This is a genomic window from Streptomyces sp. NPDC048291, from assembly GCF_043201715.1.
Taxonomy (GTDB): domain Bacteria; phylum Actinomycetota; class Actinomycetes; order Streptomycetales; family Streptomycetaceae; genus Streptomyces.
The window spans coordinates 544,829-592,727 of the sequence record NZ_JBICZC010000006.1 but is presented as its reverse complement, the minus strand read 5'-3'; the positions used below and the strand labels follow the sequence as shown (position 1 = coordinate 592,727).

Below are 47,899 nucleotides of genomic sequence, written 5' to 3'. Positions count from 1 at the left end.
CGACGGAGAGAGTTGCCGAGGGTGTAGCCGAAGCCCGGCTCCAGCGGCTCGATCACGAACCGGGAACGGAACTCGTCCACGACCTCTTCGGTCAAAGAGGGACGCTGAGCGATCAGCACGAGGTATTGCCTCCCATATCTGGCGCCCGCCATCTGACGCCTTTGGTCCCCGAAGGGTACGGGCGGCGGGGCCTCCTACGAAGCCGAACCGCCCAGCCCCACCCGCCCGTATGCGGACAGGTGGGCAGATTCACAGCCGCCGGAGCGGAATCCACCGAACTGCGGGGTAGCCACCAGCGCGGTGCGTGGGCCCATACTGGGGACGATGACAAAGCCTGCCGCACCCAAGCGCCATTTGCCCACCAGTCCCTTCAAGGCCCCGGTCGCCCCGGCCCCCAAGCACTTCGACGTAGGCGACCAGGTAACCCACGACGTGTACGGCCTCGGCCGGGTCGTCGGCATCGAGGACGGAACCGCGGCACTCGTGGATTTCGGCTCGAAGCAGATGCGGATCCTGAGCCCGTACACCAAGATGACCAAGCTGTAGCACCGTGGTGCCGGCCCGCAGCCGGGGCGGCAGGCGGTGTGCCAGGCGGTGCCGTGCCGGTTCAGGCGGAGACGGTCCCGTCCTGTGAGAACAGGCTGACCACCCCGGCGGGGGCGTCGGCGCCGAAGACGAATTCGATGGTCCGGTGGGCGGCGGCAGCCGCCTTCTGACTCCGGGCGGACATCCTGCTCTCGTGGTCGGCGAGGGCCTCCTCGACGTCGTCGGGGTGGGCCGCGATCGCCATGCCGAGTTCGGCGCCGTCGAGCATCGCGAGATTGGCTCCGTCGCCCCCGGGGACGGTCGCGTGCGCCGCGTCGCCGAGCAGCGTGACGCCGGGGACCCGGTCCCAGCGGTGGTCGTCGGGCAGCTGGTGGATGCTGCGCAGAACGGGTGCGGACCCGCCGTCGGTGATCAGGGCCAGCAGCTCCGGCGCCCAGCCGTCGAACTCCGCCGCCACCCGCGCCTTCGCCGCCGGGACGTCGGTGAAGTCGATAGCGTCGAACCACTCGATCGGGCGATGCAGCACGACGTAGGTGTGGATGACGTCACCGGTTTCGCGGTGGGCGAGGAACCCCTTGCCCGGGACCAGTGCGTACAGGGCGCCGTTCCCGACGAGGCGGGCCACGCGCGGGTGGGCCCTGTCGACGTCGTGCAGGCAGGTGTCGACGTAGCTCATGCCCGAGTACACCGGCCGCTCGTCCGACACCAGGGCCCGGACCCGGGACCAGACCCCGTCGGCGCCCACGAGGACGTCGGACACGGCTGTCGAGCCGTCCCCGAACGACAGCCGGTGGCGTCCGTTGCCGACGGGGGTCGCCGAGACGAACTTCCTGCCCCATCGCACCGTGCCGGGCGGCAGTGATTCGAGCAGGATCCGGCGGATGTCGCCGCGCAGCGTCTCCGGCCGCTCCAGCGAGCCGTCGTCCGGCCGGTCGACGACGACGCGTCCCCGCTCGTCGACGACGCGTCGTGCCCCGCCGCCGCGGTGGATGATCGCGCGGTACTCCGCCGTGAGCCCGGCCATCTCCAGGGCGAGCTGGCCGTCCTCCTCGTGGAGGTCGAGCTGTCCGCCCTGGGTGCGGACGCCCGCGGAGTCCTCCGCCTCGTAGACGGTGGCGGGGATGCCGTGGAGGTGCAGGATCCGGGCGAGCGTGAGTCCGCCGAGGCCGGCGCCGATGATCGAGACCGAGGTCGTCATGGTGATTCCTTTCGGGTGGTACTGCCGTCCGAGCGGTGACGAACATTGTTCTACTGGCGACCATTGTTCGTCAACGAGTAGAGTGGCGGCATGGCAGGACGACGTGCGGCGCGTGACGCGATCTCCCGGGACCAGTGGGCGGCACTCATCGCGGCCGGGAACACCGGCCCGGAAACCGGAGGGCGCCGGGCCCCCGGCCGGGAGAAGACCCCCCTCACGGTGGAGCGCATCGTCGACGCCGCTCTGGAGGCCGTCGAGGAGAGCGGCTTCGAGGACCTGACGATGCGCGTGGTCGCGACGCGACTCGGGACCGGCCCCGCGTCGCTGTACGCGCACGTGCGCAACCGGGCGGAGCTCGGCGACCTGCTCATCGGCAGGCTGTGCTCCCAGGTCGCTCTCCCCGCACCGGACCCCGCGTGCTGGCGGGACCAGTTCATGGACGTCTGCGCACAGCTGCGCGACCGGTTCCTGCGCTACCCCGGGGTCGCGCAGGCCGCGCTCGCCGTGGTGCCCGCCGACCTGGCGACCCTGCGGGTCGGCGAGGGGCTGCTCGCGATCCTGCTCGCCGGCGGCACGCCCGCCCGGCAGGCGGCCTGGGCCGCCGACGCGGCCTTCCTCTACATCACGGGCTACTGCCTGGAGGCGTCCGCGGCCCGGCGGCAGAGCACGGACGCCGACGGCCGCGTGATCGACCGCGCCGAGATCGCGGAGCGGCTCCGGATGCTGCCGCCCGACCTGTTCCCCCACACCGTCGCCCACGCACGGGAGCTCACCTCGGGCACCGGCCACGACCGGTTCGCCTTCACCCTCTCCGTGCTGCTGCAGGGGCTGGTCCGCGCCGAGGAACCACCCGTGGCGTGATCGCACCGTCACAGAGACGCCTCCTCACACCCCCGGCCCCGGCCCCGGCCGGCATGTCACACTGAGCGCCGCCGCGACCGTTCGTGCCCTCTGCCCGGAGGAGACGCCGTATGGAACTGCTCGCCGACCTCGGCACCACCGCACTCAGCGAAGGCATCAGATTCCTGTTCGACCAGGCCAGAGCGCTGCTCGACCGGCGCCGGAGCCGCCAGGAGGGGGACGGCGCGGCCACGGACGAGCCGGGCGACGGCGTCGTACGGCTCCCCCCGGCGGCGTTCACCGGCACCCTGGACACCCGTCGGCTGGACGAGGCGGCGCTCGCGGAGTCCGTCGCCGCACTGCGGCAACTGCGCACGGACCTCTTTCCGTTCGTCGACGACGAGGGCTCCGTCCGGCCTGGCGACGTCGAGCTGCTCCAGCGGGTCGACCAGCTCAGGCGGGTGCTGGAGGCGGTCTACGGGCAGCGCATCACGTTCGTCACGGAGGAGGGCGAGCGGCCCGCCTCCGGCACCGTCGTCGACACCAGCATCGACATCGCGCAGATCAACGCGGAGGTCGTCGGCGTCAGCGTGGGCCGGGTGGACGGCGGCAGGTTCAGCACGAGGATCCGCGGACAGAACGTCGGCCCGGGGGGCCGGGTGGTGGGGTTCCGGGCGGACAGCGTCGGCGGTCCGGGCGAGGACGGCGAGGACACGGAGTGACCGTACCGGCGCAGCGGTCCGACGCGTCCGGGGATCCCGCGGCGGACGACCTGTTCAGCCTCGCCCTGATCGACCACCACCTGACGGAGCCGTTCATCCGCAGGACCTGGCTGGCGGAGCGGATCGAGGCCCACTTCGGCCCGTCGCCGTACCGGATCCTGCTGGTGACGGGCCCGGCCGGGGTGGGCAAGTCCGCGCTGGCGGCCTGGATGACCCAGCGGCACCGGCTGTCCCCCCGCTACTTCCTGCGGGTCGACAGCCGCGTCGCGCACGCCTGCGGTGACGCGACCGACCTGCTGCTCTCCATCGGCAGGCAGCTCGCCGCGTTACGGCCCGACCTCTTCGACGACTCCCCGGTGCGGATCGACATCGACGCGGAGATCGACCAGGTGTCCGAGGGCGGCAGCCACACCGCCCTCGAGGCGGGGCGGATCACCGCGAACCCCTTCAGGCCCCTGTCCATCCGGATCCGTCAGCGCGTGGGGCGGCTGGAGGGCCGGTCGACGGGGATCGCGGTGGACCGGCTGGACGCCGATCCCGAGCAGCTGGCCCCGCGGCACCTGCAGCGGCTGGCACTCCTCGCCCCCGCGAGGGCGCTGCTGGAGAAGGACCCGGACGCCCGGATCCTCGTGGTCATCGACGCGTTGGACGAGCTGGACGAACCGGGCGCGCCCGGGCTCCGGCCCGACACCGTCACCGGCTGGCTGGCCGGCTGCCCCACACTGCCGGAGAACGTCCGGATCATGGTGACCAGCCGGCCGCACTTCAAGCTCCACGAGATCGTGGTGGGCCAGGGGGAACGGCTGCACGAGATCCGCATCGACCCGGACGCGGCCGAGGCGGTGGAGGACGTACGGGCCTACGCGGAGGCCGTCGCCGGGGACCCGGAGTTCGCCGCCGCGCTGCGCTCCCGGGCGGTGAACCCGCGGCACACCGTGCATGCGGTGGCCGGGCGGGCCGCGGGCAACTTCCTGTTCCTCGTCTCCTGGGTCCGGGCGGTCCGCAACGCCCTGGAGGACGACCGCGTCGACGACCTCCGCGCCCTGACCTATCCCGACGGGCTGCCCGCGGACCTCGACGGCCTCTACGAACAGCTGCTGTTCCGGATCCACGGCCGCGCGACGGACGGCGAGTGGGACGAGGTCCGGCACCCGCTGCTGGCCACCCTGGCCGTCGCCCGCGCACCCCTGCCGGAAGCCCGGCTGCTGCACTGGGCGGGGCTCGCGGACCGCCGCAGGGACGCCCGGCTCGCCCTGCGCGACCTGCGCCAGCTCGTCGTGAGCGACCAGGACGACGGCACCCTGCGCCTCTTCCACGCCTCCGTCACCCGGTTCCTGACCAGTCCGGAAACCGACGCCGACGAAAACCGGTGGCTCTACTACGTTGACCCTGTGATCCACAACCAGCTCATCGCGGACCGGATCCTGGACACCTACGGCACCGACTGGGCGCACTGCGAGGACGACTACGCCCTCGCGCACGTGCTCGGGCACCTGATCGCGGCGCTGGACGCGGGGCTCGACGCGGGCACGGACGACTCCCGCGGCCCCGCCGACCCCACGGCCCTGGCCGCGTGCGCCGCCTCCCTCACGACCGTGATCGAGGACCCGGCGTACGCCGACACCCGGGCCGCCCGGCAGGACCCCCTCGACCTGTTCACCGACTGCCTCGCGGCCCACCGGGTGCTGTCCTCGGCCGCCCCCGGCCTGGCCCCCCGGGTGGCGCGGGCGGTCGCCGCCCACACCGTGCGGGCCGAGGCGCGCGACACCCCCGGGCCGCTGGGCGCCGCCGCGCTGCACGCCGCGCTGGTCTACCGGACCGACGCGGACGCGTTCTACGCCGCCGTCCTGGCCTGCGCCGCCGACCGCGACTTCCTCTCCGCGCACATCCCCGGACGGCGGGTGCCGCACGTACGCGGCGAGTTCCTGCGCACCCAGGCGGGGCGGCTGCGCCGCAACGGAGCGGTGGCGGAGGCGGAGGCGCTGCTGGCCGAGCTCGCCCGGGACGACACGGCGACGGCGGCACAGCGCTCCACCGACCTGTACGACCAGGGCTACGCGGCGTTCCTGCGCGGGGAGATCGGCCCGGCGCACGAGCTGATGGTGCGCAGCGCGGACGCCGCACGGGAGGCGGGGAACGAGGTCTCGGCCTGGGTGTCGCGGAGCATCGCCGACCAGTTCGCCTACTACGGGGGCCGGCTGTCCGCGGCCGACTACGAACGCGAACTGACCGACATGGACGCCTTTCTGGGGTCCGTACCGCGACCCGCGGGCTCCATGGCCGAGCGGTTCCGGATGAACTGCCACGCTCATCTCTTCGACCTCGCCCTGCTGGAGGGCGACGTGCCGCTGGCCGAGCGGGAGCGGCGCGTCCTGGACGCCGACCCCTGGATCCGGCGCGCCCAGAACCCGATGTACCACCTGCGCTTCGACGCCCGTCTGGCGCTGCTGCGGGGTGAGGCGACCCGTGCCTGCGACCACTACGAGGAGCTGCTCGGCGCGGACGCGCTGGAAGCCCGGGAACCGCCGCCGAGCGAGGGCATGGCCCGTGACCTCCTCGACTACGGCCGGGCCCTGTCCGCCGCGGGCCGCCCGGCCGACGCCGTACGCGCCTGGCGCCTGGCCCTGAACACCCCCGACCACACGGCCGCCTGGCTGTGGAAGCCCCGGGCACGGCGCCTGCTGGCCGAGACGGAGTGAGCCCCGGGGGCCGGCGCACACCGTCGACGCCGGATCGGGGTTCGGCCGTACGGTGCCGACGCCCGGGGCAGCGAACGGCCGCGCGGATCAGGGGCGGTACTCCCCGCGGGTGAGAGGGAAACCTTTCCCCGGGAGTCGACCGGGTGCCCGTGGTCCGGGCCGGATAGATGTCCGGATGACCTTGCCCCTGGCGCCCCCCATGGAACGAGAACCTCCGTGCGTCTTCGACACATCCTCGCCCCCGCCTGCGGAGCCCTCGCTCTCGCAGCCGTCCTGACCTCGCCGGCCTACGCCGCGACCGGCGACTTCCACTACCGGTACGTCGGCCTCGACGGCCGGCCCGGCACCGCCACCCTGCACGACCCGGCGAGCAACCAGTGCATCACGCTGCCCGAGGTCGCCGACCCGAACTCCTCCGAGCCCGCCTTCGCCCCGCACAACGACACCGACGAATACGCCGTGGTGTTCACCAACCCCGACTGCACCGGGGACTCCTGGACCCTGCGCCCCCACGGCAACCCCGCCACGGACCGCCTGAAGCTGCGCTCGGTCCTCCTCGTCCGGCCCTAGGGGCTGTCCGGGGACCGCTCCCGCCTTGGGCCGCCACCACACCCGGTGGCGGCCCAAGGTCCGGACCGACGGACCGACGGACCGACGGACAGACAGACGGTCAGACGAAGTACACGTCGCTGACGGACATGAAGATCTCGCCGGTCTTGCCGCCGTTGCCGCCGTCGGGCGTGTCCGGGCCGCCGTGGCCGCCCCACACGTTCGCGATCACCGCGCGGCCGGAACGCCGCGGAAGCACGGAGAACGTCCAGGACTGGCTGCCGTGCGAGTGTTCCGGACCGGTGTGCTCCGTCAGGAACGGGATCTGCTCGAAGTCCTCCCAGCTGAGTCCGGCCTCGGGCGTCCACCCCTCCCTGGTGATGAACCACTCATGGGTCCAGCTCTCGCCCTGATGGTGCGCGGCGTAGTGGTAGTCGAACGTGTACTCCTCGGCCTCACGCGGGAGTTCCGTCACCGGCCAGTCGCCGTGGCCGTCGCTCAGGTCCAGGTCGAACCCGGCGTAGGCGGGGTTACTGCACGAGGCCACCCTGCCCGGCGCGAAGAACTTCACGTACTCCAGGTAGGCGCCTTCGTGGTTCCACGGATAGCTCTCCTGGTACTGCTCGGCACTGGGCCCGGTGGCCTCCCACCAGTCGGTGGTGTTCACCTCGCGGGCCCGGACGCAGACGGGAGAGGTGTCGTTCTCCTTGTACGTCCAGTAGGCACGGCTCTTCGGATGGGACACGTTGCCGTGCATCGGCTCAGCGCCCGCGCCGTCCGGCGCGTCGGCCGTCGTACCGGTGCGGCCGGGCGCCGGTGCCCGCCAGGGCTCGGCGTCGGCGGTGCGCACCGTCACCTCGTTCGTGAATCCCGACCACGTACCGTCGACCTCGGCACGGATCCTGACCCGGTAGGCGGCGCCGGGCTCGCTTCCCAGACGCACCCACAGGGTGTTCGCGGCCCACCAGTTCCAGCTGCGCCAGTACAGGAACGCCGTCTGGACGGGTTCACCGTCGATCCAGACCTCGTACTTGTGCGGATACGGAGCGGCGCCCCCGTTCCAGTCACCCGGCGGGGGCCAGTCCGACCCCGAGGAGTCCGGGCCGTTCTCGCCGATGCGCCACCGCAGGTACAGGCCGTACTGGGTGGTACCTCCGTCCGTGCGGTGCCGGACGGCACCGGTCAGCTCGGACGGCCCGCCGGGTGTCGCCTCCCGGCGGGCTTCCTCGGCCACCGCAACGGCCTTCGCCTGCGTTCTGTTCGGCGTGGTCGCCATGACGTAACCCCTTCTCGCGGAAGCAGGATCGGACCCCCCTGCTCAGGGTGGCTCCGGCGCCGCACCCACGACGCTCCTGTTCCGCCATTCGGGTGACGGCCGGACCGGGAGGCAACCCCCTGGCCACGGCCGTACGCGCGCCCCTCCCGCGTCCCTCACGCGCCCCTCCCGCGTCCCTCCCGCGTTCCGGTCGCGGGCGTACGCCGCCCACGCGTCAACTTCGGTCCCGCGCGCTCGCCCGGACGGGCGGCGTCCGCCCCGACGGGCCCGGGAAAGACCCCCTGCGCAGGCCCGCACTCGAAACGCGCACGGCACTCATGAGCCAGGGCCCACGTCCCCCGGGCCGTCCCACGGCCGATCCACAGGACGTCGCCCCCCTCACGCACAGAGCCACCGGCCCGCCGGGCGAACCAGGAGCGGCGCCGTCCCGTCCGTCCGACCCGAGAGGTCAGCCATGAGCACAAGCACGTCCACCCACCTGTCCGCACAGGCCCTCCACCAGGCGATGTCCGGCCTCGGCGGCCCGCTGAGTTCCGGCACGGGAGCCACGCCGGACTTCGCCGCCGCGCCACGCGCGGCGGCCGGCGCGGAGAAGTCGGTACTGATCCTCGGTGCGGGGGTCGGCGGACTCACCACGGCCTACGAACTGGGCAGGCTGGGCTACCGGTGCACGGTCCTCGAACCCCAGCCCCGCACCGGCGGCCGCAACCGCACCGCCCGCAAGGGCGACAGGCTCTACGAACTCGACGGCGGGGGCGGCGACCCGGTACTGACCCACACCTGCGACTTCGACACGGGCCTGTACCTCAACCTCGGCCCCGGCCGTATCCCGTACCACCACCGCCGGGTCCTCAAGTACTGCACCGACCTCGGGGTGCCCCTGGAGCCGTACGTCATGGAAACCACGGCGAACGTCCTGCACCGCGCGGGCCACACCCCCCTCGGCGCCCCCTGGCGCAACCGGCGCGTCGCCAACGACACCCGCGGCCACCTCGCCGCGTTACTGTCCGCCACCCTGACCGGGAGCGACGAGTCCACCGGCCTGCTGCGGGACCTGCTGCGCAGGTTCGGGGACCTGGACGAGGACGGCGAGTACCACGGCTCCACCCGCTCCGGCTACGGCGAACCACTCGACGTCCAGGACTTCCCGAAGCCCGCACTCCCGTTGAGCCTGGCCGAGTTGGTGTCCTCGGAGTTCTGGAAGTACCGCTTCTACCAGCCGGTGGACTACCTCTGGCAGGCCACGATGTTCCAGCCGGTCGGCGGCATGGACAAGATCGTCCACGCCCTCACCGAACGGATCGTCACCGAGTACGACGTGACCGTCCAGCTCAAGGCCGAGGTCATCGCGGTCGACCTGACGGGCGAGGGGGTCGCGGTCACCTACCGCTCGGGCGGCCGGGACCTGACGGCGACGGCCGACTACTGCGTGAGCAACATCCCGCTCCCGGTGCTGAAGCAGCTCGCGCTGAGCGGCTTCTCCCAGGATTTCGAGAACGCCGTGGAGGCGGTGGAGTACGCGCCGACCTGCAAGGTCGGCTGGCAGGCCAACCGGCGGTTCTGGGAGGACGACCACAACCAGATCTACGGGGGCATCAGCTGGACCGACCATCCCATCACCCAGTTCTGGTACCCCTCCAACGACTACTTCTCCGGGTCGGGCACCCTCACCGGGGCGTACAACTTCGCCGGGCACGCCGAGGAGATGGGCGACCTGGCCCCCGGCGAGCGGCTGCGTCTCGCCCGGGACGGCGGGGCACAGCTGCACCGCGAGTTCCTGGAGCGGAACACCGTGCCCCAGGAGCTGGGGGTCACCGTCGCCTGGCACAAGGTGCCGCACCAGCTGGGCGGATGGGCCGACTGGGACCCGTCCGACCCCGCTCACGAGTCCGCCTACAAGCAGCTCCTGGAACCCGAGGGCGACGGCCGCTTCTACGTCGTCGGTGACCAGGCGTCACCGCTCCCCGGCTGGCAGGAAGGGGCCATGATGTCGGCGCAGTACGTCGTCGCCCAGATCCTCGGCCTCATCCCCCGCACCGCCCCCGCGGCCGTCCAGGTCCCCGACGCCGCCTCCCTCACCCAGGGCCTCTGACCACCGGCGAAACCCCGGGCCGCCGACCTGGGCCCGGGGTTTCACCCGGGAGCGGGGCCATCAGGTCGGCAGGTCGGCAGGGGGAACGGCCTCAGCCGATCGCGTACGCCCGGTACACCGTCTCCACCGAGCTGTCCCCGGCGGCGTCCGTCACCTCCGAGCGCAGGGCGACGGCGCCGGAGGCCGGGTTGTGGACGGTCGCCTGCCAGGTCGATCCGGAGTGCTTGACGGTCGCCGCCTTCCAGGTCTTGCCGCCGTCGGCGGAGGACCAGACCCGGACGGACTTGGCGGTCACCTTGGTGAGCTTCGTGTCGGGACCCTGGGAGCCACGCCCGGCGCTCACCTGGACCGTCGTGGTGCCGTTCGGCGCGGCCTGGTTGTGGCTGTTCAGCCCGGTGGGCAGGAAGCGGGTCAGGAAGACCGGCGCGACCATCGCCTTGGCCGGGTCGGTCACCTTGAAGTGCCAGTCGAGGGTGGCCCGCGACGACAGCATGCCGGCCGGGAAGGTGATGCCCGGGCGGTAGCGGTGGGCGTCGACGGTCAGGCGATACCAACCGGCGGAGCGGATGCCGGCCTCGAACTCGGCGTCCCCGGTACCCCAGTTGGTCAGTGTCTTCTTCTTGACGGTGGTGCTTCCCTTGGACAGGACCACCGTCTCCTTCGTCGGGTCGGCCCAGACGCCGCCGACGTCGGGGTCGCCGATCAGGGCGTCCGGAAGGAAGGTGACGGACTTCTGCCCGAGCAGGGGCAGGTAGTGCAGTGGACTCCACGCGGCCCGCCCGAAGGACTGGGTGACGCTCTGCCCAGCCGTCAACGTCCGCACCTTGGGGAAACCGCCGCCGACGTCGTCGCCGTTGCTCGCGATGATGTCGTCGCGCGGCTGCCAGGTCCCCGGAGTCACATGGACGGTGGCGCTGTACGGTGCGCTGTCGCCGCGGACCTCTGCCATCAGGTCGGTCGTGCAGTCGTCGACCTTGGGTACCGCCTGGAGCGCGGTGTCGTTCTGCCGGGCCATCTGCGTACCGGCGCGTACCGAGAAGTGCATCGTCGCCAGCTTCGACCGCTTGAACGACCCACCGGGCGCGCTGGGGATGCCCGTGGTGTTCTTCACGGCGACATAGCCGTCGTCGCCCGACCACTGCGCCAGGTACCCGAACTGCAGCAGCCTGGAGGAGTTCGGGATGGCGTACAGGGCGCCCTCGTCGTTCCAGCCGCCCGAGCTGAAGGCGGAGGGCATGTTGCCGACGGTGGCGGCGCACACCTGCGCGCTGATCCGCGGCGGGTCGGTCACGTCGGCGGGCGTGTCGAGCGACACCTTGACGAGCTTGCCCTTACGCGCGTCGAGCGTCACCGACTTGCTGCCCGACACCTGGACGACCTGCGCGCCGATGGTGTCCGTGCCCAGGCCCTCCGTGCCGTGCTCCCAGATGTCGGTCATCGCGATGTAGCGCCCCGACGGCAGGCTGATCCGCTTGCCGGACTTGACGCTGTACGTCTGGCCGGACGGCACGGCGACGACCGTCACCGTCGTCGAGACCTTGCTGCCGTGCCGCCCCAGCGTGGTGACGGTCAGTGACCCCGACGCCGCCTGCGCGGCGGCGCCGGAAGCAGCGGAAGCGACCAGCGGTACCAGCGCGGCCACACCGACGAAAGCGAGCGATCTCCGTCGCGGCATCAACAACTCCCCCTCGAACCCCCGAAGTCGACCAATCGTAGGCGCCTCACAGACACGGCAGTTCAAGCGAGGAGATACTCCTGATCAAGGTGTGACAAAGAACGATCACGCGGCTCTTGCGCGGGGGCGAAGCACGGACTCGCCCGGCGAGTGCGCGGCGGCGAAGGCGGTGCCCGGGAAGTGACCGACCGAACGGCGATCGTGGCCGGTCTGCGCCGGCTCGGCGAGGAGGGCCGCCCGGCCTCCGAGGCCGCACGCTGGGCGATGCGGGAGATGGCGGAGACAGGGGAGGACTTCAGGGTCTTCCGGCTCATGGCCCACTTCTTCAGCGCCTACCACGTCCCCGTGGAACACCTCCGGGAAATGGAACGCTGGGAGGGCCTGAGCACCGGCGGCGGCCCCCTCACGGACGCGGAACTGGACGCGATCATCGGCCCGCTCGTCGTCCGGGAGGCCCGGCCGTCCTGACGGGACGGCCGGATGCGACGGAACCTCGGGCAGGACGGCGGCGACGGCGACCGGGCCGGGGATTCCGCCGTGCTCATGGGCCCCCTTACAGGAGACCGCGAAGGCGCCGGGCACACTTTGCGTGTTGTAGTCCCTTTGAGAGAAGGACGAGCCACGGCATGATCACGCTCACCAAGGAAGACGGCCCGGCCGACCTGGACGGAGTGACCCACCTGTCCATCGGGGTGTCCTGGGACCCCACCGCCGGCAGCAGCGGCGGCATGCTGGGCAAGCTGCGCCGCAAGACCGGCACCGACCTCGACCTGATCGCCATCGCCCTGCAGGGCGGGGAACCGGTGCGCCTCGCGGGTCTCGACTCGCTCGACCCCATGGGCAACGGCTCACTGGTCCACAGCGGCGACAACCAGACCGGCCGCGGGGACGGTGACGACGAGACGGTGACCGTCGAGTTCGCCCGGATCCCGCCCAACATCACAGCGATCGTGTTCGTGGCCGCCGCGTACAAGAAGGGCAGCTCGTTCCAGAAGGCGCGCAACATCAGCTTCAAGGTCTACGACGCGACCGGAGGCAGCTCTCAGCAGGTCGCCGACATCTGGCCCAGCCTGCTCACCCAGGACAACGGCTGCGCCGTCGCCAAGGCGATACGGGTCGGCGGCAGCTGGAAGCTCGAAGTGATCAACACGACCGGCAAGATCAAGCAGGGGGACGAGCACGCCCTCATGCGTTTCGCCGTCAGCAACTAGTACGTCACCGAGACCCGGGGCCGAACGGCCGTGGCGCGACTTCGCCGAGCCCGGTCGCCTTCACCGCGGTTCCCCGCTCGATCCGGTGCGCGCCCGGGTTGATCGCCCGCTGAGGTCCGGCACCGACCGCTGCCGTTCGTGCCTGCCGGTGTCAGCCGCTGGTGTCGGCGGCTGGAGTCCCAGCCCGCCCACGGCTCACGGACCCGACGCCGGCATGACCCCGACACACCGGGCGACCGTCTTCGACCTCGACGACACCCTCATCGACACGGCCGACGGCTGGCCACGCGCCTGCGCCGCCTTCTCCGCCCGCCACGGCCACCGATGGGGCCCCGCGGACACCGCCGCACTCCACGGAAACGGCGGCTGGGCGTCGTACGTCGCCGGCCTGTGCGGCGGTACGGCCGACGCCGCCGAGGTCGTCGAGGAGTGCACCACCACCATGCTCCGCGACCACGCCGCCGGCCTGGTGCGGGCGCTGCCCGGAGCGCTGGAACTGGTCCGCGAGGCCGAACGGCACGGCCCGGTCGCCGTCGCCACGGCCAGCCCGCGCCGTTTCGTCCTCGCCGTCCTCGACGGACTCGGCCTGACGAGCCGACTGAACGTGGTCGTCTGCGGCGAGGACGTGACCCGCGGCAAGCCCGCACCGGACGCCTACCTCCATGCCGCCGCCCGGCTGGGCCTCCCGCCCGCCGACTGCCTGGCCGTGGAGGACTCCCCGAACGGCATCCGCGCCGCGGCAGCCGCGGGCATGCCGGTCCTCGCCATCCCGCGCAACGGCATGCGCCTACCCGCCCCCGTCACCCACTTGATCACAGACCAGGCCGCCACCGCCGCCGCTGCCCTGCCCCTGCTCCGCCACCTGCTCAGCGCCCAGCCCGAGCCGCTGCGCCAGTGAGCGGCCGCCGCCCTCCGAGCCCGCCGAGCCACCGGCGCACACGCCCGGCCACGGCGCCTTGCGAGGCCGATCGACGCGGCGGCCCTCGCGGTCGCATACGGCCACCGAGCTACTGCCCCGGGTGCGGAGGGCCACGCGATGTGGGCGCGACACCGTGGCGCGCGCCTCTTTCACCCGTGCGGCGGACATCCGCTCGTTCGCTCACAGGCACCGGGCGAGGCTGTCAGTAGCCCCGCCGGCCCCGTCCTCCGTGACGTCGGCCAGGCGGTCAGGCGGCCAGGCAGCAGCGAGGGAGCCCAGATGTCCCAGAGCACCGAAGCCAAGCCCGCGCAGCCGAGTGTCGCCGAGGCCAACGAGGCGGTTCGGCGGCGTTTCCCGTTCGACGACACCCGGGACCTGGAGGACGCGCGGCGCGGTTTCCTCGGCACCGCCGCGGAGAGCGTCGTCAAGGACGCCGAAGGACGGGTGGTGTGGGACCTCGGCTCCTACGGCTTCCTGGACCGGGAGTGCCCGGCGACCGCCAATCCGAGCCTGTGGCGGCAGAGCCGGCTGTGCTCGGACCACGGGCTGTTCGAGGTGACCGAGGGCATCTACCAGGTGCGCGGTTTCGACCTGTCCAACATGACCGTCGTGGAGGGCGAGCGGGGCGTCCTCGTCATCGACCCCCTGCTGTGCGCGGAGACCGCGGCCGCCGCCCTCGCCCTGTACCGCGCCCACCGCGGCGAGCGCCCCGTGAGCGCCGTGCTCTACACGCACAGCCACGTCGACCACTTCGGCGGCGTACGGGGTGTCATCACCGACGAGGACGTGGCGGCCGGCGTCCCCGTGTTCGCTCCCCACGGCTTCCTGCGGCACGCGGTCAGCGAGAACGTCTACGCCGGTACGGCGATGAGCCGCCGCGCCGCCTACATGTACGGCGCCGCCCTGCCGAAGGGGGAGCGCGGGCAGATCGGCGCGGGCCTCGGGCAGACCACCTCCACCGGCGCTGTCACCCTGATCCCGCCCACCAGGCACATCAACCGCACCGGGCAGACGGAGACCGTCGACGGTATCCGCATGGTCTTCCAGCTCACCCCCGGCACCGAGGCCCCGGCCGAGCTGAACATCCACTTCCCCGACCACGCGGCCCTGTGCATGGCCGAGAACGCCACCCACAACCAGCACAACCTGCTCACCCTGCGCGGCGCCCAGGTCCGCAACCCCCGGGTGTGGGCCCGCTACCTGACCGAGGCCGTCGACCTCTTCGCATCCGCCTCGGACGTCGCCTTCGCCTCCCACCACTGGCCCGTCTGGGGCCGGGAGCGCGTAGGGGAGTTCCTGTCCGAGCAGCGCGACCTCTACGCCTACCTCCACGACCAGACCCTGCGCATGCTCAACCAGGGCCTGACCGGTCCGGAGATCGCCGAGCGGATGGAGATGCCCCCGGCGCTGGAGCGGGCCTGGCACACCCACGGCTACTACGGCTCCGTCAGCCACAACACCAAGGCGATCTACCAGCGGTACCTGGGCTGGTTCGACGGCAACCCGGCCCGCCTGTGGGAGCACCCGCCGGTCGAGGCCGCCCGGCGCTACGTCGGGTTCATGGGCGGCGCCGAAGAGGTCCTGCGCCGCGCCCGCCGGTCGTACGCCGACGGCGACTTCCGCTGGGTGGCCCAGGTCGTCGGGCACGTCGTGTTCGCCGACCCGGAGAACGCCGAGGCCCGCGAGCTGCAGGCCGACGCCCTGGAACAGCTCGGCTACGGCAGCGAGAACGGCACCTGGCGCAACTTCTACCTGATGGGCGCCTACGAGCTGCGCAACGGGCCGATCGGTACGCCCACCGTCACGGCCTCCCCCGACGTGCTGGCGGCGCTCACCCTGGAGCAGCTCTTCGACGCCCTCGCCATCCGGGTGGACGGACCGGCCAGTTGGGACGCCGACATCACCGTCCGCTGGAACGTCAAGGACGGGGATCCGGTGACCATGCGGCTGCGCAACGGCGTCCTGACCCACGGCACCGGAACCGGCTCCACCCCGGACGTCGAGTTCACCCTCGCCAGGACCGACCTGCGGGCCGTCCTGCTCGGCACCCTCCCGCCCGCCGCCCTGGCCGCACGCGACGACGTCAAGGTCACCGGCGACGCCGGCAGACTGACCGAACTCCTCGGCCACCTCGCCGCCCCCGACCCGGACTTCGCCGTCGTCACCCCCTGAAACCGGAAAACCGCCCCGCCCCGGCTGCGGACCCGGGCGGCGCCGGCCAACCGTGGATCGGGCACGGGTTCGACGTCGTGGCCCGGACGGTTCCGCTGTGGGGCACGGGCGAGGATCATTCGAACCATGGGCGATGTGCGAGACGGTGTCATCGGCGTGTGGCGGGTCGGCCGGTCCGGTCGGCTCATGGGCTACGTGCTGGCGGTCGGCCCGGCGTGCGGGGCGCTCTCCGCGTGGCTTGGCGTGTTCTCCCACCCGGGCACGCAGTCCGCGGGCTCCGCCGGGATCGCCACTGCCGTCGCTCTGGGCTTCGGCCTCCTCGCCTGGTGGGGGCTCCTTCGCGTACGTCTGGAACTCACGACGGACGTGATCGTCATGGTGAATCCCTGGGGCACTCAACGTCTGCCGTGGTCGCGGGTCGGCGGGCTGAGCCTCGGCAACTGGGGTGCGCGGTTCCACACGACGGACGGGTTCACGTACTCGGCGTACGCCCTGAGCGGTCTGGCCGGTGGGACTCGGCAGGACGAGCGGTTCGCCGACGTGCGCCGGGCCGTCGACGCCCGGCTCCACAGTCGGCAACCGCTTCAGGAGTCCGGTTGAGCGCTCCTCGTCCGGCCCTCGCGTTCCCACCGGCACGGCGCGCGTGATCGCTCAAGGCCGCCTGCGTCCGCCGTCGTTGATGGCAGACGGTGATGTCGGGTTGGATGGCCCGATGGAGCGCATCGAGGCCGAACTGTTCACCGACGCCGGCGACGACGCCGTGGTGCGCATGCCCGGCAGACGCTTCCCCGGCGTCCTGGTGCAGGGCGACTCCCTTCGCATCCTCCGCGGCGACGTGGCCGAGGTGCTGGAGGCGTGCGAGCGAGGTGACCTGGATGAAGCGCGGGAGTCCGCCGGCCTCCTTCTCGCGAACCTGGACGCACTGCTGACTCGGTACGAGGCCGCGTTGGCCGAGCACGACATGCCGCGGCCGTACTGAGCTGTCGGACCATCAGCCCCCTATCCCCCCGCGCGAGTTCGACGCCCCGCCGGTAACAGGCCACGCAGGGCGTCCAGTTTTTCGGCGTCGTCGGTTCCGGTGACCGCCGTATAGGCGACGATACGGAGATCCAGGCCGGGGACCATGAGGACGTCGAGGTCGAGGGCCAGGTCTCCGACGACGGGGTGCTCGACGGTCTTGCGGTCGCCGACGTGCGGGCCCGCGGTGCCGTTGGACCACAGGCGGGCGAAGCGGGGACTGCTGTGCAGCAGCCGGTCGACGAGGCCGGCCAGGCGGCTGTCGTCGGGGTGGGTGGCGGCGGTGATCCGAAGGTCGGCGACTAGGGCCTCCTCCTCGGCCTCGTCGCCCGCCCAGGACCGCACCGGCCAGGCGGCGATGGAGTCGACCCGGTGGCCGCCGCTGGAGCGGAACATCCCGGCGACGAGGTTGCCCTGGTCCCAGCCGTAGGTGCCGGGGTCGCCGATGGTGGCGGTCCACATCCGGTTCCAGCCGACCAGCGTCCAGTCGGCGGCGTAGACCGCGACCGGCGCGTCTCCGAGCTGCCGGACGAGCCGGTGGACCCTCGGCGGCACGTGCAACGGAACTTCGCCGGTGGCCGGTGGTACGAGGCCGGCGCAGCGGAACAGGTGGTCGCGTTCGGCGGGGTCCAGACGCAGGGCCCTGGCCAGCGCGGAGACCACCTGGGCGGAGGGGTTGCGGGCCCGGCCCTGTTCGAGCCGCACCACGTAGTCCACCGACAGACCGGCCAGGCGGGCCAGTTCCTCGCGGCGCAGGCCGAGGGCGCGCCGGTCGGTGGGGGTCTCCAGCCCGGCAGCCACGGGAGAGAGGCGCTCCCGCCAGCCTCGCAGGGTGGTGCCGAAGGTGTTCGCCGGTGCCATGCGGTCATCATCATCCGGATGCCCCGCCCGCGGCAGACCTCCCTTTCCACATCTGGGTAAAGCCCATGTGGAGAGCGGGAGTTCGGCGCCCAGCGCGGTGGGAGGCGCGCCGGCCGACGGTGTGTCTCCCGTTCCCCTCCAATCCGCTCACGGGGTGCGGAGGACGATCGCGGTCACGACGGGAGCGCGGCGCCCGGCGCGGTCCCGTCGGCTGCCTTCTCCCCGGCGGCCTTCTCGGCGGCCGACCAGTGCGCCCGGGTGAAGTCGGCGGCGGCGTCCAGTGCCTCGTCGGCCTCGTCGAGCATGACGGCGAACGACTGGAAGACGTGCGGGACCTGGGGCCATACCTGGAGCTGGACGCGGACGTCGTCGGCGGCGGCGCGGGCGGCCAGTCGTACGGCGTCGTCCAGCAGGATCTCGTGCGAGCCGACCTGGACGAGGAGCGGTGGGAGGCCCGTCAGGTCGGCGAAGAGGGGGCTGGCCAGCGGGTCGGTGGCGGCGGCTGTCGCCCCGAGGTAGTCGGCCGCCCGGGTGCGCAGGGCCTGCGGGGTCAGCGCGGGGTCGAGGGCGGCCTTGCTCGTCGCACTCGCGCCGGACACCGTGAGGTCGGCCCAGGGCGAGAACACCGCGGCGGACGAGGGCCGGGGCAGGCCCGCGTCCCTGAGGGCGACCAGCGTCGCGACGGCCAGTCCGCCGCCCGCGGACTCGCCGACCAGGGCGATCCGGGCGGCCGGGACGCCCTGGTCGAGCAGTTCCCGGTACGCGGCCACGGCGTCTTCGACGGCCGCGGGGAACGGGTTCTCGGGGGCGAGGCGGTAGTCGACGCAGACGGCACGGGCGCCGGAGCGCCGGGACACGTCGGCTGCCAGGCTCGCCGCGTCGGCCGCGGAGCCGATGGCGTACGCGCCGCCGTGGAGGTACAGCAGGACGCGGGAGGGGTCGCAGCCGGGCGTCTCGACGGTGACGACCGGGACACCGCCGAGTTGCCCGGGGGTGGTCGTCACGTCGGGGGGCAGCGGGATCGAGGTCATCATCTCGTGGAAGACGGCGCGCGCTTCGGCCACGTCGCCTCCGACGTCGAGCGGAGCGTGCCGCAGCATCTCGTCGAGGTCACGGCGTTGCTGCTCTGACATGGGGTGCCTTTCCTGCGATTCGTACAACTCGTGCGATTCATACAACTCGTGCGGCTCGTGTGACCCGTACGGCCCGTACGGCTCGTGCGACGGAGGTTCAGCGCGGCGGGCCGAGGATGATCTGGCCGTACCTGTCGGCGGCCTCGGCCATCAGGTCCTTGGAGATCTCGAACCCCTCGGGCCGGTCGGTCGACAGGTCCCGCCCCGCGTGCCGGAACATGCCCTCGATACCGCCGGGCGTGCAGATCATCAGCAGGTCCGCCGTGTCGGAGGTGATCCGGTAACCGTGCGGGACGTTCCTGGGCAGGTAGACGATGCCGCCCTCCGACAGCTCCATCTCCTGGTCGTCCGACCACACCAGAGCGGTGCCCCTGATGAGCATGAAGATCTCGTCCTCGCGGGTGTGCATGTGGTACGGCGGCGCCTCCCCCTTGCCGACGCTGAACCGTCCGACGGTCAACTGCCCCTCGGTGGCCGCACTGTCCAGGAGTACGGCGAACTGGCCGCCGTCGAGCCATTCGAGCTTCTGCTGCTGCTCGGGCTGTGCGAGATAGGCCATGCTCACGGCGCAGTCCGTTCTGTGCGGTCGGCGGGCGCGCCGCCCTCATCGGTGGGGGTGAGCGCGACGACGGGGATCACTCGCCGCGTCTTGCGCTGGTAACCGGCGAAGCCGGGATAGCGGGCGGCCTGTTCGGCGAAGGCGGTGTCGCGTTCGGCACCGGCCAACTCCACGGCCCGTACGGCGACGACGACGTCGCCCACCTCGATGCGCACGTCGGGATGCGCGAGCAGGTTGTAGTACCAGTCCGGGTGGCGGTCGGAACCGGCCTTGGAGGCGAAGACCAGATAACGGCCGCGGTCGGCCAGGTACATCATCGGATTCACCCGGGCGGCACCCGAGCGTGCCCCGACGGTGTGCAGCAGCAACACCGGGGCCCCGGCGAATCCGCCGCCCAGCCGGCCGTGGTCGGCGCGGAACTCCTCGATGACGCGGGCGTTGAAACCGGCGGTGTCGACCATGGCCTCTCCGGTGCGGGACGGTGGGTGGCCATGGGAGGTGGCCTTCGGGGGATCGCCTCCCCCGGAGTGATCGTCCTCTGCCGGAGCACACCGCCACCAGAGCCGCGGATAGGACCAGCAGTACCACCGTGGAAGCCCGGAACGGAGCACGGGCCTGCCGCAGTCGGCGGGTGCGACAGGTCCGGCGGCAGCGGTCCGGCCAGGCCGCGCCGTCCGGTGGGCCGTGGCGAGCCGTGTCCGTCAGACCGAGGCCGGCGAGGAACTCCTCGACCAAGACCGGTGCGCGGGTGCGGACGAGACCGGGCAGCATCAGCGCGTAGCCGTACAACGGTCCGACGACGGCGTCGAAGTAGCCGAGCGCGTCGACCGAGGGCTCCCCGCGCGCGGCGGCCCGCTCCAGCATGGTCCGGACCGTGACGGTACGCCCGACCAGCGCCCGCTGACCGGACACGCCCTGCCCCTGGTGTGGCTGCTGGTCCTGGCACTGGCCTGGTTCGCGTACCGGACCAGAGGGGCGGACAGCGAAAGCCGGGAGAAGCAGCAGCCGGAGGGAGCAGCCCGCCTGCCTCAAGTCCCTCGAAGGGGCCCTGATGCCGGGTCTCACCATCGCTGGCCCGTCACACGGGCGCGCTCGCACCGCCGTTGACCGTGGCCGCCGCCTCTGTGAGTCTACGGGCCTGCTCGGCGGTCCTCACGGGTCGACAGCGGCCGGGGCGGTGCCGCTCGGACACCGCTGACGCTGTCCCGCCGGCCGAACAGGGCGGGTGCGCCCGCCCGGCACGCCACTTCGACCCACGCCAGTGTCCCGGTCAGACCTCCTCGGCGGGGAACACCTCGTCGACGGCTCGGCGCAGTGTCTCGCGGACGACCGCCGGGTCGCCGAGCTCTGCCGCCTGGAACGCGCCGTCGTGCAGCAGGACGAGTACGCGTGCGGCGTGCTCGGGGTCCGCATGGCCCAGGTCGGTGGAGAGTTCGCGGAACACCTCGAACAGCCAGGTGCGCTGGTCGTCGATGACCGCGCGCACCGGATGGGTGCGGTCGGGGTACTCGGCGGCCGCGTTGAGGAACTGGCAGCCGCGGAAGCCGTCTTCGAGGGTCGCGTCACCGAGGACGGCCATCACCGCACGGATCGCCTCACGCGGTGACCTACCGTCTCGCGCACGGCCGACGGAGTCGCGGATCCCCTCGGCGGTCGTCGTGAGGTAGGCGGAGACCAGGTCGTCCTTGCTGGGGTAGTGCCGATAGAAGGTGGCACGCGTGACCTGGGCCTCGGTGATGAGGCGTTCGACACCGACAGCGTGGATGCCCTCCGCGTAGAACAGGCGGGACGCGGTGCGCAGCAGCCGGTCCCTGGGGTGGAGCTCCGAGGCGGTCGTCATACACCCATCGTAAAGAAAGACCAGTCGTTCTGGACGGTCGCCTTCCTCACGTTGCCGCACCTAGGTAGAACGACTAGTCTTTCTCCCAGAAAGACCGATCATTCTCTCTGTGAGGTACGGACCCCATGAGCACCACCCCCACGATCGTTCTCGTCCACGGCGCCTTCGGTGACTCCGGCATGTGGAAGGGCGTCATCGCCAGGCTCCAGGCGCAGGGCTACAGCACCCTCGCCGTCCCGAACCCGCTCCGCGGCCTGGAGTCCGACGCGCAGTACGCGGCCACCGTCACCAGGGCCGTGGACGGTCCGGTCGTCCTGGTCGGCCACTCGTACGCCGGCGCGATCATCACCCGTGCCGCCCGCGACGCGTCGAACGTCGAGGCCCTGGTCTACGTGGCCGCCTTCCAGCCCGACGAGGGCGAGAGCTGCCTGGAGAACGCCTCCCGCTTCCCGGGCGCCAAGATGGGCCCGGACACGACCGTCGCCACCGAGTACGAGGGCGAACCGGAGCTGCGCATCCTGCCCGCGCACTACCGGGACGTCATCGCCGGTGACCTGCCCGCCGAGGTCACCGACGTCCTCGCGGTCACGCAGCGCTCGGTGCGCGTGCAGGCCCTGACGGCCGAACTGTCCGGCACCCCGGCCTGGCGCACCCTGCCCTCGTGGGCAGCGGTCGCAACCCAGGACAACGCCATCCCGGCCCGGGCCCAGGAGTTCATGGCCGAGCGCGCCGGATCACACGTCGTACGCATGGAGGCGTCCCACGCGGTGGCCGTCTCGCAGCCCGACGCCGTGGCCGACCTCATCATCGAGGCCGCCAAGACCACCGGCTGACCCCCTCCGCCACCACCGGCTCCCCGGCCGCCCGAGGGCTTCGCATGGCGCGGGTGGTTCACCCGTCCGGCTCGGGGAGCGCTTCACCGGCACGGAGCCCTTGGAAGTTCGGGCCGGCAGGGGCGGATCGTCTTGGACTGCGTTCGGATGGGCACGATGATGTCCGGTTGCCGACGGTGGGGTCTTTCCCCGGAGTCGTGTCGGAGGAGAGCACCTCTCGGTCGCCACGCCCGAACGCGGATGGATACGGGGAGTACACATGGATGTGCCGATCGGGTCCGGAGAGTGGCCCGCGCGCAGTCTGCTGGGGCTGTTGTCGCCCCCGGCCCGGCAGGACCTGCTCGCCCTGGGTACCCGGGCACGGTTCGAGACGGATGCCGTGCTGCTCAGGGAGGGGATGAACGACCAGCACGTGTTGCTGCTGCTGTCCGGTTTCGCCAAGGTCACCGCGACCGTGGAGAACGGCGAGAGTTCGCTCCTCGCCGTCAGGGCCGCCGGGGACACGGTGGGCGAGATGGCCCTGCTGACGGGCTCCCCGCGCTCCGCGACCGTCACCGCCTGCGGTCCGCTGACCGCCCGGGTACTGCCGAGCCGCGCACTGCGAGAACTGCTCATGCGGCGCCCCGAGGTCTCCATGAGCCTGACCGCCCTCGTCGCCGACCGGCTGCGTTGGGCGAACCAGCGGCGGCTGGACTTCCACGGGTATCCGGCGAAGGTACGGCTGGCCCGGCTGCTGGTGGAACTGGCCGCCTCCTACGGATCGTCCGGGCCCGGCGGCGTGGTCATCGGCTGCCGGCTGACGCAGCCGGAGCTGGCCACCCTCGTCGGCGCCGCCGAGACGACGATCCACAAGGTGCTGCGTGAACTGCGCGACGAGGGCCTGCTGGAGACCGGCTACCGCTCCACCGCCATCCGGGACCTGCCCCGGCTCAGACGACTCGCGGACCTGGCGAACGAACAGCCGTGACAGCCCTGCCCCGACCGCGGTCAGACCACCGCTCGCAGGAGCACCATTCCCAGCCCCCCGGTCACTCCCATGACGGCCGTGCACACCACCGCACCCGCCAACCAGCGGTACTTGCGTACGGCCACGCGCGCGAGGAACCGCACCGTGCGCGACAATTCCCGCCGGTCCGCGGCCTCGTCCGGACGCGAGCCGTCGGCGGGCAGGATGTCGGGCCCCGCCGCCAACTGAACGAAGCTGTAGCGGTTGAGGTCCGGATCCCGCAGCAACCGCGGGCTCAACGCGGTCGCCAGGCTCACCACACCGCCGACCAACCCGCAGGCGAACAGGGCCAGCAGCGCCCCGGCGAGAACCCCCGCCGCCCCGCCCCGTTCCCAGGCGAGCACGGCCCGGTGGCTCCAGGCCCCCGCGGTCCCGGCCAGTGCCGCCTGCGCCGCCGCCAGAATGCCGGCCTTCGTGTCCGCGTGCTGGTGGGCCGCGTGCAGCGCGCTGAACATGTACTGCGCAGGGCGGTTGCCGGCTTCCTGTCGGGCGGACGCCATGGAGACCTCCTTCGCTCTACGACGGTGTGTTCCGTCCGGTGGAGCCAGTAAGGACCGAATGTCCCGCCCGAACCAGTCACTTCTGCGGGTTCTCGACGCCTCTAACACGTCATGGATCCCGGCATTCCGTACTTCCACGGGGTTCACGTCGGGGTCGCGGGTGTACGACTTGCAGTGTCGGCGCCCGTGAAGGGGGAGCGGGCGCCGGCCCACTGTGAAACAACTCCGCTGATTCGCAGGAGATTTGGGCCATTGGACGGCCTCCGCCCCGAAGCGCGTGTAGCGAGAGGTGTCATGACAGCGAACCGTGGGGAAGGGCCGGGTGGCTCGGGGACGTTCGAACGCAGGCTGCTACTGGCGGTCGACGCGAAGGGATACGGCGGCACCGACTCGGTGACGCAGCGTCAGTTCCAGGAGGAGATCACGCGGTTGCTCGACCGGGCGGCCGCCGCCGCCCGCCTGGACCGCGCGGGCTGGCTGACGCAGGAGGGCGGGGACTCCGTGTTCGCCGTCCTGCCCGAGACGGCCTACGAGCCCGCTCTGATCGACACCTTCATGCGCGCCCTGGACGCCGGGCTGCGAGCGTTCAACCAGAATCGGATCCCGCAGGCCCGGCTCAGACTCAGAGCGGCCGTCCACTTCGGCCCCGCCTCGCCGGGCGCCAACGGCTTCGTCGGCCCGGCCCCCGTCGAGATCGGGCGCATCCTCGACAGCTCGGCCCTGCGCACGGCCCTCGACGAGTCGCCGGACGCCTGTCTCGCCGTCGGAGTGTCGGCGACTGTCTTCCGCGACGTCGTGAAAGAGGCACACACCACCATCCCGGCGGTGGAGTTCCGGCGGGTGTCCGTCGCGGAGAAGGAGTACCGGGGAGAGGCCTGGATCTGGGTGGCGGGGGCCGGTGCCGGGCGGTCGGGGGCGGAGCCGACCGCGCCCCCACCAACCGCGACCCCGCCAACCGCGACCCCGCCAACCGCGACCCCGCCCTCGCCGGGCGAGGCGCCGCCCGACATCCGGTCCGAGGCCGGCGGGGAAGGCCGGGCAGCCGAGGAAGCGGTGAGGCAGCAGCCGGCCGCCAGATTCGTCCAGAATGTCACGGGCGGTACGGGCATCCAGGCGGAGAACGCGACGGTGACCATCACGCAGACCCCGGGAACCGCGGGTGACCGGCCATGACCGAGGACCCCGAGAGCCCCCGGGTGCCGGACGCGTGGACCTACGTGCAGAACGTGGGTCCCGACGGCTGGGGCATCCAGAGCGCGAACGCGACGATCAACGTCTACGGCTCTCGCCTGCCCGCCGTCGAGGAGCTGCCCCTGCCGGCCGTCCCCGACCCCGCCTGGCTGATGGAGCAGCCCAGCCGTCTGCTGGACGCGCGCAGCCGGATCGTGCCGTTCGTCGGCCGGGAGGCCGAGCTGGAGCGACTGCGGCAATGGCGGGACGACGACGGCCCGCGGCTGTCGGTCCTGCTGCTGCACGCTCCCGGCGGACAGGGCAAGACCCGGCTTGCCCTGGAGTTCGCCGAACGCTCCCGTGTCCGGGCACGGCCGGACACACCCGCCGCGCCGCCGTGGCACGTCCTGCACGCGGGATTCCAGGGCGCTTCCCCAGGCCCCTTCCCCTCGGCCGGCGGCGCCGCCCCGCCCGGCGAGGCCGCCGGAGTACTCCTCGTCGTCGACTACGCCGACCGATGGGCGCACAGCGAGCTGGAACGCCTGCTGTCCGCCCCCGTCCTCAACCAGCCGCGGCCCACACGAGTCCTGCTGATCGGCCGCACGGTCCGCTGGTTCGCCGCACTCCGCGCGGAACTCGGCGACCGCCGTGCCGCCGCCGACGACCTGCTCCTGCCTTCGCTGGCCGGGGACAGGCTGCGGATGTTCACCGCCGCCCGCGACCGCTATGCCGGGACCGACCTGTACGGCGTACCGGACACCGCGGGCATCCGGCCGCCCGCCTCCCTCGACCGGAGCGACTTCGGCCTGCCCCTGAACCTGCAGATGGCCGCCCTGGTCGCGGTCGACGCCCGCAGGAACGGCACCGCACCGTCCGGCATCGACGAACCGCACCAGCTGTCGGCGTACCTGCTGGACCGCGAACGCCTCGCGTGGCAGCGGCTCGTCGATGCCGGACGGCACGGGCAGGACTACCGGACCGGGCAGTCCGTCATGGCCAAGACCGTGTTCACCGCCGTCCTCACCGGAGCGGTCGGCCACCGGACCGGAAAGCAGGCCCTGCGGAAACTGGACCTGCCCCAGCCGCACGACCACCTCCTGGACGACCACCGGTTCTGCTATCCGCCCGCCGACCGCGCGACGGTCCTGGAGCCCCTGTACCCCGACCGGCTCGCGGAGGACTTCCTCGGTCTGCTCACTCCCGGGCACGACATCAGCTCCTACGAACCCGACCCCTGGGCGTACGGCGCCCCCGCGACCCTGACGGCGGAGCGCGCCGAACTGTCTGCCGAGGAGGATCTCCGGGCGGTCATCGCCCCCCGCGCGGTGACCTTCCTGGCGTCCGCCGCCGGCCGCTGGTCGCACCTCGGCAAGGAAGTCCTGTACCCCCTGCTGCGCCGCGATCCCGGCCTCGCTATCGCCGCCGGCAGTTCCGCCCTGACCACGCTCGCCGCCCTCGGCGACCCGGACGGCCTCCTCGGCCGGGACGACACCGGCGACCGCGGCCTCGCCCCGGACCTGCTGGCCGTACTGGAGGCGGTCGAGACCCGGCTGCCCGAGAACAGGGACGTCGACCTGGACATCGGCATCCTCGCGGTCACGGAGGTCCTGACCGCCCACCGGCTGTCCTCGACGACCGACCTCGGCGACCGGGCGCGGCTGTACGGCACGCTCGCGTGGCGTCGCACCAACGCCGGTCGTCGGCAGGAGGCGATCGCCCCGGCCGAGGAGGCCGTCCGGCTGCGCCGGCAACTCGTCGAGGCGGCTCCCTACCGTCCGGACGACCCCGACCGTCCGGACGATCCCGAACGCCTCGGCCACCTGGGCCGGTTGGCGGCCTCGCTGGACGACCTCGCCGAGAAGCTGGCCGCCGTGGGCCGCTCGGAGGAGGCACTGTTCCTCTCCGAGGAGTCCGTGACGATCTGCCGCCGGCTGGCGGGGACCGACCCGGCCGCCCACCTGCCCACCCTGCTGAGCTCGCTGACCGACCTCGGCCACCGGCTCTCCGGGCACGGCCGTACCGAGGAGGCGGTGGCCGCCACCCAGGAGGCCCTCTCCCTCTACCGCGACCTGGCCGCGGACGTCCCTGCGGGCCGGCGCGGCGGTCTCGCGGTCCAACTGGGCAACCTCGGCGCGAGACTGCTCGAAATGGACCGCACCGAGGAGGCGCTGGCCGCCATCCGGGAGGCCGTCGGCCTCTCCCGTGAACTGGCCGCCGCGAACCCCGCCGCCGAGACCCCTGGCCTGGCCATGGCGCTGGGCAACCTCGGGGGCGCGCTGTCCGCGGTGGACCGCACCGAGGAGGCCCTGGCGGTCGCCCGTGAGGCCGTCGGCATCTACCGCGACCTGGCCGCCGCCGGCTCCGCCGCCCACCGGCCCGGCCTGGCGCTCGCCCTGCACAACCTCGGCCTGAGCCTGGCGCGGGTGGGCCGCAAGCAGGAGGCACTGGACTCGGTCGAGGAGGCCGTGACCATCCAGCGGCAGCTGGCCGAGACCGACTTCGGCGCCCAGCACCTCGGTCTCGCCAAGGCCCTGCACAGCCTCGGCGACCGGCTGCGGGAGCTGGACCGCAGGGACCAGGCTCGGGCCGCCCACCAGGAAGCCGCCGACCTGTACAAGCAGTTGATCGTCGCCCACCCCGCCATCGACCTTCCCGCGGGCGCGGTGGCCCTGACGCGCATGTCCTTCGCCCCGGAGGCACCCCCCGAGGAGATCCTGGCGACGAGGGAGCGGGTCGCCGACCTGCACCGACGGCTGGCCGACGCCGGCCCCGACGCCGATCTCCCCGGCCTTGTCACGGCACTGGACGCCGCCGCCACGTCCCTTGTCGCTCTGGGGAAGTCCGAGGATGCCGTCGCCGCCTGCGAACGGGCTGTCGCCATCCGTCTCGAGGCGGACGACCGCAACAGCGCCGCCAACCTGCTCAACAACTTCGCCAACACCCTGGAGGCAATGGGGGGACGGCTCGCCCAGGCGGCCACGGCGGGCGAACGGGCCGCCGCACTCTTCGGGGAGATCGGTGAGCCCCTTCTGGAAGCCATGGCGCTGACCAATCTCAGCCGGGTCCTGTCCCGCCTCGACCGGGCCGACGAGGCCGCAGACGCCTCCGGGCGGGCGGCGGCCGTCTACCGGGAGACGGGTGCGCGGACCCTCGAAGCCGCCGCCCTGACCAACCAGGGCCACGCGCTGACGGCGGCGGAGCGGTACGAGGACGTCATCACCGTCAGCCGGCGAGCCCTCGCCCTTTTCGAGGAGATCGGCGTCGAGGAGGACGGCTTCGAGGAGCACGGCTTCGGGGGGAACGGCGCCTCGCAGGGCCCTCCGTGGCACAACCTCGGCTACGGCTTCCTGAAGCTGGGACGGTTCGAGGAGTCCCTCGCGCCCCTGCGGCAGGCCGCCGACATCTACCGGGCGGGGGAGAGCCACGGCCGTGAGGCCGACTCCCTGAGCAGGCTGGGCTTCGCCCTGTACAACCTGCAGCGGTACGAGGAGTCGGCGACGGCTTACAGCCGGGCAGCCGACCTCCTGCACGAGACGGACGACCGCCCGCAGGAGGGCAAGGTGCTCGGCCAACTCGGCGGCGTTCTGGCGCGCCTGCAGCGGGACGAGGAATCCCTCGCCGTCTGCCGGCAGGCCGTCGCCCTGCTGCGAGGGGCCGGTGACCGCCGCGGGGAAGCAGGGGCCCTGGTCAACCTGGGCGGCGTCTGCGCGAACACGGGCCGGTTCGCGGACGCGGCCGCCGCGTGCGGGAGGGCCGCGGCCCTCTTCCGCGAGGAGGGCGACCAGGCCTACGAGGCGGACGCGCTGTCCAACCGCAGCGAGGCCCTGATGAACGCGCGCCGGTACGAGGAGGCCGTACCGGTCTGCGAGCGGACCGCCGCCCTCTACCGTGCCGTGGGCAACCGCTCGCGCGAACGCCTCATGCTCCACAGGCTCGGCGTCAGCCTCTTCTCGGTGCGCCGGTACGAGGAGTCCCTCACCGCGTACGAACGAGAGAGCGAGATCTGCCGGGAGACCGGCGACCGCCCGGCCGAGGGCGGGGCACTCCTCGGCGTCGGTGTGTCACTTTCGTACCTGAAGCGGCCCGCGCAGGCCGTCCTCGTCTGGGAGCGGGCCGTCGACGTCTACCGCGAGGCCGGTGACCGCGGCGGCGAGGCAATGGCGTGGACCGGCCTCGGTACCGAGTTGGCGCAGCTGAAACGCGCCGACGAGGCGATCGTCGCCCGCCGACGGGCCGTCGCGGCGTACCGCGAGGCAGGCGACGTCAGAGGCGAGGCCACGACCTCCGCCGACCTCGGTGCCGACCTCCGCCGGGCGGGCCGGCACGCGGAGTCCGCCACCGTCCACGTGCGCGAGGCCCGGCTCCACCGGCAGCTCGGGAACCTCCCGGACGAGGGCCGGGCCTGGTGCAACGCGGGCTTCGGCCTGGAGCACGAGAAGCGCCGGGAGGAGGCGGCCGCCTGCTTCTCGCGGGCCGCGGAGGCCTCCCGCCAGGCCGGCGACCACGCGACCGGAGCCGAGGCCCTGCGTCACCTCGCCGATTCCCTGAAGTCTCTGGGGCGGGCCGACGAGTCCCTCGCCGCCTGGCAAGGGTCCGTGGCCTGCGCCCGGGCGACGGGCAACGAGCGCGAGGAGGCCATAAGCCAGTACGGCTTCGGCCAGGCCCTGTTCACCGAGGAACGCCACGCCGAGGCCGTCACCGCCCTGCGGCGAGCCGCCGACGTCCTGCGGCGCATCGGTCTCCCCGCCTTCGAGGCCTCCGCGCTCCTCGACCTCGCCCGCGCCCAACTGGCCCTGGATCGACCGGAGGAGGCCATCAGCCCCCTCGCCCGGGCCGCCCCCGCGTTCGCCGAGGCCGGCGACCACGGCCGACAGGGCACGGCGCTGCTCGACCTCGGCAGAGCGCTGGCGAAGACAGGCCGGGACGAAGAGGCCGCCGCCGTCGCCCTGCGCTGCGCCGACCTCTATCGCGGGATGCGCAACGCCGACCTCGAACAGAGGGCCCTGTTCCAAATCGGCGTCGACATCGCGAACGTGGGGCGGGCCGAACACACCCTCCCGCTGTTCCGGCGCCTCCACGAGTCCTACGCGGAAAGCGGAGACACAGTGAAGGAGAGCTGGGGCCTCGTCCTCCTGGCCGGCGCCCTGGTGGACGCCGGCCGCTACCCGGAGGCCGTCTCCGCCAACCGGCGGGCCGTCGACTTCTGCCGCGCAACAGGCAACTCCGCCGCCCTCGACCTGGCCCTGAGCCAACTGGAGAAAGCCGAACGCGGCCTGACCCGGGGCAATCACCGCTTGCCCTGACCCGCCCCGGAGGGCCCCTGGGCGCGAGGGCTGGAACAGATATCGCCAACAAAGCCCGCCTTGGCCTCTGACCTGGGAGTTTCCACTGGAGCGGGTGCCGAGAATCGACCTCGCGCTCTCAGCTTGGGAAGCGACGGCGCTTGACTGACGCTACCGGTTCCGACCTGGGGTAATGCGGCCGCCGGGCGGCTCCGGAGGGGTCGGCTTCGCACCGCTGTTCACCGTGGTTGTCCGGTCTTATGGGCACGCTTTGGGCACGCTCCCGCACGGGGACGGTGTGCGGGGGCTCGACCGCTCCGTTGCGGTGCTGGGCCTGCGGGTGCGGGACGTCTCGGACATGGCGGATCGCAGATGCACACCCGTGTGCTCACCCGAAAGCGGCCAGGGAGACCGGCTCCCACTGGCGCCAGGTGTTCAGACGCTCCTCGTAAAGACCGGCGACATCGGTGAAGGACTTGCCGAGGAAGATCCTCAGTGGAGGCTGGTCCGCATCGACGATCCGAAGAATGGCGTCGCGGGTCGCGCGCGGGTCGCCGACCTCGAAATCCGGTGCGGTGGCCGCGCGGACTTCGGTGTAGTCCTGGTGTGGCTCACTGTGCCGTGCCCCGCGGGCCAGCCAGTCCGTGGCATAGGGACCGGGCTCGACGTTGGTGATGTGGATGCCGAAGGCCGCCACTTCCTGCGCCAGGGACTCCGACAGCCCTTCGAGAGCCCATTTGGAGGCGTGGTACGCGCCGATGCCGGGAAATGCGCGTACGCCTCCCTCGCTGGTCACCTGGAGGATCCTTCCCGTTCGTTGCGACCGCATGAAGGGCAGCACGGCCTGCGTGACCCACACCGCGCCGAAGAAGTTGGTCTCCATCTGAGCCCGGAGGTCGTCCTCGTTCAGCTCCTCGACCATGCCGAAATGCCCGTACCCGGCGTTGTTGACCGCGATGTCCAGCGAACCGAAATACGCGTGGGCGAGCCGCACCGCCTCATGCACCGCGGCGCGGTCGGTGACGTCGAGCCGGACCGGCAGTACCGCGTCCCCGTACCGCTCGACCAGAGGGGTCAGCAGGCTGACGTCCCGAGCTGTCGCCGCGACGTGATCGCCGCGTTCGAGCGCCGCTTCGGTCCACTCGCGGCCGAACCCCCTGGAACTGCCCGTGATGAACCACGTCTTCACCATGACCGGTACTCCCTGCGTGCGACTTGCGGCTTGCCTGCTGTTGCCCCTCCATCGTGTTGCCGATCCAGGTATTCCACCAGCGAAGGTCTTTCATAGAAGACATGCGATTGCGGAATGTGTCAGGGTGGAGGCATGGCCGACTTCACCCTCACCGGTCTCCGCGTCGTCCAGGCAGTGGTCGACACCGGATCGTTCACCGCGGCGGCCGACGCACTCGGATACACCCAGTCAGCGGTGTCCCGTCAGGTGGCGGCGATGGAAGCAGCCGCGGGCACACCGCTGTTCGTCCGTGGCGCCCGCGGAGTGGCCCCCTCGCCCGCGGGCATGATCCTCGCCCGCCGAGCCACGACGGCGCTGAACGAGATCGACGCCGTCAGCACAGACCTCGCCGGACTTCAGGACCACGTCACCGGACGGGTCGCCATCGCGGCGTTCCCCTCGGCCGCCGCCGTGCTCGTCCCGAGGACACTGGCCCGCCTCGGAAACGACCACCCGGGTCTGATCGTCGAGTTCGGCGAGGCGTCCTCCCCCACGCAGCTTCGCCAGCTCCGCGCCCACCGCATCGACATCGCGGTGATCGCCATGGGACCGGACCTGCCCGCCTACGACGTCGAGGGGCTGCGCCGCGACCTGCTCCTCGACGGCGGCCTTCTGCTGGCCGTCCCGGCCGACCACCGGTTCGCCGGCCGCGGGACCATCCCGGTGACCGAGCTGAGGGACGAACCCTGGATCGTCGGCAAGGGCCTCCGTGACGACCCCCAGTTCGGTGCCTGGCCGACCCTCGACCACCCGCGGATCGTCTACGCCGCCCGCGAATGGCCCACTCGCCTCGGCCTTGTCGCCGCCGGTCTCGGCATCGCCGTACTCCCCGAAGTCGCCGCGGCCGCGGTCCCCACCGGAGTCCGCATCGTCCACGTCGACGACCCCGCCTGGCTCGGCCGCGCCGTCGTCGCCGTCACGGCCCACGACCGCTCTCCCGAGGTGACGGCCACCGTGGGGGCGCTGCGGCACGAGGCCGCTCGGCTTCGTGCGGCGTCATGACGCTCACTCCTGACGGGAGTGAGCGGTCTTGTGCAGCAGGCGTCTGTCCAGGGTGGCAAGCATCTCCGTGCTGTAGTACGGATCCTTTCGGCACAACGCCTGTAGAGCTGAGGCCAGTTCGTTGATGACGTCTTCGTCCGTCACACCGCACCACTCCCGGTAGGCGTGGTCGAGGCAGGCGCGCGTGCTGGGGAGATCCCGGCGCGGCGGGGAGGCGTGGAACCGGGCGGCGGTCAGCCACAGCCGGGCGGAGAGAGCGTGGTCCGCGGCGATACGGGCGACGACGGCGCGTACCTCGATCCAGTGCGTGGCCTCGGCGGACTTGGCGCCGTGGACGCGGACGGCCTCGTTCTCCAGCCTTCTTATGGTGGCCTCGACCGCTCTGAAGCGTCCCCTGTGCGCTTCACGCCACAGGAAGGCGTGGATGTCGCCACCGGGTATGCGGTTCAGGGCGAGGAGTGGGTGCTGCGGAAAGGCGACGAGACCACGTACCTCGCCGGTGGTGTCCATGTCCGCGACGGTGTCCCTCGCCGGATCCGCGCGCCGCGCGTCCGCGACCACCACCGCGGTCACTCCCAGCATGATCATGAGCAGTCCCGGCCACGCTGTCGCGGTGGGCAGCTGGCCGAGCCACAGCCAGGCGATGGACGCGGCCATGGGCGCCTCCAGCAGCAGCAAGATGCTCACCGCAGTGGCCGGCGCCCGGCCGAGGACGAAATTGAGGGAGAACAGGCCGAGCAGCTGAGGAAAGAGCAGCAGACCCAGCAGGGCGAGCCAGGTGCCGGCGTCGAAGGCGAACAGAGGCGTTCCGGTGACGAGACAGAGGATCAGCAGCTCCACCGTGCACACCGAGGAACACAGCACCGAGTACACCATCGTGCTGACATCGGGGCGGGTCTGCTCGCTGAGCGCCGTGTAGCCGGCGAGTGCGATCGCGCCCGCGAGGGCGAGCGCGTCACCGACAAGCGCTTCGGTGCCCGCCCGCCCGTCCATACCGCTGGCGATCGCCGCACCCGCCACCGAGACGCCTAGGCCGGCCCAGGTCGCGCGGGGCAGCCGGTGGCCCTGGAGCGTCGAGATGAGGGCCTGCCAGACGGGCTGGGTGGCGACCAGGGCGGTCGCCATGGCGACGCTGGTCATCCGGGTGCTGGACATGAAGGTGGCGAAGTGCGCGGCCAGTGCCGTACCGGCGAGAGCACCCAGGAGAGCGCCTCGGCGTTGCTCCTTGCGCACAAGGAAGCGCTCGCCGCGGAAGACCTTCCTGAACTCGCGTCGGCGGATCAGCGCGACCACCGGTCCGAGGGTCAGGAGCCCCAGCGCGTTGCGGCCGAGCGCCAGCGCGAGCGCGGAGCCGGTGGCGAACGCGGTGAGCGGCGCGGTCGCGGAGAACGCGCCGACGGTCACCAGCACGGCGGTGAGGGAGATGGCATCAAGCTTGGTGCGCATGGCGCGGGGAACCTTCTTGCGACAAGGAATTGAAGGTGTTCAAGGAGTTCATGGACGACCGTCACAACCGGTCGGCGAGGTCGAGGTCGGCGGCGCGGCTCCGGCTAGTCCGGGCGCGGGCCCGCTTCTCCCGCGACCGTGCGCAGCAGCGGGCGGCTCGCCGCGCTCGCGCCGGCCAGACCCGCGAAGCCCAGCGCCAGGCAACCGGCGAGGAGCAGGGCGCTACGGCCGTCAAGGTGCGGGGCGCCCCCGGCGAGCGTCAGCGGCGCCGCGCAGAACAGCCCCGTGAGCACCGCGCCGCCCGCGAGCACGGCGGCCGGCAGCACCGACTCCGTACGCCTGGCCGTGTCGAGGACCCGCAACGGCGTGCCCGCGAGGTGCAGCAGGCCGTACGTGCGGCGGCGGTCCAGGACGGAGGAGGCGGCCGTGATGGCCGTGGAGGCGATGGCGATGGCGAAGCTCGCACCGAGCACGGCCAGTGTCACGAGGTGGAAGTCGCGGTCGAACTGGCGCGACTGCCAGTCGACGTCCGGGCCCGTGAGCGGGTACTGGCCGGGCACGAGGCCGGTGAGTGCGGCGCGCGCCGCGTCCAGTCGGCTCACGTCCTCGACGGTCGCGATGACTTGACGCTCGCCCCCGCTCCCCGCACCGGTGGCGACCCAGTCGTCGTTCGCGCCGACGGTGGCGTGGATGCCCGCGCGCTCCAGGCGCGCGGTGGCCTGCTGCCGTACGGCGGCGACGCGCTCCTTCGGCACGGACAGTGCGAGCTGGTCCGCCCTGCCCCACGGTGAGCCGCCGCCGAGGCTGAACAGCGCGAAGAAACCGGCCACGAAGGCCGCCAGGGTCAGCGCCGACACCGCGCGCCACCCGGACTTGGGGTCGTCGAGCAGGCGGCGCCCCGCGAGGAGCGTCGCCGGTCGCCGCGCCGACCCGGCGACGAGAGCGCCGAGTACCCCGACCACCCAGGGACCGATGACGGACAGTGCGGCGAAGACGGCGGCGCAGCAGTAGACCACCGCGTCGATGTCCATCGACCTGCCCTTGGACAGCAGCCCGTAGCCGGCCAGTACGGCGACGAACAGCAGTGCGCGTACGGCCTTCAGACGGGGGGTGCGCGAGCGGCGTACGACTCCGAGCGGGCCCACGACCACCTGCCGTAGCCCCGCCAGCGCGCTGGCCGCCACCATCAGCACCACGCCGGCGAGTACGGCGAGCAGGACTCCCGTACCGACCCAGAGATCGGAGACGTACCAACTGCCGCCCGCCAGGGGGACCTCGGCCGCGAGCGGCAGCAGCACCGCATAGCCCAGCGCGCCCGCGACGGCCCCTACTGTGCCGGTCAGCGCCGCCTCGGCCACCGCGATCCCCGCGATCCGGCCCGGCGCGGCGCCCAGCAGCCGCAACGTGGCCAGCCGGGTGTCGCGACGGGAGACGGACAGCCTGGCCGAGGACGCGCCGAGCACGAGCAGCGGCACGATCAGCAGGGCCGTGGCGATCTTCACCAGCGCCTGGTACTGCGCACCGAGGCCGTCCACCGTGCGCTTCCCCGCGAAGTCCGTGACGGGCGTGGGCGTGACGATGTCCCCCGGACGGCGCGGGTCGGTGCCGCGCTTCACCGTCATCGCCGGGTCATCGGCGCGATACCCGACGACGGCCACCTTCTCGCCGGGGTCGACCAGCGCGGCGCGGCCGAGCGTGCCGGTCGTGCTCCTGCCGCCGGGCAGCCTGCCGAGCGCGGGCGAGGTCCATACCTCGCCCGGCTTCGGGAAGCGCGGCATACCGGGAGGCGCGGGCGCCTCGCCGCTCCGGCCCGGCAACGCCGCGACGTCGACGACGGTCACGGGCTCACCGCCGATGAAGGTGGTGCCCACCGCCTCGACGGCCACCGCGCGCGCGAGCCCGGCCTTGACAGGGGTGCGCCAGTCGGCGTGCGCGGCGCGTGAGCCGAAGCCGAGGTTGGCGCCGACGCACAGGAGCAGCAGGGTGGTGGAGATCGCCACGGCGGCGGCGGACAGCCCGGCGCCGAGCCGGCCGAGCCGGCCGCCGCCGCGGAGCAGCCGCCAGGTCAGTGTCCAGGTGGTGCGGTCCAGGGGCCTCGCAGTCCTCATCGCACGACTCCGCCGGTCACGGCGGACGGCACATCGGCCGTTACGCCGGTTCCGGCCGGTCCCGCGTCAGCATCCGCCTCCGCCGCTGCCCCCGCGTCCGCGCCCGCCTCCCGCACGATCCGCCCGTCCCGCACCTGCACCGTACGGTCGCACCAGCGGGCCACCGCCCGGTCGTGGGTGACCACGACCAACGCCGTGTTCTGCCTCCTGGTGACCTCCGTCAGCATTCGGATCACGTCCTGTCCGGTGGCCTGGTCGAGCGCTCCCGTCGGCTCGTCGGCGAAGACGACCTGGGCGCCCGCGACCAACGCCCTTGCGAGCGCCACCCGTTGGGCCTGCCCGCCGGACAACTGGCCGGGACGGCTGTCCTCCTTGCCCGCCAGGCCCAGCGGCGCGAACCACTGGCGCGCGCGCCGCTCCGCCTCGCGGCGCGCGGTACCGCCGAGCATCAGCGGGAGCGCCACGTTCTCCACGGCCGGCAGTTCGGGCAGCAACTGCCCGAACTGGAAGACGAACCCGAAGCGGGTACGGCGCAGCTCGCTGCGGTGCGGCTCGTGCAACTGGTCGATGCGCTCGCCGTTCAGCAGCACCTGACCGCTGTCCGGGCGCTCGATGTTCGCGAGGCAGTGCAGCAACGTCGACTTGCCGGACCCGGAGGGCCCCATCACGGCCAGCGACTCGCCCGCCCGCACGGCGACGTCCACGCCGTCGAGCGCGCGGGTGGATCCGGTGGGCCCAAAGGACTTGGTCAGTCCGATGCCGCTCAGCACGGGCGGCGAAGAGGTGTTGTTCATGTGGTCCAACATCCGCTTCCGGCAAGGCCCGTCACCTCGGTCGGCCGACCGGTTCGGAGCCGCCGCGTCGTCCTTTCGGCCGAGGCCGTACGACGGGGGCCGCCCATACGCTGCGGGATGTGCGAGACGCGAGAGACACAGACGATCACCCCCGGAACTCCCCGCTGCCCCACCGCACCGCCCTCGCCGCACTGGGGGTGGTCATGGCGCTGTTGTGGGTGGTCGACGTGGCCGGCGTCGCGTCCGGCGCCGGACTCGACGGCGGCGGCGCGTGGGGGAGGCTGGCACCGGGCCTCGTGGCGGCCGTCGCGCTGCTGCTGCCCGGCAGGCGTCTCGCGCCGGCCTGGGGCGCGGGTGCCGCGGTGCTCGTCTCCTGGACGGTGACGCTGGTCTTCTTCACGTCCGTGACGTCGTCGCTGCCGGTCGGCTGGGGCCTGCTGGAAACGGTGTGCCTGCTGCTTCTGCTGGTGCGCACCACGAGAGACGTACCGAAACCCTGGCTGTCCGCCACGCTGGGCACCGCACTCGCCTCCGCCGTGATCGCGGCCCCGATGCGGATGGACGACGAGAGCGGCAACGTCTACTTCTCGTTCCTCCTGATCTTCTTCACGGGCGGCGCCGTGGGCATCGGTTCCTACCTCCGCAGCCTCGACGAGCGCCGGAGCCGTGCCGTCACCGAGACGCGTCAGAACGAACGTCTGGAACTCGCCCGCGAACTGCATGACTTCGTCGCCCACCACGTCACGGGCATCGTCGTCCAGGCCCAGGCGGCCCAGGCGATCCGCGAGATCGCGCCTGAGCAGGTGGATCCGCTGCTGCGCGGCATCGAGCGGGCCGGGGGCGAGACCCTGCAGTCGATGCGCAAGCTGGTGCGCGTGCTGCGCGACGACAGCACCCGGGCGGTACGGCCGGGGGAGCTCTACGCCGAACTGGGCGAACTGGTCGCCACGTTCTCCGAACGTGACGCCCCCGCCACCCTCCAGGTCGCGGCCGAGGCCCGGCAGGCGCGGCCGGCCCCCGAGGTGGAGACCTCCGTGCGCAACGTCGTGCGCGAGGCGCTGACGAACGTACGCCGCCACGCGCCGGGATCACCGTCCGTCTCCGTACGGGTCGCCCTGTCGGACGATGCCGGCGATCACGGCACTCACGGCGACAGCGGCGATCGCGTGGCTGCCCGGCGGCTTCGGGTCGAGGTGCACAACGCACCATCGCCCCGGCCGGTGGCGCCGAACGCCGAACCGCTCGGCGGGCGCGGCGGCCTCGGTCTCATCGGGCTGACCGAACGCGCCGAGGCCGTCGGCGGCACGCTCCACGCGAGCCGGGCCGAGGACGGCGGCTGGAGACTGACGGCGGAGTTCCCGCTGCGCGGCGCTGTGGCAGGATCCCCCGCATGACCAACGCCATCGGCAACGGACCTGCCGTCAGCGTCCTGATAGCCGACGACCAGGAAATGGTCCGCACAGGCTTCCGGTTGATTCTCCAGGCACAGCCCGGCATCGAGGTCGTGGGCGAGGCGGCCGACGGCGCGGAGTGCGTGGACCTGGCCAGGAGGCTGCGCCCCGACGTGTGCCTGGTCGACATCCGCATGCCGAAACTCGACGGGCTGGAAGTGACCCGGCTGCTCGCGGGTCCGAAGGCCGTCGATCCGCTGCGTGTGGTGGTCGTGACCACCTTCGACCAGGACGACTACGTCTACGGGGCGTTGAGCAACGGTGCCTGCGGGTTCCTGTTGAAGGACGCCGGCCCCGGACTGCTGGTGGAGGCCGTACGGGCGGCTGCGCGCGGCGACGCGCTGATCTCGCCCTCCGTGACCGTACGGCTCCTGAAGCGGATCGGTGGACAGCGGCCCGCCGCCGGTGGCGAGGTGTCGTCCGGCCCGCTGACGGAACGGGAGTTGGATGTGGCCCGGCTGGTCGCCGACGGACGGACCAATCAGGAGCTCTGCGCCGAGCTGTGCGTCTCGCTCTCCACCGTCAAGTCCCATCTGACCAACATCCAGGTCAAGTTGGGGGCACGGAACCGCGTGGAGATCGCGGCCTGGGCATGGCGCTGCGGCGTGGTCGGCGACCGCTGAACCCTGTTCACTTCTCCAGGCCGTAGTCGAAGCTCACCCGGTCGCCGTGCACTCCGGTCACGGAGATCAGCATCGTCTTGCTCTCGCCCTTGAAGACGGCGGTGCACCTCACGGTGTAGTCCATCTTCGCGCGCAGCCCGCTCGGGCAGCTCACGGACTGCGGGCCGTCCTGGACGAAGGGGATACCGTAGTTCTCCTTGGCCAGCTTCTCGACCACCGTGCGCGAAACCGTGTGATCCGCTCCGTCCGCGGTCGCGACCGACGAGTTGTCGAACACGTTCCACGCCGTCACCACGCCTGCCGCCAACACAGTGGCGGCGGCCAGGGCTATGACGATGCGCTTCATGAGGTGCTCCTTCGATTCCTCGACGGCCGGACCCTACCGGCTGTTCCTCCCAGAGCCTCCTCTGCCACCTGCTCAACTGCCTCGGCACAACGGCCGGTTGTGACTCCCGAGCCCCGGCCGAAAGGACGACCGGGGGTGCCGTGCCCGGGTGAACGCGCCCGGTTCTGGGCCGGGTTCCTGGCCGTGGGCCGAGCGGCGGGCGTACCCGTCGGTCTTGGGCGGGTTCGGGCGAGGGCGTCCTGGTGGCGCATCCCCATGCGGTGGGCGTAGTCGCCGAGGGCGACGCGAACGCATCCGTAACTTGATGCCAAGTACAGGGTGAGACCGTCGTCCGGCGGTCGGAGACGGAGATTCCGTGAAACCGGATACCCGGCAACACGAGGAACGCGACGACGGCGCCCTCGACCGTGACGGCGACGCCCAGCTGACACGGTCGGCGGCGGGGGACGCGGCAGCCTTCACCCCGCTGGTGGAGTCGTTCTCGCCCGCCCTGCACGGCTACTTCGCCCGGCGCGGCGGACGATCTGCTGGCCGAGGCGTGGTTGCAGGCGTTCGCCGCGCGCCGCACGTTCGACCCCTCGCGCGGCTCTGCGCGGGGCTGGCTGTTCGGGGTGGCACGCAACGTACTGGCCCAGCACCTGCGGCGGGCGGGGCGGCAGGAGGCCGTACCGGTTGTGGAGATCACCGATCCCTGGCAGGCGGTGGACCAGCGGCTCGACGCGGCCGCGCTGGCCCCCGCGCTGCGCCGGGCACTGGCCGAACTGCCCATGGAAGAGCGCGAGGTGCTGCTGCTCGTCAGCTGGGAGCAGCTCACCCCCGCCGAGGCGGCCACCGCCGTGGGCATCCCGGCGGGCACCGTCCGCTCGCGGCTGCACCGGGCACGGGGCCGGCTGCGCGAACGGCTCGGGCCGACACGCCCCGCCGGACAGCATCTGAGCGTGACGGGAGACATGGCATGAGCGCGTACGACGACGTGGAGCGGACCGGCATGAGCAACCAGGACGTGGAGGAGACCGGCATGACCGAGCGGGCGGTGTTGCTGGACTTCCCCGGCGCCGATGAACTGGTGGCCGCGGGGCGGGTCGAGCCGCCGTCGGCACAGGCGCTGGCCAGGGCGCTGGAGGGGATCGAGGCGGCGGTGGCCGTGCAGGAGGCCGGGCACGCCGCCCAGCGCGAGCGGGGCGCTGTGGTGACCGCACCGCTGCGGGGGATGTCGGGGCGCCGCCGGGTCCTCGTCGGCCTGTTCACCGCCGCGGCGGTCGCGGCCGGCGCGGTGACGTACGCGAACACCGGTGAGGCACCCACGGACACGGGCACGCGGAGCGAGGCGCGCGCGGACACCGCGTCCGTCTTCCTCGACGACATCTCCACGGTGGCCGCCACCCGGTCGGTCTCCTCGGGGAAGTACTGGAAGACGCACCTGACGGTCGGCGACTCGTACCTCTCGCAGTCCATGGACTTCTACGTCGTCAACGACGGCAAGGCGTACAAGAAGGGGCGCCGGCCCGACTGGCAGCTGGGGCCGAAGGACCTCGACTGGAAGTCCCTGGACCAGCTGACCACGGACCCGGCGAAGCTGCTCCAGTTGCTCCAGACTCCGCCGAGGCCCGACAGCATCTCCCCGTTCGACCAGGCGGTCACCCTGCTCGGCGAGTCCCCGGCGAGCCCGAAGCTGCGGGCAGGGCTGTTCAAGGCGATGGCGGGGCTGAAGGGCGTCGAACTCGTCGGGACCGTCAAGGACAGCACCGGGCGCAGCGGGACCGCCCTGGAGTTCGCGGAGGCCAAGAGCGTCGGCCGGGTGATCGTCGACCCGAAGACGAGTTCCGTTCTGGAGTACACCTTCACGTGGACGGCGGGAGCCAGCAAGGGCAAGGTCACCCATCAGACCTTCCTGGCGGTGGGCTTCACGGACAGGATCGGCTGACACCGGACCGGCGGGGCGGTCCTCGAACGGCCGTCGTTCTTTTGGCCGAGGTTCGGGGGCCGCTACCGGCCGTTGTACCGAGGCAGTGGCGCGGGGTGGGAGAGGAAGCTCTGCGGAGAAGAGCCGACCAAAGCGTCGCGGGCGGAGCAGCACGGGTTGAAGCAGGGGTTGAATCCAACATCAACTAGCCCTTTTCACAAGGATGTTGGGATACTCTCACGCTGACCGACATCAGTCGCCACACGACGCACATGTCACGCGAGAGTCCGGGATTCCCATGTCTGTCCCCCAACCCCGCCGGTCCGACGCGCTCGCCTACGCGGCGGCCGGCATGGAGCCCCCGTCGCCGGTCCCGCTCAGGAAGAACGACCCCGTTCGGGTCGGCCCGTACGTCCTGATGTCGGTGCTGGGCAGTGGGGGGATGGGCCGGGTCTATCTGGGCCAGGACACCACCGGCGGGTCGGGCCTGGCCGCCGTCAAGGTGATCCGGCCCGAATACGCGGAGGACCCCCAGTTCCGCAAGCGCTTCGAGCGCGAGGTCGGTGCACTGGACCGCGTCCAGGGGGCGCACATCGTACGGCTGCTCGGCAGCGGCTGCGACGAGGACCTGGTGTGGGTGGCCACCGAGTACGTCCCCGGGCCCACCCTCGCCGAAGTCGTCGACGCCCGGGGACCGATCGACGCGCCGGCCGCCTGGCGGCTGCTGGCCGACCTGGGGCGTGCGGTCGAGGCCATCTGGCGCGCGGGGATCGTCCATCGTGACCTCAAGCCGTCCAATGTGATCCTGGCCGCCGACGGCGCCCGGGTCATCGACTTCGGTGTCGTCCAGGCCACCGACGGCACCTCGATCACCGTCACGGGCCAGAACGTGGGAACGCCGGCCTTCATGTCCCCGGAGCAGGTCAGGGGCAAGGAGGTGACCGCCGCCTCCGACATCTTCGCGCTGGCCTCCGCCCTCGCCTACGCCGTCACGGGGCACGCGCCGTTCGGCGACGGCACGGGGGTCGACGTCCTGCACCGGGTCGCCTTCGAACCGCCGAAGGAACAGGTCCTCGAAAAGGTGGCGGCTGTCGATACCTCTCTGGCCGCGTTCATCCGCACCTGTCTGAGCAAGGAACCCGAAGCCCGCCCGTCACCGGACACAGTGTTCCGGACCGCCATCGGACACCAGTTGCCCGCACCGGCCGAGCGGCCACCACGGTCCGCGCCGCAGAAGCCCTTGCGCGACAGCCGACCCGCCGCCTCCGCGCCGCCCGTGGACCCGCCCGCCGACCCCGCCGCGTCCGCCACTCCTGCTACCCCTGCTCTGGGAAAACGCAGGAAGCTCATCGTGGGCGCGGCAGCCGCGGCGGGCGTCCTGGCCGCCGCGGCCGTCACCGCGGCGCTGTTGTCGCCGGGCCACTCCAGCGCGACAGCCGACCCCGGACCCGGTGCGTCGGCGATCACGACGGACAACCCGGCGGCCACGCCCAGCAGTTCACCCAAAGACACACCGACATCCAGCCCGTCGAAGGCGGACCGGGCGGTGAAGCAGTCGCCGAGTTCGGCGGTCACGAAGGACCCCACCGGCCAGGACTCCGGTACAGCGGACCTCCGTACCGCCGCATGCCCCGCCGAGCTCGCGTCGGGGGCCGGCGGCGCCTGCGTCAAGGCCCTGCAGTTGCTCCTGGCCGATCACGGTCTCTATGTCCCGGTCGACGGAGAGTTCGACGCGGCGACCGTCGCCGCGGTGAAGGCATTCCAGACCGAGGCCGGCCTCACCCCCGACGGGAAGGCCGACACACAGACCAGGAAACTCCTGTACGCCCTGGACCGCGGAACCGTCCGGGCCGGCTCGGTCACGGTGACGGAGAGCGTCAACGCCAACTCGGTCCCGCGATGCCTCGACAACCGTGGGTCGAACGCCCAGGTGTGGGCGTGCAATGCCACGGCCGCCCAGAAGTGGGCGTTGTATCGCGTGCCCGGCCAGGACTCCCAGTACCTCGTCGTCAACCGGGGCAGCCATCTCTGCCTGGACGCCGACGCCGGCACGATCGGCCAGAACGGCCAGAAGGTCCAGGTCAGGAGCTGCGACGGACTCAGTGCCCAGCGATGGCGGCTCGGCAGCGGCGGAACGCTGGTCAGCGCCCCGGACGGCCTCTGTCTCGACGCCGATGCCCCCACCTCCGGACAGGACGGCCAGCCCGTACAGGGCTGGGGATGCGCGGGCAGCGTCAACCAGGTGTGGAACTGGTCCTGAGGGCCCCGCCGCCGAAGTACGGCCGAAGAGCCGTCGCCACTGCCCCACCGTCGCGGCGGCGGCCGGCTACCCCGCCGCCGTCCTTGCCGCACAAACCGCACCGCGGCCCGGGGCCCCAGGCCGCAGAGACGTCGGTGCCCCGATGGTCCCTCGCCGAGCACCCGGCCGCACGGCCGACACGACAGCGCCTCCGGGGCAACGCGTTACGACCACTCCGGCCGGGCCTGTCACTGCCGGTACGGATCGCACCGGCCGTCGCGGTCGGCACTGCGCCACAGGCGTGTCCGCCGCGGCTTTCCCATGGCGGAAGGCCAGATGACCCCCGGCGGCCGGCCACCGGACCCAACACCACGGCCCATGCCTCCGGCCTTGGCCTACCCCGCGGGTCCGCGCCACTCAGCCGATCCAAGCCCTTCCCCGACGTCTCGGCTGCCCTTGGCCAGGGCAGACCCCCTGCCGGCATGCTCGACCTGGTCCTCGCCGCCACAGTGAACATATCGCCGCCGCCCATGACACCGCCGCGTTCCCTCCCCTTCGACCATCGCGATGTCCGCGCCGTTCGACCATCGGCCCGCCGCGAGGCATCCTGGTCCTGTCCGACGACGTACCACTCCGATGCGGCCATTCGCCGGCGAAGTCCCGGCTGCCGCAGGGGACGTCGGTAATCATCGCTTCCGCGACGCACGAAGACGCCCTTCTGCAGTACCGAGGGAAACGCAGGCTGAGAGCTCGCAGGTGCGGCCGACGCGGCCGGCATATCGAAACCGCAGGTCAGAGGCTCCGTTCGATGCCAGTACCGGTGAGCCTGCCATAGCCATCGAGAACTCGTGCCCTCCGCGTGCCCGATCTTCGTGCCCTTCCAGGCCGATCCGGCTGAACATCCCCTCACGAAAACACAAGCCCCAGGCCGCTGACCTGGGGCTTCAAAAAGAGCGGGTGACGAGAATCGAACTCGCGCTCTCAGCTTGGGAAGCGACGGCGCTTGGGCGACTGCAATGCCTCTGACCTGGCTATACGCCGATTCCGCGACAGCTTCGCCAGGGCCGGAGGAGCCACTGTTGACCGTGGTTGTCCGCTCTTATGGGCACGCTATGGGCACGACGCCGCAGTAGGGCTGGCCAACGAGCCGGAACGGCCTCCCTGATGATCTGCGCCTGATGACACGCAGCAAGACTCAACGCAGCCGTTGCGGTCGCATATAGCCGCCGAACTTCAGTTGCACGTCCAGACGGCCACGAAATGTCGTCTCGACCCTACAGACCTCGACCTCGGCAACGAGCAGTCTGATGTCAGGGATGCCAGGCACACCGTGGCTCAGGAGCGTGCAGTGCGACCAGTTGGGCACTGACCCCGGTGCCGATCCAGGGGAGCCCAGCGCCTGAGGTCAGGGGGCTGTGTGATGCGGTGGTTCGCCGTGGGATGCACCGCTGTCTTGGGGCTGGGTGTTGCTCGCTTGTTGCTTCGGCAGATCCGGGGACTTCTGTCGGATGTTGGGTCCATCGTCCGCGCGTGGCGTGACCTTGTACGTACGGTGCGAGGCCCGGCGACGATCCGTGGCGGAACACGTCGACGTCGGCACTGACGCGGCACCCCCTCGGGCGGTGCGACGTGGGCGACCTTCCTCAACATCTATCACCCGTAAGGCAGACATCCACTCGTTCACTCGCTGGCGCCGGGTGAGGCTGACAGGATCGCCGTCCGCCGTGACGCCGGGCTGGAAGAAGCGAGGGCAGACGCAGATCTCCCAAAGCGCCGAGGCCAAGCCCGTGCAGCCGGGTGCGCCCGGTGGAGATGCGTGGGTGAGGAATTCCCGGTGCTGAACATGCGATCAGGGAGGCGCGTGTTCGCTGATCAATCCCGCCGACAGCGGCCCCCTCAGGCAGCTGGCCACCTGACTGTCGGCGCCCGTTCCGGGAGATCACGAAAAGCATCAGAGGTGATGCCGACTTCGGTCTCCGCGGCGAGCAGCCTGATGTCGGAGGTGAGGGGCACTCAGAGCTCCCCAGGGCTCCGAGACTCAGAGGTCCCATCCTTCAGAAAATCACTCATCTCGGGAATTCGGCTGATGAGGCGTCAGGTCGACTGTTAGCGTCCACAAACGTCACACGGGGATACAAATACCCCGTCCGCACCAACCGTTCAGGACAACTGTGAAGATCAAGCGAGTGCGCATCGAGAACTTCTGCTGTCTGCACAAGGTGGACGTGTCCTTCGAGGAAATAACCTCCTTCATCGGCCCGACAGGGGTTGGCAAGTCCACCGTGCTCCGAGCGCTCGACTGGTTCTTCAACGGCGAAAAAGGGGTGGCCCTGAGCGACGACGACATCCACTCGGCGGCCGAGGACGGCCGCATCTCCGTGGAGGTGGAGTTCGACGGGCTCACCGATCACGACCGTCAGACCCTCGGGCGGTACGCGCCCGAAGGCGCCGCGAGTGTGAGCGTCTGGCGGACCTGGCAGAACGGTGAGGACAAGATCACGGGCAAGGCGCTCGCGTACACACCGTTCGAGGAGGTGCGCAAGAACGACAAGGCCATGGAACTTCGCCGCGCCTATGACCACTTGAGGGAGAGCGATCCGAGCCTGGGGCTGCCATCCGCCGGCACCAAGGACAAAGTCCTGGACGCAATGCTCAGTTGGGAGTTGGACAACCGCAACCGACTCACCGAAGCGGAGGTCGAAGACACGCACTTCTTCGGCTTCGCCGGGCAGAGCAGGCTCGCCCAACTGATCGACTTCGTGTTCGTCTCCGCCGACCTGCGGGCGTACGAGGAGGCTGACGATCAGAAGGCCACGGCACTCGGCCGCATCCTCGACCACGCGGTGGACCGCTCGCAGGCGAACGAGCAGCTCGGAGAGATCGAGGAAAATGCCCATCTGGCCCGGCAGGAGGTGCACGCCAAGGTCTATGGACCTGTGCTGGACGAAGTGTCGGCCGCCCTCTCCGAAGAGGTCTCGAAGTTCACCACCGGACGTGAGGTGGTAGTGACTCCCACGGTACAGGCGCCCAGACCGGCCAGAACCACCTTCCAGGTGAGCATCCGGGATGGCGCGGCCCACACTTCGGTGCACCGGCAAGGGCACGGCTTTCAGCGCGCTCTGATCATCGCGGCGCTGAAGTACCTGGCTGATCGAAGGCGTCCGGCCGACGGGATGCGGACGTTGTGCCTGGCGATCGAGGAGCCCGAACTGTTCCAGCATCCCCCTCAGGCACGGACCTTCGCGAAGGTGCTTCGCGAGCTGGTCGCCGCGTCGCCGCAAGGGCGTACGCAGGTCATGTACGCGACCCATAATCCGGTCTTCATCGACCCGAAGGGCTACCACCAGATCCGCCGTCTTTGCCGCGCTGGCGGTGTGGAGCATCCCGCTACCGAGGTGTGGCAGGCCACGGAGGAGGACCTTTGCCGGGCCCTCGACGGACTCGTAGACAAGAAGTCGATCCGCAGCAGGACCGAGGGAACGCCGGGAGGTGCGCTGGCTGAGGGCTTCTTCGCCCACGCTGTGGTGCTGGTCGAGGGCCGCGGGGACGAGGGTGTGATCAATGGCTGCGCCGAGCGGTCCGGGATCAACCTGGGCGCGGAGGGCATCAGCATCATCGAGGTGAACGGCAAGGACAACATCATGATCTCCGATGCGCTCTTCAGCGCCTTGGGCGTGCCGTGCTATTAGTGGAAGGCACCCGGCGGCATCGGTCAGGGTGTCGTCGTCGGGTAGCTCGCACCAGCCGCCGAACCAACTGTCGGGGATCTCCAGACCGGGCGCGACGAGCCACGAGTTGGCAGAGAGGTGCCGTACCGGCAGTTCGTGCCAGTGTCCTGCGGTGCCCGTAGCGATGGCGTAGTACAGGCGGCCGTTGGTCCTGTCGTAGAGCACCGGACCGGTCGGAGCGCCGGTCGCCCGCAGGTGGGCGAGGACCAGGAGGCCGACCTCGGCGGAGGTTCGTACCAGGTCCCAGCCGTCGCCGACCTTCAGCAGACGCAGTCCGGGCGTGTCTTCGACCGTGGGCGCACGTCGCAGTGCGTCACGAACGGACGTCATGTGATCCTCCGTGGCCGGAGGCCGGCGCCTGTGCCCGGGGATGTTTCGGGCCCCTTCGTCGGTGTGAAGGATCGGACCACGAGCGGGCGGGTGCCTGTAGCTGTTATCTGCCGCCTTCGCTCGGCACCGACGCCTTTGGGGCCGAGATGACTGAGGGCGGGGACCACCACGCCGTAAATGTCGGGCAGTTGGAGAGCATCGATTAGTCCGACGAAAGCGGCTGAGCGGACGGTCACCGTGGCGTCGCGGTCGGTGAAGACGCCGCCGAGGGTCAGTTCGTGCCGACGGCAGTATTCGGTGAGGCAGTCGACGAGTGCCGCGTGGCGGGGCAGGCCACCGGTGATGTGCCGCAGGTAGCCGAAGACCTGCGGGAAGGCGACGGGGCGGCGCTCGGTGATGAGTTCGTCGTCCATGACCACAGCGTCGGCCGCTGCGTACGGCCTCGAAATGACCTGCTGTTGCACTTCCGTTGCACTTCGCGCCCCAGGCCGTCACTGAGAGTGCTTCCATACGTGACAGAGGGAGGTCGTCCGTGGTCAGCGTGCAGCAGTGGACTGGTCGGGAGGCGAGTGCCTTGCGCGCCGCCCTGCGCATGAGC

Annotated in this window: 38 protein-coding genes and 2 pseudogenes (1 of these 40 only partly in view); 24 read left to right on the top strand and 16 right to left on the bottom strand. The window is 71.6% G+C overall.

Annotation, left to right across the window (positions count from 1 at the left end):
• A pseudogene (locus ACGF5O_RS19420) lies at nt 1-119 on the bottom strand (DNA-directed RNA polymerase subunit alpha); the annotation flags it as partial.
• 205 nt (nt 120-324) lie between these two features.
• Here ACGF5O_RS19420 and ACGF5O_RS19415 point away from each other — a divergent pair.
• Complete coding sequence (locus tag ACGF5O_RS19415) at nt 325-546, top strand: hypothetical protein (protein ID WP_393811077.1); 222 nt, start codon at nt 325-327, stop codon at nt 544-546.
• A gap of 61 nt (nt 547-607) precedes the next feature.
• Here the strand turns inward: ACGF5O_RS19415 and ACGF5O_RS19410 are convergent, their stop codons facing one another.
• The gene (locus ACGF5O_RS19410; RefSeq protein WP_393811076.1) at nt 608-1,744 is read right to left on the bottom strand and encodes an FAD-dependent oxidoreductase; all 1,137 of its coding nucleotides are present in this window, start codon (nt 1,742-1,744) and stop codon (nt 608-610) included.
• A gap of 90 nt (nt 1,745-1,834) precedes the next feature.
• Between ACGF5O_RS19410 and ACGF5O_RS19405 the strand changes: the two genes are divergently transcribed.
• The 4 genes from ACGF5O_RS19405 to ACGF5O_RS19390 all read left to right on the top strand — a co-directional run bounded on the left by ACGF5O_RS19405 (nt 1,835) and on the right by ACGF5O_RS19390 (nt 6,575).
• Entirely contained in the window at nt 1,835-2,605 is a 771-nt protein-coding gene (locus ACGF5O_RS19405) for a TetR/AcrR family transcriptional regulator (protein WP_393811075.1), read from the top strand.
• Between the two features lie 110 nt (nt 2,606-2,715).
• Nucleotides 2,716-3,306, top strand: coding sequence for a hypothetical protein (locus tag ACGF5O_RS19400; protein WP_393811074.1), 591 nt, complete (start codon nt 2,716-2,718; stop codon nt 3,304-3,306).
• The gene (locus tag ACGF5O_RS19395) at nt 3,303-6,005 is read left to right on the top strand and encodes a hypothetical protein (protein ID WP_393811073.1); all 2,703 of its coding nucleotides are present in this window, start codon (nt 3,303-3,305) and stop codon (nt 6,003-6,005) included. Before ACGF5O_RS19400 ends, ACGF5O_RS19395 begins: the two co-directional genes overlap by 4 nt.
• Nucleotides 6,006-6,221: 216 nt before the next feature.
• On the top strand, nt 6,222-6,575 hold the full coding sequence (locus ACGF5O_RS19390; RefSeq protein ID WP_393811072.1) for a hypothetical protein: 354 nt from the start codon (nt 6,222-6,224) through the stop codon (nt 6,573-6,575).
• A gap of 100 nt (nt 6,576-6,675) precedes the next feature.
• Here the strand turns inward: ACGF5O_RS19390 and ACGF5O_RS19385 are convergent, their stop codons facing one another.
• On the bottom strand, nt 6,676-7,830 hold the full coding sequence (locus tag ACGF5O_RS19385) for a lytic polysaccharide monooxygenase (protein ID WP_393811071.1): 1,155 nt from the start codon (nt 7,828-7,830) through the stop codon (nt 6,676-6,678).
• A gap of 454 nt (nt 7,831-8,284) precedes the next feature.
• Between ACGF5O_RS19385 and ACGF5O_RS19380 the strand changes: the two genes are divergently transcribed.
• A complete protein-coding gene (locus ACGF5O_RS19380) occupies nt 8,285-9,922 on the top strand; it encodes a flavin monoamine oxidase family protein (RefSeq protein WP_393811070.1) in 1,638 nt (545 codons plus the stop codon).
• Between the two features lie 91 nt (nt 9,923-10,013).
• Here ACGF5O_RS19380 and ACGF5O_RS19375 read toward each other — a convergent pair whose 3' ends face one another.
• Nucleotides 10,014-11,597, bottom strand: coding sequence for a hypothetical protein (locus ACGF5O_RS19375; protein ID WP_393811069.1), 1,584 nt, complete (start codon nt 11,595-11,597; stop codon nt 10,014-10,016).
• Between the two features lie 180 nt (nt 11,598-11,777).
• Here ACGF5O_RS19375 and ACGF5O_RS19370 point away from each other — a divergent pair, with 180 nt between their 5' ends.
• From ACGF5O_RS19370 to ACGF5O_RS19345, 6 genes are all read left to right on the top strand, one after another.
• On the top strand, nt 11,778-12,065 hold the full coding sequence (locus tag ACGF5O_RS19370) for a hypothetical protein (RefSeq protein ID WP_393811068.1): 288 nt from the start codon (nt 11,778-11,780) through the stop codon (nt 12,063-12,065).
• Nucleotides 12,066-12,223: 158 nt separating this feature from the next.
• Nucleotides 12,224-12,808 (top strand): TerD family protein, encoded by a 585-nt coding sequence (locus tag ACGF5O_RS19365; protein WP_393811067.1) that lies wholly within the window; start codon nt 12,224-12,226, stop codon nt 12,806-12,808.
• Nucleotides 12,809-13,022: 214 nt separating this feature from the next.
• Complete coding sequence (locus ACGF5O_RS19360) at nt 13,023-13,706, top strand: HAD family hydrolase (RefSeq protein WP_393811066.1); 684 nt, start codon at nt 13,023-13,025, stop codon at nt 13,704-13,706.
• A gap of 300 nt (nt 13,707-14,006) precedes the next feature.
• Nucleotides 14,007-15,899: an alkyl/aryl-sulfatase gene (locus ACGF5O_RS19355; protein WP_393811065.1), complete on the top strand. Its 1,893-nt coding sequence runs from the start codon at nt 14,007-14,009 to the stop codon at nt 15,897-15,899.
• 126 nt (nt 15,900-16,025) lie between these two features.
• Nucleotides 16,026-16,499, top strand: coding sequence for a PH domain-containing protein (locus tag ACGF5O_RS19350; protein WP_393811064.1), 474 nt, complete (start codon nt 16,026-16,028; stop codon nt 16,497-16,499).
• Nucleotides 16,500-16,611: 112 nt separating this feature from the next.
• On the top strand, nt 16,612-16,878 hold the full coding sequence (locus ACGF5O_RS19345) for a DUF6959 family protein (protein WP_393811063.1): 267 nt from the start codon (nt 16,612-16,614) through the stop codon (nt 16,876-16,878).
• A 20-nt stretch (nt 16,879-16,898) separates the two neighbouring features.
• Here the strand turns inward: ACGF5O_RS19345 and ACGF5O_RS19340 are convergent, their stop codons facing one another.
• The 5 genes from ACGF5O_RS19340 to ACGF5O_RS19320 all read right to left on the bottom strand — a co-directional run bounded on the left by ACGF5O_RS19340 (nt 16,899) and on the right by ACGF5O_RS19320 (nt 21,309).
• Nucleotides 16,899-17,777: a helix-turn-helix domain-containing protein gene (locus tag ACGF5O_RS19340; protein ID WP_393811062.1), complete on the bottom strand. Its 879-nt coding sequence runs from the start codon at nt 17,775-17,777 to the stop codon at nt 16,899-16,901.
• Between the two features lie 173 nt (nt 17,778-17,950).
• On the bottom strand, nt 17,951-18,910 hold the full coding sequence (locus ACGF5O_RS19335) for an alpha/beta hydrolase (RefSeq protein WP_393811061.1): 960 nt from the start codon (nt 18,908-18,910) through the stop codon (nt 17,951-17,953).
• A gap of 97 nt (nt 18,911-19,007) precedes the next feature.
• Entirely contained in the window at nt 19,008-19,469 is a 462-nt protein-coding gene (locus ACGF5O_RS19330; RefSeq protein WP_393811093.1) for a cupin domain-containing protein, read from the bottom strand.
• 2 nt (nt 19,470-19,471) lie between these two features.
• Complete coding sequence (locus tag ACGF5O_RS19325; RefSeq protein ID WP_393811060.1) at nt 19,472-19,930, bottom strand: nitroreductase family deazaflavin-dependent oxidoreductase; 459 nt, start codon at nt 19,928-19,930, stop codon at nt 19,472-19,474.
• An 809-nt stretch (nt 19,931-20,739) separates the two neighbouring features.
• Entirely contained in the window at nt 20,740-21,309 is a 570-nt protein-coding gene (locus tag ACGF5O_RS19320; RefSeq protein WP_393811059.1) for a TetR/AcrR family transcriptional regulator, read from the bottom strand.
• A 125-nt stretch (nt 21,310-21,434) separates the two neighbouring features.
• On the opposite strand from ACGF5O_RS19320, the gene ACGF5O_RS19315 reads away from it, so the two are divergent.
• Nucleotides 21,435-22,142, top strand: coding sequence for an alpha/beta fold hydrolase (locus ACGF5O_RS19315; RefSeq protein WP_393811058.1), 708 nt, complete (start codon nt 21,435-21,437; stop codon nt 22,140-22,142).
• 259 nt (nt 22,143-22,401) lie between these two features.
• Nucleotides 22,402-23,109, top strand: coding sequence for a Crp/Fnr family transcriptional regulator (locus tag ACGF5O_RS19310; protein WP_393811057.1), 708 nt, complete (start codon nt 22,402-22,404; stop codon nt 23,107-23,109).
• Between the two features lie 20 nt (nt 23,110-23,129).
• Here the strand turns inward: ACGF5O_RS19310 and ACGF5O_RS19305 are convergent, their stop codons facing one another.
• Nucleotides 23,130-23,648 (bottom strand): Pycsar system effector family protein, encoded by a 519-nt coding sequence (locus ACGF5O_RS19305; protein WP_393811056.1) that lies wholly within the window; start codon nt 23,646-23,648, stop codon nt 23,130-23,132.
• A 294-nt stretch (nt 23,649-23,942) separates the two neighbouring features.
• Between ACGF5O_RS19305 and ACGF5O_RS19300 the strand changes: the two genes are divergently transcribed.
• Both ACGF5O_RS19300 and ACGF5O_RS19295 read left to right on the top strand, forming a co-directional pair.
• The gene (locus ACGF5O_RS19300) at nt 23,943-24,821 is read left to right on the top strand and encodes a hypothetical protein (protein WP_393811055.1); all 879 of its coding nucleotides are present in this window, start codon (nt 23,943-23,945) and stop codon (nt 24,819-24,821) included.
• A complete protein-coding gene (locus ACGF5O_RS19295; RefSeq protein WP_393811054.1) occupies nt 24,818-30,121 on the top strand; it encodes a tetratricopeptide repeat protein in 5,304 nt (1,767 codons plus the stop codon). The genes ACGF5O_RS19300 and ACGF5O_RS19295 overlap by 4 nt, the downstream gene beginning before the upstream one ends.
• Before the next feature lie 367 nt (nt 30,122-30,488).
• Here the strand turns inward: ACGF5O_RS19295 and ACGF5O_RS19290 are convergent, their stop codons facing one another.
• Nucleotides 30,489-31,292: an SDR family NAD(P)-dependent oxidoreductase gene (locus ACGF5O_RS19290; RefSeq protein WP_393811053.1), complete on the bottom strand. Its 804-nt coding sequence runs from the start codon at nt 31,290-31,292 to the stop codon at nt 30,489-30,491.
• A gap of 132 nt (nt 31,293-31,424) precedes the next feature.
• On the opposite strand from ACGF5O_RS19290, the gene ACGF5O_RS19285 reads away from it, so the two are divergent.
• Nucleotides 31,425-32,333, top strand: a complete 909-nt coding sequence (locus ACGF5O_RS19285; protein ID WP_393811052.1) for a LysR family transcriptional regulator — start codon at nt 31,425-31,427, stop codon at nt 32,331-32,333.
• Nucleotides 32,334-32,336: 3 nt separating this feature from the next.
• Here ACGF5O_RS19285 and ACGF5O_RS19280 read toward each other — a convergent pair whose 3' ends face one another.
• The 3 genes from ACGF5O_RS19280 to ACGF5O_RS19270 form a co-directional block, all read right to left on the bottom strand.
• Nucleotides 32,337-33,779, bottom strand: a complete 1,443-nt coding sequence (locus ACGF5O_RS19280; protein WP_393811051.1) for a DMT family transporter — start codon at nt 33,777-33,779, stop codon at nt 32,337-32,339.
• A gap of 104 nt (nt 33,780-33,883) precedes the next feature.
• Entirely contained in the window at nt 33,884-35,887 is a 2,004-nt protein-coding gene (locus tag ACGF5O_RS19275; protein ID WP_393811050.1) for an FtsX-like permease family protein, read from the bottom strand.
• On the bottom strand, nt 35,884-36,681 hold the full coding sequence (locus ACGF5O_RS19270) for an ABC transporter ATP-binding protein (RefSeq protein WP_393811049.1): 798 nt from the start codon (nt 36,679-36,681) through the stop codon (nt 35,884-35,886). The genes ACGF5O_RS19275 and ACGF5O_RS19270 overlap by 4 nt, the downstream gene beginning before the upstream one ends.
• Before the next feature lie 119 nt (nt 36,682-36,800).
• On the opposite strand from ACGF5O_RS19270, the gene ACGF5O_RS19265 reads away from it, so the two are divergent.
• Nucleotides 36,801-38,075, top strand: a complete 1,275-nt coding sequence (locus ACGF5O_RS19265; RefSeq protein ID WP_393811048.1) for a sensor histidine kinase — start codon at nt 36,801-36,803, stop codon at nt 38,073-38,075.
• The gene (locus ACGF5O_RS19260) at nt 38,072-38,755 is read left to right on the top strand and encodes a response regulator (RefSeq protein ID WP_393811047.1); all 684 of its coding nucleotides are present in this window, start codon (nt 38,072-38,074) and stop codon (nt 38,753-38,755) included. The genes ACGF5O_RS19265 and ACGF5O_RS19260 overlap by 4 nt, the downstream gene beginning before the upstream one ends.
• A 7-nt stretch (nt 38,756-38,762) precedes the next feature.
• Here the strand turns inward: ACGF5O_RS19260 and ACGF5O_RS19255 are convergent, their stop codons facing one another.
• Nucleotides 38,763-39,101 (bottom strand): DUF4333 domain-containing protein, encoded by a 339-nt coding sequence (locus tag ACGF5O_RS19255; RefSeq protein WP_393811046.1) that lies wholly within the window; start codon nt 39,099-39,101, stop codon nt 38,763-38,765.
• Nucleotides 39,102-39,643: 542 nt separating this feature from the next.
• Between ACGF5O_RS19255 and ACGF5O_RS19250 the strand changes: the two genes are divergently transcribed.
• The 4 genes from ACGF5O_RS19250 to ACGF5O_RS19235 all read left to right on the top strand — a co-directional run bounded on the left by ACGF5O_RS19250 (nt 39,644) and on the right by ACGF5O_RS19235 (nt 46,932).
• Nucleotides 39,644-40,060, top strand: a complete 417-nt coding sequence (locus tag ACGF5O_RS19250; RefSeq protein ID WP_393811045.1) for an RNA polymerase sigma factor — start codon at nt 39,644-39,646, stop codon at nt 40,058-40,060.
• Nucleotides 40,057-41,025 carry a hypothetical protein gene (locus ACGF5O_RS19245; protein ID WP_393811044.1) on the top strand — a complete coding sequence of 323 codons (969 nt, stop codon included), beginning with the start codon at nt 40,057-40,059 and terminating at the stop codon, nt 41,023-41,025. The genes ACGF5O_RS19250 and ACGF5O_RS19245 overlap by 4 nt, the downstream gene beginning before the upstream one ends.
• 277 nt (nt 41,026-41,302) lie before the next feature.
• The gene (locus tag ACGF5O_RS19240; protein ID WP_393811043.1) at nt 41,303-43,264 is read left to right on the top strand and encodes a protein kinase; all 1,962 of its coding nucleotides are present in this window, start codon (nt 41,303-41,305) and stop codon (nt 43,262-43,264) included.
• A gap of 2,165 nt (nt 43,265-45,429) precedes the next feature.
• Nucleotides 45,430-46,932, top strand: a complete 1,503-nt coding sequence (locus ACGF5O_RS19235) for an ATP-dependent endonuclease (protein WP_393811042.1) — start codon at nt 45,430-45,432, stop codon at nt 46,930-46,932.
• A gap of 365 nt (nt 46,933-47,297) precedes the next feature.
• Here the strand turns inward: ACGF5O_RS19235 and ACGF5O_RS19230 are convergent, their stop codons facing one another.
• Nucleotides 47,298-47,714 (bottom strand): recombinase family protein, encoded by a 417-nt coding sequence (locus ACGF5O_RS19230; protein WP_393811041.1) that lies wholly within the window; start codon nt 47,712-47,714, stop codon nt 47,298-47,300.
• A gap of 119 nt (nt 47,715-47,833) precedes the next feature.
• On the opposite strand from ACGF5O_RS19230, the pseudogene ACGF5O_RS19225 reads away from it, so the two are divergent.
• A pseudogene (locus tag ACGF5O_RS19225) lies at nt 47,834-47,899 on the top strand (helix-turn-helix domain-containing protein) (it continues 976 nt past the right edge of the window).

Excerpts from the sequence above, each read along its gene's own strand:
- ACGF5O_RS19270 (WP_393811049.1), bottom strand. The coding sequence starts at position 36,681 with ATGAACAACACCTCTTCGCCGCCCGTGCTGAGCGGCATCGGACTGACC.
- ACGF5O_RS19375 (WP_393811069.1), bottom strand. The coding sequence starts at position 11,597 with ATGCCGCGACGGAGATCGCTCGCTTTCGTCGGTGTGGCCGCGCTGGTA.
- ACGF5O_RS19345 (WP_393811063.1), top strand. The coding sequence starts at position 16,612 with ATGGAGCGCATCGAGGCCGAACTGTTCACCGACGCCGGCGACGACGCC.
- ACGF5O_RS19415 (WP_393811077.1), top strand. The coding sequence starts at position 325 with ATGACAAAGCCTGCCGCACCCAAGCGCCATTTGCCCACCAGTCCCTTC.
- ACGF5O_RS19340 (WP_393811062.1), bottom strand. The coding sequence starts at position 17,777 with ATGGCACCGGCGAACACCTTCGGCACCACCCTGCGAGGCTGGCGGGAG.
- ACGF5O_RS19315 (WP_393811058.1), top strand. The coding sequence starts at position 21,435 with ATGAGCACCACCCCCACGATCGTTCTCGTCCACGGCGCCTTCGGTGAC.
- ACGF5O_RS19275 (WP_393811050.1), bottom strand. The coding sequence starts at position 35,887 with ATGAGGACTGCGAGGCCCCTGGACCGCACCACCTGGACACTGACCTGG.
- ACGF5O_RS19380 (WP_393811070.1), top strand. The coding sequence starts at position 8,285 with ATGAGCACAAGCACGTCCACCCACCTGTCCGCACAGGCCCTCCACCAG.
- ACGF5O_RS19410 (WP_393811076.1), bottom strand. The coding sequence starts at position 1,744 with ATGACGACCTCGGTCTCGATCATCGGCGCCGGCCTCGGCGGACTCACG.
- ACGF5O_RS19240 (WP_393811043.1), top strand. The coding sequence starts at position 41,303 with ATGTCTGTCCCCCAACCCCGCCGGTCCGACGCGCTCGCCTACGCGGCG.
- ACGF5O_RS19360 (WP_393811066.1), top strand. The coding sequence starts at position 13,023 with ATGACCCCGACACACCGGGCGACCGTCTTCGACCTCGACGACACCCTC.
- ACGF5O_RS19280 (WP_393811051.1), bottom strand. The coding sequence starts at position 33,779 with ATGCGCACCAAGCTTGATGCCATCTCCCTCACCGCCGTGCTGGTGACC.
- ACGF5O_RS19285 (WP_393811052.1), top strand. The coding sequence starts at position 31,425 with ATGGCCGACTTCACCCTCACCGGTCTCCGCGTCGTCCAGGCAGTGGTC.
- ACGF5O_RS19405 (WP_393811075.1), top strand. The coding sequence starts at position 1,835 with ATGGCAGGACGACGTGCGGCGCGTGACGCGATCTCCCGGGACCAGTGG.
- ACGF5O_RS19305 (WP_393811056.1), bottom strand. The coding sequence starts at position 23,648 with ATGGCGTCCGCCCGACAGGAAGCCGGCAACCGCCCTGCGCAGTACATG.
- ACGF5O_RS19350 (WP_393811064.1), top strand. The coding sequence starts at position 16,026 with ATGGGCGATGTGCGAGACGGTGTCATCGGCGTGTGGCGGGTCGGCCGG.
- ACGF5O_RS19320 (WP_393811059.1), bottom strand. The coding sequence starts at position 21,309 with ATGACGACCGCCTCGGAGCTCCACCCCAGGGACCGGCTGCTGCGCACC.
- ACGF5O_RS19295 (WP_393811054.1), top strand. The coding sequence starts at position 24,818 with ATGACCGAGGACCCCGAGAGCCCCCGGGTGCCGGACGCGTGGACCTAC.
- ACGF5O_RS19290 (WP_393811053.1), bottom strand. The coding sequence starts at position 31,292 with ATGGTGAAGACGTGGTTCATCACGGGCAGTTCCAGGGGGTTCGGCCGC.
- ACGF5O_RS19335 (WP_393811061.1), bottom strand. The coding sequence starts at position 18,910 with ATGTCAGAGCAGCAACGCCGTGACCTCGACGAGATGCTGCGGCACGCT.
- ACGF5O_RS19230 (WP_393811041.1), bottom strand. The coding sequence starts at position 47,714 with ATGGACGACGAACTCATCACCGAGCGCCGCCCCGTCGCCTTCCCGCAG.
- ACGF5O_RS19245 (WP_393811044.1), top strand. The coding sequence starts at position 40,057 with ATGAGCGCGTACGACGACGTGGAGCGGACCGGCATGAGCAACCAGGAC.
- ACGF5O_RS19255 (WP_393811046.1), bottom strand. The coding sequence starts at position 39,101 with ATGAAGCGCATCGTCATAGCCCTGGCCGCCGCCACTGTGTTGGCGGCA.
- ACGF5O_RS19260 (WP_393811047.1), top strand. The coding sequence starts at position 38,072 with ATGACCAACGCCATCGGCAACGGACCTGCCGTCAGCGTCCTGATAGCC.
- ACGF5O_RS19355 (WP_393811065.1), top strand. The coding sequence starts at position 14,007 with ATGTCCCAGAGCACCGAAGCCAAGCCCGCGCAGCCGAGTGTCGCCGAG.
- ACGF5O_RS19330 (WP_393811093.1), bottom strand. The coding sequence starts at position 19,469 with ATGGCCTATCTCGCACAGCCCGAGCAGCAGCAGAAGCTCGAATGGCTC.
- ACGF5O_RS19310 (WP_393811057.1), top strand. The coding sequence starts at position 22,402 with ATGGATGTGCCGATCGGGTCCGGAGAGTGGCCCGCGCGCAGTCTGCTG.
- ACGF5O_RS19365 (WP_393811067.1), top strand. The coding sequence starts at position 12,224 with ATGATCACGCTCACCAAGGAAGACGGCCCGGCCGACCTGGACGGAGTG.
- ACGF5O_RS19400 (WP_393811074.1), top strand. The coding sequence starts at position 2,716 with ATGGAACTGCTCGCCGACCTCGGCACCACCGCACTCAGCGAAGGCATC.
- ACGF5O_RS19300 (WP_393811055.1), top strand. The coding sequence starts at position 23,943 with ATGACAGCGAACCGTGGGGAAGGGCCGGGTGGCTCGGGGACGTTCGAA.
- ACGF5O_RS19325 (WP_393811060.1), bottom strand. The coding sequence starts at position 19,930 with ATGGTCGACACCGCCGGTTTCAACGCCCGCGTCATCGAGGAGTTCCGC.
- ACGF5O_RS19385 (WP_393811071.1), bottom strand. The coding sequence starts at position 7,830 with ATGGCGACCACGCCGAACAGAACGCAGGCGAAGGCCGTTGCGGTGGCC.